We start from the raw sequence: 57,671 nt of genomic DNA, 5'->3' as shown, positions 1-57,671 counted from the left end.
TGGCGTTTTTTCCTTACTAGAAGATAAAATGAGTGAAGAGAACGGATTCACTCATTTATTTTTTTGAAAAATATTGAAATTTTTCTGAAAAGTAGTAGACTGTTACTAGAAAGTTTGGAGGTTTCTTGTGAAATTATACGTACAATTGATGATTATTTTTTCGATTTCTTTGATAGGAGAAGGGATTTCCTATCTTTTTCATTTGCCTATCCCAGGAAGCATTATTGGCCTCATTCTTCTTTTTTCGGCTTTGCAATTTAAAATTTTCAGATTGCGGCATGTGAGTATGGTGGGAAATTTTTTATTAGCCAATATGACGATTCTATTTTTGCCGCCAGCGGTCGGAATTATGGATAAATTTCATGTCATTGCGCCTTATCTGCTGCCGATTGTTTTGATTATTGTTGGAGCGATTGTGATCAATGTGGTTGTCATTGCCGTGGTTGTTCATTTTATCAAAAATCGCTTTGAAGGAGATTACGGAGAAGGAGAAACAAGAAATGTCTAATTTGTGGGGCAATCCTTTATTTGGTTTGGCTTTATCAATCTTTGCTTATCTGGTAGGAATGTTGATTTTTCGCAGATTTCCGCATCCTTTGACAACCCCTTTACTTCTAGCCACCATATTTGTCATTGTATTTTTAAAATTGACAGGAATTTCTTACAAGAATTACTACGTAGGCGGGGCGTATTTGAATAATCTCATTGTGCCGTCAACGGTTGCACTGGGAATTCCTTTGTATAAAACATTTCATCTCATGAAACACCATGCCAGAAGCATTTTGGTTGGTACTTTTATAGCGGTAGTAGTGAATACTAGTTTTACGGCCTTGGTCGCCAAGGCTTTTGGAATGGATTTTTTCTTAGCAATTTCACTCTTTCCCAAATCAGTAACAACAGCTATGGCGGTTGGAATTACAGATAAAATGCAAGGGCTGACGACAGTGACGTTGGTAGTTGTAGTTGCAACGGGAATCTTGACAAGTGTGATCGGTCCGACTGTTTTAAAAATCTTAAAAATCAAAGATCCTGTTGCAGTAGGCTTAGCTCTTGGAGGAACGGGACATGCTGTTGGGACAGGGACAGCCTTTAAATACGGACAAGTTGCAGGAGCTATGGCTGGTCTAGCTATTGGGGTGACAGGAATTATGTATGTGATTGTCAGTCCAATTGTTGCAAGTATTATTTTAAAATAGCAAAAGACGAGAATGACTGTGCTGTGACTATTTTTTGAAAGCAAGTATGTTTTCTGCCCCATTTCCTAAAAAACATGATATAATAGAGAGTAAAAACTTTTTGATAGAAAGACAGTTATGGATTTAAAAGATTATATTGCAACCATTGAAAATTACCCGCAAGAAGGGATTTTATTTCGTGACATTAGCCCATTAATGGCAGATGGGAATGCCTACAGCTATGCCATTCGTGAAATTGTCCAATATGCTACGGACAAGAAAATTGACATGATTGTCGGTCCAGAAGCGCGTGGATTTATTGTTGGATGTCCGGTAGCTTATGAGCTTGGAGTTGGTTTTGCTCCAGTACGTAAGCCTGGGAAATTGCCTCGTAAGGTTATCTCAGCTAGTTATGAAAAAGAGTATGGTGTAGATACCTTAACAATGCACGCAGACTCTATCAAGCCTGGACAACGCGTACTGATTGTTGATGACCTTCTTGCAACGGGAGGAACGGTTAAAGCAACAATTGAAATGGTTGAACGTTTAGGTGGTATCGTTGCAGGTTGCGCTTTCCTTATTGAATTGGATAAATTGAAGGGACGCGAAGCTATTGGTAACTACGATTACAAAGTTCTCATGCATTATTAAGGTATAAGTAAAAGCTATATCTTGTTGTAAAAAAGTATAATTGAAAACTATATCTCCTTTCAGTATAATAAAAGCAGAACGTAAAAGGAGATATTTTCATGCCTATTAAAATTGATAAGAAATTACCAGCTGTTGACATTTTAAGATCTGAGAATATCTTTGTCATGGATGATGAGCGTGCAGAACACCAAGATATTCGTCCTCTGAATATCTTGATTTTGAATTTAATGCCGCAAAAACCAGTAACAGAAACGCAGTTGTTGCGTCATTTAGCAAATATGCCATTGCAACTTCGGATTGAATTTCTTTATATGACTTCTCATACCTTCAAAACGACACATGCGGACTATATGGAGACGTTTTATAAGACTTTTGATGAGATCAAGGGTCGTTATTTTGACGGTTTGATTGTCACTGGAGCGCCAGTCGAGCATTTGCCTTTTGAAGCAGTAGATTATTGGGAAGAATTTCGACAAGTTATTGACTGGTCCAAATCGCATGTTTACTCAACGTTGCATATTTGTTGGGGAGCGCAAGCGGCTCTTTATGCTCGTTATGGCATTGCCAAACACCAGATGAAGCGCAAGTTGTCCGGTATTTATAGTCAATCCACACCAGAAAAACCAAATTTGCTGTTTCGTGGTTTTGATGATGAATACGCAGCTCCTCATTCGCAGTATACAGAAGTTCGCAAAGAGGATATTTTAAATAAGAGTAATTTGGAAATTTTAGCTTGTGGAGAAGAAGTCGATGCCTCCGTTGTGGCAAGTCGTGATCTTCGCGAAGTGTATAGCTTTGGTCATTTGGAATATGACCGCGAGACCTTGGCAAAAGAATATTTGCGTGATGTAGACGAAGGGCTGAATCCGCGTATTCCAGAAAATTATTTCAAAAATGATGACGTTACTTCAGTCCCCTGTTTACGATGGAATCTGGCTGCGGCGCTGTTTTTCAACAATTGGATTAATTATGCTGTTTATCAAGAAACACCATTTGACTGGGAAAATGCAGCAAATGACGCTTCCTTGTTTGCTTATTTATAAGAGGTGCTATGACTTATTTATCAGCGTATAAGACGGGCAATTTAGTATTGCCAACTGAGCTTCTTTTTCATTTTCATGAGATATTTGATAATAGTGATGACTTTTTGGTCTGGCAATTTTTCTATTTGCAAAATACAACGTCGCTAGAAGAGATTTCTCCTGTTCAGATTGCGGAAAGTATTGGGAAATCCGTTGCAGAGGTCAATCGCTCTATGTCAAATTTGACAGAAAAAGGATTGTTGCAATATAAAACAATTGCCCTCAATGGTGAAATTGAGGCAGTTTTTGATGCACTGCCAGCGCTTGAACGATTGGATGAAATTGTAGAGAATCACTCAAGCGTTGCGCAAGCTATTTCTCAGAATGTTTTAAAAGACTTGGTTGAGACTTTTCAGCAAGAATTAGGTCGTCTCTTGACACCGTTTGAAATCGAGGATTTAACAAAGACGATTCAAGATGACAAGACCAGTCCTGAACTTGTTACTGCTGCTCTTCGTGAAGCTGTTTTTAATGGAAAGGCAAACTGGAAATACATCCAAGCTATTTTACGGAATTGGCGCCGTGAAGGCATTACAACAGTAGCACAGGTAGAAGCGAAGCGAGAAGAGCGTGAGGCGACAAATCCACAAAATATCACTGTCTCGGATGATTTTTTGAAGGCTATGGATTTGTGGCGAGATTAAGAAATCGGAGTTTATTCTCTTGGAATAGACTCTTTTTTTAGTTCCTTAAAAATGATATACTAAGTGAAACGATTATTTTAGAAATGAGTTATCATGCAAGTAAAGAATATCTCAAAACGTTTGAGAAAAGTGGCTGGTTTTGTACCACAGGATGCCAAAATCTTGGATGTAGGAAGTGACCACGCTTATTTACCGATTTATCTAATTCAGCAGGGGAGACTTTCCTCAGCCATTGCTGGTGAAGTTGTTGAGGGACCTTATCAGTCTGCGGTGACGAATGTGGCCGATAACCACATGTCCGATAAAATTTCTGTCCGCTTGGCAAATGGTCTGGTAGCTTTTGATAAAAAAGATCAGATTGACGTTATTATCATTGCAGGGATGGGAGGACGATTGATAGCAGATATTTTAGACAATGGCAGTGCGAAATTGGCATCTGTTAAGCGTCTGATTCTTCAGCCTAACAATCGGGAAGATGAACTTCGCAGGTGGTTGTGTGGTCATGATTTTCAAATTACAGAAGAAGCTATTGTGGAAGAAAATGGGAAATTTTACGAGATAATGATAGCTGAACAGGGGCATCAAGTGTTGAATGCTGAACAAGAACGCTTCGGACCTTATCTAATGAGAGAGCAATCAGCTGTTTTTCTAGATAAATGGCAGCGAGAAGTAGACAAGCTGGAAAAAGCTTTGGCTAAAATCCCCGAGAAAAATCTAACGGAACGCTCTGCTATGTCCCAAAGAATCAAGCAAATCAAGGAGGTACTGCATGCTGGCAAGTGATGTTATTAACCGTTATGAAGCATACTGTCCTAAGGATCTGTCCATGACGGGAGATGTCTGTGGACTGCAAATTGGAACTATGAATAAGGAAGTTAAGCGAGTACTGGTAGCTTTGGATATCCGCGAGCAGACAGTTGCAGAGGCGATTGAAAAAGATGTAGATTTGATTTTGGTTAAGCACGCACCGATCTTTCGGCCTATTAAGGATTTAGTGGTAGACCGACCTCAGAATCAGATTTACATCGATCTGATTAAGCACGATATTGCAGTCTATGTCAGCCATACCAATATTGATATTGTGGATGACGGTCTCAATGACTGGTTCTGTGATCTACTAGAAATCACTGATACGGATTATCTTAGCGAAACGGTTCCTGAACACGGCATTGGTCGTATTGGCAAGATTGCACCTCAGACTTTTGGAGAATTTGCAGGCAAGGTTAAGGAAACTTTTGGTCTGGATAGTTTGCGTTTGGTGACTTATTCGGATGTGGATTTGGAGCAAATGATTGAGAAAGTGGCGATCTGTGGTGGCAGTGGTCAGTCCTTTTACAAGGAGGCTTTAGCACAGGGCGCTCAGCTTTATATTACAGGTGATATTTACTACCATACAGCACAGGATATGCTGAGCGAGGGGCTTCTAGCTTTGGATCCGGGTCACCATATAGAAGTGCTCTTTGTAGAAAAATTAGTTGAAAAATTTCAAGACTGGAAAGTAGAAGAGAGTTGGGAAGTTGAATTTTTAGCCAGTCAGGTTTCTACAAATCCGTTTAAACATATCTAAGTAGGAAATTGTATGAAAAAAGTAGCGATTATCGGAGCAGGGATTGTCGGATCGACTGCTGCTTATTATCTATCGAAAAATTCTATCTTTCAGGTGACCATTTTTGATCATGGAATAGGTCAGGCAACCAAGGCAGCAGCTGGTATTATCAGCCCATGGTTTTCCAAACGGCGTAATAAAGCGTGGTATCGTATGGCACGACTGGGAGCAGATTTTTATCTGGATTTGATAGCTGATTTACAGAAGGACGGTTTTGCAACGAAGTTTTATCAGCAAACTGGCGTCTTTTTATTGAAGAAAAAAGAGAAAAGTCTGGAGACGCTCTATGAGTTAGCAAACCAACGGCGGCATGAGTCGCAACTAATTGGTAACTTGCAGTTATTTTCACGAGCGGAAGCAATGGAGTACTTTCCGGGGCTTCAAGGTTTTGACCGGCTGCTCTATGCTTCTGGAGGAGCACGCGTGGACGGTTCTTTATTGACTCAGATTCTGCTTGCGGCTAGTGGTGCAAACCTAATCCAAAAGAAAGTAAATTTGGATATTCGAGATGATGCTTGCTGGATTAATCGTTCTTGTTTTGATCAAGTTATATTAGCAACAGGAGCGTGGTTGCCTGAGCTGTTGAAACCACTAGGTTATCAAGTGGATATTCGTCCACAAAAAGGTCAATTACGAGATTATCAGACTGGTCTGATGACAAATGATTATCCAGTGGTCATGCCAGAAGGAGAGCTAGATATTATTCCTTTTCAAAATGGCAAAATCAGTATGGGCGCTACTCACGAAAATGAAATGGGCTATGATTTAAGAGTGGATCAAGACTTGCTGGATAAAATGGAACAGGAAGCTTTTTACTATTTTCCTAGTTTGTCTCAAGCAAACAGAATGAGCGAACGGGTCGGAATTCGAGCCTATACCAGTGACTTTTCTCCCTTTTTTGGTCAGGTGCCAGATCTTTCGCAAGTATTTGCAGCCAGTGGTTTAGGCTCTTCTGGTTTGACGACAGGCCCTCTCATCGGTTATCATTTAGCTCAGATGGTTCAGGGAAAAAGCGGTAGCTTAAATCCAGCGGATTATCCCATTGAAAGATACATTAAGAAAGAGAAATAGATGACAGAAAAAATTTTAAATTGGGTTAATATTTGTGTGAAAAAAGGGGACAAAGTTCTTTTGCTTAACCGCCAGCATGATGATTTTAAAGGCTGGATTCAACCAGGTGGGAAAGTTGAGTTTCCAGAATCTTTTTTTGAAGCAGCTGTGCGAGAGTTGAAAGAGGAAACAGGATTGATAGCTTTGAATTTACAGCTTAAAGGCATTTCAGGTTTTACCAATCCGACAAAAGCAGAGCGTTATGTCTATTATGATTTTCTATGTGAGAATTTTGAAGGAGAACTACTAACAAAATCACGAGAAGGTCAGCCAAAATGGTGGTCAATTGATGAACTGGATTCAATATCTATGCAGGATGATATCAGGGATAGGCTTCCTTTATACTGGCGACAAGGCTCTTTTGAGCGTATTCACTATTGGGATGAAGAAAATCATTGTATCAAAGAAACCAAGACGATATTGTATGACTGAGTTAGCAATGATTTTAGGTTAAATGTAAATCCAAGAAACTCTTACAGGAGTGTGCTTTAAAATTTTAGTTTTTAAGTAAAAAGTGACATCCGCTTTCAAAAATGGTAAAATAAAGAGAATACATTAAGAGAGGAAACTCATTATGAAAGGTATTATTCTTGCAGGCGGCTCTGGTACGCGTTTATATCCTTTGACTAGAGCTGCATCTAAACAACTCATGCCGGTTTATGATAAACCCATGATTTATTATCCATTGTCAACCCTCATGCTAGCTGGTATCAAGGATATCTTGATTATCTCAACACCAACAGATCTTCCTCGCTTTGAGGATTTGTTGGGTGATGGCTCGGAGTTTGGCATCAAACTTTCTTATGCTGAGCAACCAAGTCCAGATGGTTTGGCTCAAGCCTTTATTATTGGTGCCGACTTTATCGGTGATGACCATGTGGCTTTGATTTTAGGTGATAATATTTATCATGGACCAGGCCTTAGCAAAATGCTTCAAAAGGCTGCTTCAAAGGAAAAAGGAGCGACTGTTTTTGGTTACCAAGTGAAAGATCCAGAACGTTTTGGTGTGGTTGAATTTGATGACAATATGAATGCAATCTCTATTGAAGAAAAACCAGAACAACCACGTTCTAACTATGCAGTTACAGGACTTTATTTCTATGACAATGACGTAGTAGAAATTGCTAAAAATATCAAGCCTAGTCCACGTGGAGAGCTGGAAATCACTGATGTCAATAAGGCTTACTTAGACCGCGACGATTTGTCTGTTGAGCTTATGGGACGTGGTTTTGCTTGGTTGGACACTGGTACACATGAGAGCTTGTTAGAAGCTGCTCAATACATTGAAACCGTTCAACGTATGCAAAATGTGCAAGTAGCAAACTTAGAAGAAATTGCCTACCGTATGGGTTATATTACCAAAGAACAAGTGCATGATTTGGCACAATCACTTAAAAAGAACGAATACGGTCATTACTTATTGCGCTTGATTGGAGAAGAATAAAACATGTCTGAACAATTTTTTGAAAAGAAATTAGTAGCCCGTAAGATTGAAGCCATTCCTGGCATGCTGGAATTTGATATTCCAGTACATGGAGACAATCGTGGCTGGTTCAAGGAAAACTTTCAAAAAGAAAAAATGGTGCCCCTTGGTTTTCCAGAAAGCTTTTTTGCAGAAGGTAAGCTTCAAAACAATGTCAGCTTTTCCCGCAAAAATGTGCTCCGTGGACTCCATGCAGAACCTTGGGACAAGTACATTTCTGTCGCAGATGGCGGAAAAGTTCTCGGTTCTTGGGTTGATTTGCGTGAAGGGGAAACATTCGGAAATACCTACCAAACGGTTATTGATGCCAGCAAAGGGATTTTCGTTCCTCGCGGTGTAGCAAATGGCTTTCAAGTGTTGTCAGATACGGTTTCTTATAGCTATTTGGTCAATGACTACTGGGCATTGGAATTAAAACCTAAGTATGCCTTTGTCAACTATGCTGACCCTGCTCTTGGGATTGAATGGGAAAGTCTTGATCAGGCAGAAGTTTCTGAAGCAGATAAGAATCATCCAATGCTTAAGGATGTTAAACCTTTGACCAAAGATATGTTATAATACCCTCAGAAAATAGGAGAAAATCTTTTCATGACTGAATATAAAAATATTGTAGTGACAGGTGGTGCTGGTTTTATCGGTTCTAACTTTGTTCACTATGTGTACAATAACTTTCCAGATGTGCATATCACAGTTCTGGATAAGCTAACTTATGCTGGTAATCGTGCCAACATTGAAGAAATTCTAGGCGACCGAGTGGAGTTAGTCGTTGGAGATATTGCAGATGCAGCAATTGTTGATCAAGTAGCTAAGAATGCGGATGCAATTGTTCACTATGCAGCCGAAAGTCATAATGACAATTCTCTCAAAGATCCATCCCCATTTATCTTCACCAACTTTGTAGGCACATACACACTCTTAGAAGCAGTTCGTAAATACGACATTCGTTTCCATCATGTGTCGACTGACGAAGTTTACGGAGACCTTCCTCTTCGTGAAGATCTTCCAGGTCACGGTGAAGGACTGGGTGAAAAATTCACACCAGAAACGAAGTACAATCCAAGTTCACCTTATTCTTCAACTAAGGCAGCTTCTGATTTGATTGTCAAGGCTTGGGTGCGCTCTTTCGGTGTTAAGGCCACCATCTCTAACTGTTCAAACAACTACGGACCATATCAACACATCGAAAAATTCATTCCGCGTCAGATTACCAATATCCTTTCAGGCATTCGTCCAAAACTTTATGGTGAAGGAAAGAATGTTCGTGACTGGATTCATACTAATGACCATTCATCAGGGGTTTGGACCATTCTCACAAAAGGGAAGATTGGTGAAACCTACCTAATTGGTGCAGACGGTGAGAAGAATAACAAAGAAGTGCTAGAGCTCATTCTTAAAGAAATGGGACAACCAGCTGACGCTTACGATAGTGTAACAGACCGTGCGGGTCACGACCTGCGCTATGCTATTGATGCTAGTAAGTTGCGTAATGAACTTGGCTGGAAACCTGAATTTACTCACTTTGAAGCTGGTTTGAAAGAAACTATAAAATGGTATACAGACCACCAAGATTGGTGGAAAGCTGAAAAAGAAGCTGTCGAAGCTAACTATGCTAAGACTCAAAAAGTGTTGAAATAAACTCTATTATTGAAGCATTGTCTTTAAAGGAGAATCATGAAACATAAAATTTTAGTAACAGGTGGAGCCGGATTTATCGGAACGCATACCGTTATTGAGTTAATCAATGCTGGACACGAAGTTGTTATTGTTGATAATTTAGTGAACAGCAGCAAAAAAAGTGTAGAAGTTGTAGAACAAATTGTTGGTCAAAAAATTCCATTTTATCAAGTGGACATTCGTGATAAGAAAGCCTTACTTGAAATCTTTAAAGCAGAACAACCAACAGGTGTGATTCATTTTGCAGCGTTGAAAGCAGTTGGTGAATCAACACAAATTCCATTGACTTATTACGAAAACAACATTACAGGAACATTGACATTGCTACGCGTCATGGAAGAAGTCAATTGCAAAAATATCATTTTCAGCTCTTCTGCAACTGTCTATGGAGATCCTCATACCGTTCCAATTTTAGAAGATTTTCCTCTGTCAGTCACCAATCCTTACGGACGTACAAAACTGATGATTGAAGAAATGCTGACGGATATTTACAAATCTGATGCAAACTGGAATGTTGTCTTGCTTCGGTATTTTAATCCAATTGGTGCTCATGAAAGTGGTGATTTGGGTGAAAATCCAAATGGCATTCCAAATAATCTCTTGCCATATGTGACGCAGGTTGCTGTTGGAAAATTAAAAGAAGTGCAAGTATTTGGCAATGACTATCCAACAGTTGACGGTACCGGCGTTCGTGACTATATTCACGTGGTGGATTTGGCAAAAGGACATGTGGCTGCTCTGCAAAAAATTGAAGGAACTGCTGGTCTAAATATCTATAACCTTGGTACCGGTAAAGGATACTCTGTTTTAGAAATTATCCAAAATATGGAAAAAGCAGTCGGCAAACCAATTCCTTACAAGATTGTTGACCGCCGCCCTGGTGACATTGCAACTTGCTATGCTGACTCTACCAAAGCAAAAGAAGAGCTTGGTTGGGAAGCACAATTTGATATTACGCGTATGTGTCAAGATGCTTGGCATTGGCAAAGCAAACACCCAAATGGATTTGATGACTAAATAAAAAATATGTCAAATAGTAGACGAGGCTGGGATAGTAGTTTCTCAGCCTCGCTTATTAAATAGAAATAAGCTTGATGCACAGTAGTTGATTGTTCAAAACATTGCGTTGAAGTTGCGAATAATGCTTGCGAGGTAAGGTTAATTTTGTTTCCTAGTCAAACTCGTAAGAAGTACCTAATCAGCCTTGTGGAAGTTGACCAGAATTCACTGTTCTGAGGTTTTTGCGTGATGACTTGAAAGTAAGCTTACTAAAAAAAGTAGAAAACCAGTTAAGTATTTTTTTTGAAGAATGATTTACTTTCTGTTAAACTAAAAATATGGAACATCATTTTAATCATAAGGCAGAATCATTCGATTCTCCCAAAAATATATTTATTGCTGATCTCATTCGCCAGGAAGTGGAAAAAAATAGTAGATTTTTCTGACAAGCGCATTTTGGATTTTGGCGGTGGTACAGGCTTGGTGACTCTGCCATTAGCGGCACAATCCAAGTCAGTCATGCTTGTTGATATTTCAGATAAAATGCTTGATCAAGCTCGCCTAAAAGTGGAAAAGCAAGCCATTGATAATGTTTATTTGTTACAGCAGGATTTGTTGACAAACCCATTAAATCAATTATTTGACATCATCGTGGTTAGTCGTGTTCTTCATCATATGCCAAATGTTGAGAAGACTCTAGCAATGTTTAGAAATCATCTTGTAGAGGACGGACAGCTTTTTATTGCAGATTTTGTTAAAACAGACGTAAATCATCATGGCTTTCATCTTGATGAATTGGAAGAAAACTTATCTCAGAATGGTTTTCTGCCTGTCAAATCTCAGATAATTTATAGTGCAGAGGAACTCTTTTTAGGAAATTATGCGGAGCTTTTCTTGACATTAGCACAAAATCACTCGTTTGTATGATGAGTGATTTTGGTTTGTCTTTATAGTAAATTTCTTGTTTCTTTTATGGAAATAGTAGAAAATGCCGTGTGGATATAGTATAATGGGGTTATATAATTTTTAAGGAGAATGAGATTAAGTGAAATCTTCGGATTTATTGATTATTATCCCTGCCTACAATGAAGAAGGCTCTATTGAAAATGTTGTAAATAATATTATTCAAAATTATTCACAATATGATTATGTGATTATCAATGACGGTTCAAAAGATAGAACATCAGCCATTTGCCATGCAAACAGTTATAATATTGTGGATTTTCCGGTCAATTTAGGATTGGCAGGCGCATTTCAAACAGGACTTAGATATGCTTATGAGCAAGGCTATAAAAAGGCAGTGCAGTTTGACGCAGATGGTCAACATTTGCCTGAGTATATCTCAGTTTTAGAAGCAAAAATGAACGAAGGCTATGAAATGGTTATCGGATCTCGTTTTGTGACGGAAAAGCGCGAAACGTCTTTGCGGATGATGGGGAATATTCTCATTAGCGCAGCCATTAAATTAACCACAGGAAAGACAATCAATGATCCAACTTCTGGTATGCGGATGTTTTCTGAAGGACTTATCAAAGAATTTGCTCTCAATATCAATTATGGACCTGAGCCAGATACCGTCTCATATCTAATTCGTCATGGTGTAAAAGTAGCAGAAGCCCAAGTGCGAATGGAAGAGAGACAAGCTGGTGAGAGTTATCTGACACTTTCTCGCTCTATTCAATATATGACGCATATGTTTGTATCTATCTTGATTATTCAAAATTTCAGAAAGAGAGGGTAGACATTAAATGACTATTTGGTTTCAAATTGTATTGATTTTTGTCTCTATTATGACTTGTGCCTTTATTTTACGTAGCATTCGAAAATCACAAGTTCAAATCAACGATGCTATATTTTGGGTGTTTTTCTCTTTAATTCTATTAGTATTTAGCATCTTCCCAAGTTTAGCGGAAGCAATTGCAAGTGCATTAGGAATTGTATCAGCAGTCAATTTTATCTTTTTATTTGTCATTTTCTTATTGCTCATCAATCAATTCCAACTTACTATTAAATTATCAAAATTAGATACGAAATTTAAAAATTTAGTTCAAACAATCGCACTGAGGGAGAAAGATGAAAATAAAAACTAATCCTTCTGCTAAAGAGATTTATTTTTGGAATTTATTGGGGAATTTAGCGGCTTCAGGAGTTTCTGTCCTTTATCTACTGATTGTAACAAGATTAACTTCTGCCAAAGTAGCAGACCAATTTAGCTTGGCGAATTCCATTGGGACTCTTTGGATTGTTATCGGACTTTTCCAAGTCAGAAATTATCAAGGAACGGATGTGAATCAAAAGCATTCTTTCATAGGATATTTTCAAACTAGGTTGATAACAATTTTAGCGATGTTGGTTACATTGTATCCCTATTTATATATTGTCGGAGAAGGCCGTTATTCTTTTGAAACGACTTTACTGACATTTTTAATGATTTTGTATCGTATGTGGGATGCGGTATCTGATTTATTTCAAGGCTTATTTCAACAAAGAGAACGTATGGATATAGCTGGGAAAACAATGTTTTACCGTTATTCCACTAGTGTAGTTGTCCTGTTTCTTAGTATTTTGCTTTCGAAGTCTGTGATTGTAGGTTTATTTTCTTTAGTCATTTGGAATGGCTTAGTTATCATTTTTTATGAAACCAGTTTTCTTAAGTATTTTGAAACGATTCAATGGAAAGAACTCTTCTCTAGCAATTACAAAAAAGATATAAAAGATATTTTTCTGGCTTGTTGGCCATTATTTGTGAATGGATTTATTTTATTATATATTTTAAACGAGCCTAAGATTATTATTGAAAAAGGCCTAAATCAAGGAGTTTTGCAGACTGGCATGCAACGTGATTTTAACATTCTTTTTATGCCTGTTTTTTTTATGAGTCTCATCATTTTAATGGTTAGACCTCTGATAACCCAAATGGCTATTTTGTGGAATCGAGAAAAGTATGCAGAATTTTCTCTAATTGTGAAAAAACTCTTGCTCTATTTATTTATAGGTGGGATAGCCGTTACGATAGTGGCTTACTTCATAGGCACCCCAATTCTTAGTTTAGTATTTGGAGTGGCATTATCACAGTACACTCTTCCTTTTGCAATTCTAATCTTTGCAGGAGTTTTATATGCCTTAGCCATTGTTTTTGAAAATATTCTAACTATTATTCGAAAACAGCACTTATTAGTAGGTTTATATATCGTTTTATTAGTTATCACTAAGTTGGTAACAGAACCATTTATTTATCATTATCATATGTTAGGTGCAGCACTCAGCTTTCTGATTGTTATGACCGCTTATTTAGTCGGTATTTTTGGTATTTATATGGTAGTTGGGAGAAAAAGGAAATAAGAATGAAATATGATTTAACTGTCATTATTCCTGTTTATAATACAGAAAAATATTTAAGAAGATGCTTAGATAGTATTGTTCATCAAGATAATTTAAAAGATTGCTCTTTACGCATTATTTGCGTCAATGACGGGAGTACTGATCGTTCGGAAGAAATTATTAAGGAGTATGCTGCAAAATATCCATTTATCGAATTGTTTTCAAAGGAAAATGGAGGAATTGCAGATGTTCGTAATTTTGGTCTTGCTCACATTGAAGATAGTTTGTATACTGTTTCACTCGATTCAGATGATTTTTGGGAAGAATCATTTATTACAGAATTTTTAAAGGTTAAAAAGCAAGGAGCAGATATAATATTTTTTGATATTAATTTAGTAGACTTTCAAGGAAAACTTATCAATGTCCTAAGAGTTCATCCTTACTCTGAGAAATATAGTCAAAAAGAAGATTATATGGTTATAAAGCATGCTGTTTGGTCTAAAATTTGTAAAACAAGCTTGTATAATGGGATACAGTTTCCAAAAGGAAAATTATATGAAGATTTGGCAGTAATGCCATACTTAACGTCAAAATCAACTGATATTGCATATATAAAAAAACCACTAATTAATTATGTCATTAATACTCCAGGTTCAATCATGAATTCAAGAAAGTCAAATATTTTTGATATCTATGATGCTTTAGAGTATCTGTTTGCTTTATTTGGTGATGATTTTGATAAATATAAAGAAGAATTACAATATTTGGCCTTGGAACATCTATGTGTTGGTCATACCTACAGATTATTGAAATATCCAGAAGTGAAGAAGCAAGATTTTAAAGATATTATCCTCTTTATGGAAAAGTATTTTGGAAAAAACTGGGAAAAGAATAAATATATCAGACAAGGTGTACAAAAAGTAAATATTCACTCTAAACTAGCTTATGTTGTACCATTGTTTTTAAAAGTATTGAAGAATGAATGGTTTGGGTTATTATTGTTGGCAAAAAAACGCTAATATTCTATTAAAAAAGATTGGAGAATGGGTAATTGTGATAAAGAAGTCTATTAATTGGTCGTTTATGTTCAATATAAAAGACTGGTTTTATTCTTTTGTATTGAATATAACAAAACGCTGGAAATATTTATTTGGATTATGGGGTCTGTTATTCCTTACTTATTTTTATTTAGGTGGTTCAACGGCTACCATTCCAAGGACTTTATTGTTTATAACAGGTTTGGTATTTAGCATAACTATTTGTTTACCTGGAAAATTGCATAATAAGGTATTTTGGAGTATTCTTTTTTCGGGGGGGCTTTTTGTTATTTTAACTCCTGTTTTAGATGTTCCTGATGAGACTGCTCATTATTCAAGAGCTTTGTACATATCAGAAGCGCACCTCTATCTTCCCAAAAAGTCTTCAGAGTTTAGAGTTTCTAAGGATGCTGTAGAAGCTGAAAAAGTATTTAAAAAACCGTTGATACATTCTGAGTTAGATAAAGTTAAGACCTCTTCACAAACTGCACGTTATCCTAAATTTTTAGCAACGAATGCTTCATCGTTTATTCCTTATTTACCCCAAGTATTTGGCTTAACAATCGCTAAGATTTTAGGATCAAGTGTTCTATCTTCAATCATTTTAGGGCGTTTATGTAATCTTTTGGCTTATGCGTTGTTAATTAGGTTAGCTATAAAAAAAGCTAAGGGGAAAGAATTATTGTTCGCAAGTCTAGGGATGCTACCAATGAGTGTATATTTAGCATCTTCTTTCAGTACAGACGGTATGGTGAACGGGTTTCTCTTTTTGATTATTGCTTTGTTTTGTGAGTATGTTCAAAAAGATAAGGTTTCTTTATTAGATATTCTATTATTTGCAACATTATGTTTAATAATGACTACCATGAAATTGCCATATGTATTATTGATAGGATTGTTATTATTTATACCAAAAAAGAAATTACCAGATCGGTATACTTATGTATTTATTATTGGGCTCATTTTGCTAGTAGGAATTTTAAGCTTCTTTTGGTTGCGTTTATCTAGTAATATTAATATGAATCAGGTAACTTCTGATGTAAACCCAGTTGAAAAGATTAAATACACAATAGGACATATGAATGAATTTTCAAGAATGATTGTGCAAGAGTGGGTGAATTTAATTCCAAATAAAATCCCTTCCCTGTTTACATTTGGCTGGTTAACCTATGGTTTAGGAAACTTACTATGGTTCTATTTAATATTTATCAGTTGTGTCATATTTATGATACCTCAATATAATCCTTTACCTAAAATTAGTAAATATGGAACTTTTTTAGTCGGTGTTGGAATTACGTTTGGCATTTTGATGACAGCCTATTTAATGTGGGGGAAAGTTAATGAAATTGCTATTCAAGGTGTTCAAGGTAGATATTTTACTGGGGTTATCTTACTTTTAGGTTTAACGTTTAATAGTATTAAGCTATTTGTGCCGATATACCCTACACTCTCTTCAGAAGAAGAGGAGAAAAGAGATACCTTTGTTTTATTTATTGCATTGGTCTTTATAATGATGTCTGTTGTGTTAACAGTACTTCAATATTATGGTCTTAAAATTTGATAGCTAAAGTTAGGAGTGATGTAAAATGAAAAAAGCACTAAGCGGTTTTGTTTTATTGATATTAATGATACTGTTAGGAGTTGAAAAGGCTAGCGCTGACAATTGAGGCTTAGAAATGTACCGTCTGTATAATCCAAATAGTGGCGAACATTTTTATACAGCTAATTGGAATGAAAAAGAAATGCTTTCAAGAGTTGGCTGGCGTTATGAGGGGAGTGGTTGGGTTGCTCCTTTGCAAGGACAAGATGTATATAGAATGTACAATCCTAATGCTGGCGATCATCATTATACTTTGAATGCTAATGAAAGAGATTTTCTGATTAAGTCAGGATGGAGATATGAAGGAGTGGCTTGGAAATCTTCTGGCCAGTATCCATTGTATAGACTTTATAATCCAAATGCTAGAGCAGGTAGTCATCATTACACATTATCTGAAGCAGAAAAAGTGCATTTAACTCACGTTGGTTGGCGTTATGAAGGTATTAGTTGGTATGCTATTGGGTTAGGAGCTCCAACCTCTCATCAATCGTCTTCTAATTCAGGAAATATAGCTAATCCAGAAATGTATCCAAATTGTGAAGCTGCTCGAAGAGCCGGTGTAACTCCTATTTATCGTGGACAGCCTGGTTATAGTAGTAAATTGGATAGAGATGGAGATGGGGTCGCTTGTGAATAGTTAGCAAATCATTTATTTTTAAATAGTCCTTTTAAAGTTAGGCTTTATTCCTAACTTTTTATTTTTATGTTAGAATATATTTAACAACATAAGGAGGCTAAAATGACAATTTCAATCATCGTTCCTTGTTTTAACGAGGAAGAGTCGCTTCCGTTGTTTTATGCGGAAATGGAAAAAAATAAATTTCAGCTAAATGATCATTTTGAATACATCTTTGTCAATGACGGCTCAAAAGATAGAACCTTAGCTATTTTACGAGAACTCAATCAGAAAAATAATAGTGTTCGTTATCTTTCTTTTTCGAGAAATTTTGGAAAAGAAGCGGCTCTGTATGCAGGTCTCAAACATGCAACTGGTGATTTAGTGACTGTCATGGATGCGGATTTGCAAGATCCTCCGGAACTTTTACTTACAATGAAATCTATGCTGGAGAAGAACCCAGATTTGGATTGTGTGGGCACGCGGCGGACAACGCGTGATGGGGAACCTCCGATTCGTAGCTTTTTTGCTAAGATGTTTTATAAATTAATCAATAGAATTAGTCAAGTTGAAATGGTGGACGGTGCGCGGGATTTTCGTCTCATGCGCCGACAAATGGTAGATGCCATTTTAGAAGTTTCTGAGTACAATCGTTTTTCCAAGGGAATATTTGCATGGGTTGGATTTAGAACGGAATATTTGGAATATAAGAATGTGGAACGAGTTGCAGGAAAAACCAGTTGGAGTTTCTGGCAATTATTGAATTATTCTTTAGAAGGGATTATCAACTTTTCAGATGCTCCTTTGACAATAGCTTTTTGGGGAGGTGCTGTTGCCTGTTTATTGGCATTCTTCCTTATCATGATTGTCATTGTTCGTACGTTGATTTTTGGCGATCCAACATCTGGCTGGCCTTCTATGGTGTCGATTATTCTTTTTCTAGGTGGTTTTCAGTTGTTGACAATTGGCATTATTGGTAAATACATTGGGAAAATTTTCATGGAAACCAAAAAAAGACCAATTTACGTGGTTAAAGAGAAGAGCGAGTAGAAAAAGCAGATTTTTTCTGCTTTTTTTGGTATAATTAAGTTCATTGAATGTTTATTGTTCAGAAAGGAATTTCAAATGATTTTAATTACAGGAGCTAATGGACAGCTTGGAACAGAACTTCGTTATCTTTTAGATGAACGCAATGAAGAGTATGTGGCAGTTGCCGTAGCAGAAATGGATATTACAAATGCCGAAATGGTAGAGAAGGTTTTTGCAGAAGTGAAGCCAAGTCTCGTCTATCACTGTGCTGCCTATACAGCTGTGGACGCAGCAGAAGATGAAGGAAAAGAGCTAGATTATGCAATCAATGTCACAGGAACTGAAAATGTTGCTAAAGCAGCAGAAAAGCATGGTGCAACACTTGTTTACATTTCTACAGACTATGTTTTTGCTGGAGATAAGCCAGTTGGGCAGGAATGGGAAGTAGATGATCAACCAGACCCTCAGACAGAATATGGTCGCACGAAGCGCATGGGAGAGGAATTGGTTGAGAAATATTCTAGCCGTTTTTACATTATCCGCACAGCTTGGGTCTTTGGAAATTATGGAAAGAACTTTGTTTTCACTATGCAGAATTTAGCGAAAACACATAAAACTCTGACTGTTGTCAATGACCAACACGGTCGTCCGACTTGGACGCGTACGTTGGCTGAATTTATGACGTACTTAGCAGAAAATCAAAAAGAATTTGGCTATTATCACTTGTCAAATGATGCCACAGAAGATACGACTTGGTTTGACTTTGCAGTAGAAATTTTAAAAGATACAGATGTCGAAGTTTTGCCAGTGGACTCTAGTAAGTTTCCAGCGAAAGCGAAGCGACCACTCAATTCTACCATGAGTCTAGCTAAAGCTAAGGCAACAGGCTTTGTCATCCCAACTTGGCAAGATGCCCTCAAGGAATTTTATAAACAAGGAAAGAAATAAGGTAGAAGCAGCCGAAAGGTTGCTTTTCTTTTCTATTTTATGTTACACAAACGATTTATAAAGTGATATAATAGATTAGATTGCAAAATCTTGAATTGAGGGAAATCATGAAACATGTATTCATCATCGGAAGTCGTGGGCTTCCTGCTAAATATGGTGGGTTTGAAACCTTTGTTGAGAAATTAGTGGAGAACCGTATATCTCCTCAAATCCAATACCATGTGGCTTGTTTATCAGATGATGAAGCTTATCATCATTTTGATTACAAAGGCGTAGATTGTTTTACGATTAAAGCACCAAAACTTGGTCCAGCTCGCGTTATTGCTTATGATATGATGGCAATTAACTATGCTTTGAAGTTAGTGAACAATCAAAAAATTGCTCAACCGATTTTCTATATTCTAGGAAATACAATCGGCGCTTTTATCGCACCTTTTGCTCGAAAAATTCACCATGCTGGTGGTATCTTTTATATCAATCCTGATGGACTTGAGTGGAAACGCGCTAAGTGGTCTAAGCCCGTTCAAAAGTACCTCAAATATTCTGAGAAAGTGATGACTAAACATGCCGATTTGGTGATTTCGGACAATCAAGGAATTGAAAGTTATATCCAGAAAGCTTATCCGTGGGCTAAAACCACCTTCATTGCCTATGGGACCGATTTGCGCTTGTCATCTTTAATTGCTCAGGATGAAAAAGTTCGACACTTTTTTGACACGTGGGCAAGTAAGGAAAAAGATTATTATTTGATTGTTGGGCGTTTTGTTCCAGAAAATAACTATGAAATCATCATTCACGAGTTTATGAAGTCACAGACGCAACGAGACTTGCTGATTGTCTGCAATCATCAAGGCAATGCTTATTTTGAAGAACTACAACAAAAAACAAATTTTGACCGAGATGAGCGGATTAAGTTTGTCGGTACTGTTTATGATCAAGATTTATTGAAGTATATTCGCAATCAAGCGTTTGCTTATATTCATGGTCATGAGGTCGGCGGCACCAATCCTGGTCTCTTAGAAGCCTTAGCTCAGACAGATTTGAATTTGGTCTTGGGTGTGGACTTTAACCGACAAGTGGCAAAAGAAACAGCTCTTTACTGGGATAAGAAAGAAAACAGCCTAGTTGATTGCATTCATCAGGTAGATAAACAGTCCGACTTTTCAGATCTAGGTCAAGCTGCGAAAGAAAACATGAAAGAACACTACACTTGGGAAAAAATTGTGGGTGAATACGAGGAATTATTTTTATCATGAAAGTGACCATTCTCATGTCCACCTACAATGGTGAACGGTTTTTAGCAGAACAGATTGAAAGTATTCGGCAGCAGACCTATACAGGCTGGCAACTGTTAATCCGAGATGATGGTTCTAAAGACAGGACGCGTGAGATTATTCAAGATTTTTGTCAAAAAGATAATCGCATTCAGTTTGTGAATCCTGATAGCGTCGAAAATCTTGGTGTTATCAAAAGTTTCTTTTATCTTTTGAAATATCAAACATCAGATGTTTACTTTTTTAGCGACCAGGATGATGTCTGGCTGCCTGAAAAAGTAGAAATGCAGCTAGAAGAAGCGATTAAACACGATACCAGTCAGCCTTTGCTGGTTTACACGGATTTAAAAGTTGTAGATCAAGAGTTAAATGTCGTACATGAAAGTATGATTCGTACACAGTCTGACCATGCAAACACGGAACTGCTCCAAGAATTAACAGAAAATACTGTTACAGGCGGCGTTTCGATGATTAACCAAGCTCTGGCTGACTTATGGGCAGGCCAAGAAGCTCATGATCTTCTCATGCATGACTGGTATTTGGCTTTGTTGGCAGCAGCTTTTGGTCATTTAGTCTATATAGACCAACCAAGTGAATTATATCGGCAACATTCCAATAATGTTTTAGGTGCAAGAACCCTCAGAAAAAGAATGCAGAATTGGATTCGCCCGCATATTCTCTTCGCAAAATATTGGAAATTGATTCAAGATAGCCAAGAACAAGCAAGGAATTTATTAGCTTTGCCTTTGGCTACTCAAAATAAAGAACTGATTGAAAATTTTGTGACAATCATGGAAGTCCCGTTTATGGAACGCTTACGTCGTCTTCAAAAATATGGTTATCGAAAGAATCGTGCCTTCCACACTTTTGTCTTTACAACACTCATTCTTACAAAATTTGCTTATAAGGAGTAATGATGGACTTATTTAGTCGAAAAAATATGATTCTCTTACGCGAGATGATTAAAACAGATTTTAAATTACGGTATCAAGGGAGCTTGATTGGGCATTTATGGTCCATTTTGAAGCCCTTGCTCTTATTTACGATTATGTATTTAGTTTTTGTGCGCTTCTTGAGATTTGATGATGGAACGCCACATTATGCTATCGGTCTTTTAATCGGTATGGTAACTTGGAATTTCTTCTCTGAAGCTACAAATATGGGGATGATGTCTATCGTTTCTCGTGGTGATTTGCTTCGGAAACTGAACTTTTCAAAAGAGATTATTGTTATTTCTTCAGTTGTTGGTGCAGCAATTAACTACTCTATTAATTTATTGGTCGTTTTCATCTTTGCTTTGGTTAATGGAGTAGCAGTATCCATTGGCTGGCTTACAGTTATTCCATTATTTGTTGAATTGATTTTATTTTCAACAGGAATCGCTTTTGTGTTGGCGACGTTATTTGTTAAATATAGAGATATTGGTCCGATTTGGGAAGTGGTGATGCAAGCAGGAATGTATGCGACACCTATTATCTACTCTCTTACCTTTATTTTGCAACGTGGTCAGGTAACAATTGCAAAACTCATGATGCTAAATCCTTTGGCACAGATTATTCAAGATTTGCGGCACTATATTGTTTTTTCAGGAAGCATGCGTGGCTGGGATTTAATTGGTCATAAAGGCGTTGCTATGGTACCCTATATTCTTCCTTTCTTTATCTTTGGAATTGGGTATTATATTTTCCACAAAAATGCTAAGAGATTCGCGGAGATTTTATAATGTCAGATAAAAAAATTGCAGTAAAAGTTGATCATGTCAGCAAGTATTTTAAACTTCCTACTGAAGCAACGCAAAGTTTACGTACCAATTTAGTCAATTATTTTAAGGGGATTAAAGGCTATACGGAACAACATGTTTTAAAAGATATTAACTTTGAGGTCGAAGAAGGTGATTTCTTTGGGATTGTTGGCCGTAATGGTTCAGGAAAGTCCACTCTTTTAAAAATCATTTCTCAAATTTATGTCCCTGAGAAAGGAAAAGTCACTGTTAATGGGAAAATGGTTTCTTTTATTGAACTTGGTGTCGGCTTTAACCCAGAATTAACTGGACGTGAAAATGTCTATATGAACGGTGCCATGCTTGGTTTTACAACAGAAGAAATTGATGCTATGTACGATGATATCGTTGATTTTGCTGAGTTACATGAATTTATGAATCAAAAACTGAAGAATTATTCAAGCGGAATGCAAGTTCGTTTGGCGTTTTCGGTCGCGATTAAAGCACAAGGTGATGTTCTCATTCTTGATGAAGTTCTTGCAGTCGGTGATGAAGCTTTCCAGAGAAAATGTAACGATTATTTCTTAGAACGAAAAAAATCTGGGAAAACAACCATTCTTGTTACGCACGACATGGGCGCTGTTAAGAAATATTGCAATAAAGCTGTTTTGATTGAGGACGGATTGATTAAGGCGATTGGAAATCCGGATGATGTTGCGAATCAATATAGCTTTGATAATGCGATTCAACCAACACAAGAAAAAGCTGCTGCTTCAGAGAATAAAACGAAACAAGTTGCATTGGTTGAAAATTTTGAAGTAAAATTGTTATCTCCAAATCAAGTAACACCAGACGATGAATTGAAGTTTGAATTTACTTTTACACAGCTTCAAGATATTGAGACTCATATTGCTATGTCGTTCGTTGATATAAACACTAATTATGGCTATTACAATGATAATTCTATGGATTTAAAAATTAGTGGAACAGGAGAAAAGAAAGTCATCTATACATGCAAACTTCCTTATTTAAATCATGCTCGTTTAAGATTGGAAGCAACCATTCGTGATTCTGACAAACGTGTTTTAGCCTTTGCCGTATCTTCAAAAGCTCCAATCGTCTTTATTGAACGGAATGATATTCCAGAGGATGACGAATCAGCACTAGATTCGGCAACAGGTTTACTTGTTAGAAATGGAAGTTGGCAAGAATCGCACACATAAAACTTTACAAAGCGAGGGCTTAATATGGTAAAGCGTATTTTATTTATCTCTCCAACTGGAACTTTAGATAATGGAGCCGAGAAATCAATAACGAATTTAATGGTTTATTTATCTGAAATAGGCTATGACATTTACAACGTCTATCCTGAAAACGGGCACCCAACTCATGCAAGTTATGAAAGCAAGCTGTCGAATGCCAATGTTCATTTATTTCCACTATCTACGATAAAATGGTGGTGGGAAGAAGCACCAGGCGATCGTCTCTTTTCTAAGGAAGAAAGGGTAATATATTATCAAAAGAATATTAAAGAAATACGAGATATTATTGTTGAGCAAGATATTGATTTAGTTATTTCTAATACAGCAAATGTTTTTCAAGGAGCTGTAGCAGCGGCCTGTGAGGATATCCCACATTTTTGGCTTATCCATGAATTTCCAGAGAGAGAATTTCAATATTATGCAAAAAAAATGAAGTTTATTTTTGAGAATTCGGATAAAGTTTTTTCTGTACGGGGAAATCTAGCCCAAAAATTAGCTGAGTTAAATAACAATCCTGCTAATTTAGAAACATTTATTCCTTATACACAATTTACAACTGAAGCTTTGGCAGAGTCCAATCAAAGAAGAATCATTTCAATTGGTGTAATAAATGAAAATAAAAATCAAATTGAGCTTCTTAAAGCATATAAAAAACTTAGGCGCAATGATATTCCCCTAATTTTTATTGGTGATTGGCAAAAAGAGACAAAAGAAGAGTGTGATGCTTATATTGAAAAATATGAATTAACTAATGTCCAATTTTGGGGTTATAATGATCAACCATGGAAAAAAGTGACAAACTCAGATATTTGTGTATGCACCTCGAAATCTGAATCCTTTTCTCTTGTTTTTGTTGAATCTATTTTAAGAGGAGTTCCTACAATAGTTTCAAATAATGATGGCTATAAATCAGCTAAAGAATATTTTCATAGCGGTACGACATATCAGTTGGGAAATATCGACTCATTGGCTGATAAGATGGCAGACTTTCTTGAAAATTTCGATATAAATAAGAATAATGCAGTTCTTGCAAGCGAGAGAGCTAAACAGCTTTACACGCTTGATAAGTGTTATGATAATTTACTTGCACATCTAGCATCTCTTTCAACAAGAACAGAGAAATCACTACAAGCTATTAGCTCCTTGCTAGGAGAAACGTTGCCAAATCATTCCATATTGAATATAAAGAAGCAGCGTATTACGATTTTTTATGCACGGGCAGATGAAGAATTTTCGGAAACAAATAGTCTGAAATTCCCATTACAGTATGCAGATGAGCTTTATTTTCAGATTCCACATGAAGCAGCTAGATTGAGAATTGATTTATCTGAGATTCCCAATTATTATAAAAACGTTAGTCTAAAAACTTATCATAAACAAACAGAGTTGAAAGTTGCCTTTACAAACGGACTCTTGCTTTCTAATGAATTGCTTTTCGGGAAAAATGATCCTCAACTTCATTATCAGATTGATGATGTTGAGGATTCAGAATTTCTTTTTTCGTATGAAATGAAAGATATTTCTGATCCTATGAAAGAAGGTTCAGTTTTGACTGAACTTTCAGAGGCGAATGAAGTTAACCAGAAATTGCTGGAGAACATTACGGATTTGGAAGAGCGTATTCACCAGTTAGAATGTAATTATCAAGAATTAGTTCATGAACACAATGCGGTTATAGGGAGCCGACGCTGGATAATTCCGACTAAAATTATTAACTTCTTTAGGAGAAGACAATGAAACGATTATTAATTTATGTTCATTTTAACAAATACGACCATATCAGTCGACATGTATTTTACCAAATTGAACATATGCGACCTTTATTTGAAAAACTTATTTTTATTTCAAATAGTCAGTTAAGCCTATCTGAAGTGGAAAAACTTCGTGACAAAAAGCTGATTGATGAATTTATTCAACGTGAAAATACTGGCTATGATTTTGGAGCTTGGCATGATGGCATGGCTTTAGTCGGTTTTGATAAGTTGAAAGAATATGATTCAATTACCGTAATGAACGATACCTGTTTTGGTCCACTTTGGGATATGGAACCTATTTATCAAAGATATGAGTCTGATCCAGAAGTAGATTTTTGGGGAATGACAAATCATCAAGAAGTAAAACAAAGAAATCTGTTCATTAATGAGCATCTTCAATCTTATTTTATTTCTTTTAAAAAGAGACTCGTTCAGTCAACTGTATTTCAAAACTTCTGGCAATCAATTGAAAATTATATAGATGTACAAAAGGTTATTGATAATTATGAGACCCAGTACACTAAGAAATTTGTAGATGCAGGTTTTAAATACCAGACAATTTTGGATACAGTGCCTTTAAAGGATGACTTCTTCCATAGTAACTTCACAATTCATTATCCGCATGTTTTGTTGGAAAATCACGTTCCTTTTATTAAGATAAAAACGTTTGATTTAACTCAACATTTAGCCCCTTACTTACTGCAAGAGATTGAAAAGGTATCAGATTATCCGACAGAATTTATTTTATCTCACATGTCTGATATGAGTTTACCAACGCCTCCATATTTGCTTGATAGAAAAGTATTAAAAGATAATCAACTTCAGTATTCAAATCAAAAGAAAGTTGCGGTGCATCTCCATACTTATTATGTAGATCTTTTGGAAGTGTTTTTAACGGCTTTTGAAAATTTTCATTTTGATTATGATTTGTTTTTGACAACAGATTCTGAGAAAAAGAAAGCAGAAATTGAGAAGATTCTAACAGAACGTGGTAAGGTAGGCAAAGTTTATATTACTGGAAATCTCGGTCGTGATGTTATTCCGATGTTAAAACTCAAAAATGAACTATCAAAATATGATTATATTGGTCATTTTCATACGAAAAAATCTCCAGAATATCCGCATTGGGTAGGAGATTCATGGAGAAATGAACTTTTTGATATGTTAATCAAACCGGCGGATAAAATTATGGCTAGTTTGGAAAGTGATGAACGGTTAGGTTTAGTTATTGCTGATATTCCAACTTTTTTCCGTTATACAAAGATTGTTGATCCGTGGAATGAGAATAAATTTGCAGATGATATGAATTTACTTTGGGAACGAATGAATATTAAACGGTCTATAGATTTCAATCAATTAAATACATTTATCATGAGTTATGGAACCTTTATTTGGTTCAAATATGATGCTCTAAAGCCTTTATTTGATTTGAATTTGCAAGATGCTGATATTCCAGCAGAACCATTGCCTCAACATACCATTCTACATTCCATTGAGCGAATTTTAGTTTATTTAGCTTGGTCTCAACGTTATGACTATGCAATCTCTAAAAATGAGATTTATATCACTCCTTTTGTGGATAATATCGTTTTAAATATCCGTCCAGATACCCTGCCAAATACATATATAAACTTTGACAATATTGGCGGCATTAAAGGTGCTCTGAAATATATCTATCGTGGACCAGGGAGTGCTGTTAAATATTTGCTGAGAAGATTAAAAAGAAGAATTATTTCTTGAAGCTTTTCAAGTTGATCTTATCTTATAACAAACATTGAGGAAATTTCTTTATTAAAGACTACTTAGATTTGTCTTTTAGTAATTAAGATAAATCAATTTTATTGGGCAATCATTATGAAATTTTTAATTAAATATTATAGACAATTTAGTATATTGTTAATCAGCTTCTTATTTTTTAATGTAATAGGGGCTTGTTTAAATTTTATATTAGAAGAAAGTAAAAATATAACAATCAATTCATATCTAACGCTAGGCTTGTTATGTGTACTAGCAGTAGAAATATTTTTAGGATATGTTATATCAAAATTTGTAAATAAAAAATTATATGCTTTTATATTATTTATTTATATTGGCTATTTAATTTTTTCTTACTTGCTAGAAATGTCTATGCATTTGACGGTATCTTCTTATAATCTATGGGATTTTAAAGCTAATCACTTTTTACAATATAATTCGCTAGTTTTTATTATTCCTACATTGTTGATAGCAATTATTTTTAAATATATTCCTAAATTAAATAATATAAAATTCAATAGTTTGAGAATTGATAATGAAAATCATGATATTTTAGAAACATTCTTTTTATCACAGATATTATTGAATTTCGTATTATTAGATAGTAAAACATTAAACTTTCTTAAGCAGACTAGTTTTTTAAAGAACTTTATTGTTAATAATAAATTTCAAATAACCGATTACTTCGCTTTCTCTTTAATAGGATTACTGGTTTATTTAACGATTCTACTTATCATTCCTAGTTTTTTCTCAGTAAAAGCAATAAAGGATATTTGTAAAAATAAAGCTAGTTTTTCAGTTGCGAGCTTATTAAGTCTATTATTTGCGATTGTTTTTAATTTTACAATACAAAATAGTATAAGAGGGGATGCAGAATTTCGCCTTTCAACAGGAGCAACTCCATTTCAAATTATTATTTTCTTTGTTATTTTTTTGATTATCTATCTAATATTTAATCGTTTTTTAATTTCTACAATATTTATCTTATTAGTCATTAGTGGGGTGACAGTAGCAAGTAGCCTTAAATTCCAATTTCGTCAAGAACCGATATTACCTAGTGATATAGTTTGGTTAAAGGAGCCTAAACTACTATTAGAATTCATTAACGGATTTTCGTATATAGTATATCTTTTACTAGGACTTCTTGTAATAGTAAGTTTGTATTATTTTTTCAGAAACAAAATATTAGCAAGTAAGATCATACAAAATTACAAATATCGTTTCTCTATTTTGATGTTAACTGTAATATTTCTAACCTCAATTGTAGGGATATTTGCAAATAGAAAAGACGGTAAAATTCAAGAGAACATACCTATAATTTCTGTTCTTAATAATTATGAAGATTTGAATTGGTATGGAAACACGATAAATGCTCGCTCTCGTTCACTTGCATTTGTTTGGTTATCGCAACTGTCAGACAGCACCATGTATAAACCTCAGGGTTATAGTGCCGAAAAAATTAAAGCAATTGAGCAAAAATATCAAAAAGCTTCTCAAATTTTAAATACAGAACGAACAAATAAGATAGAAGAACAAACGGTTGTTTACATATTGAGTGAAAGTTTTTCTGATCCTGCTCGTGTTGAAGGGGTTAAGCTTTCTCAAAATCCTATTTCAAATATTCAAGACATTAAGAACCAAACTACGAGTGGTTTAATGAAATCAGATGGCTATGGTGGTGGAACAGCAAATATGGAGTTTCAATCGCTAACTGGTCTACCATTCTATAATTTGTCACCTAGTATTTCTGTTGCTTATACAGAAGTTGTTCCTAAAATGAACAAATTTCCTGTTATTAGCGACCAATTTGAAGCTAAGAATCGTATCGCTATTCACTTGGCTGCCCCAACAAATTATTCTAGAAATGTTATTTATAAATCTCTAGGGTATTCTAAGTTTGTTAGTTTAATAACAAAAGGACTAGATGTTCATTATCAAGGAGTAAATTATAGTGATAGTTCCTCTTATCAATTAATTCTTGATAATATGAAAGATAGCCAAAATCAATTTTTCTCTGTTATGACGATGCAAAATCATTCTCCTTGGAAAGAAGAAGAACCAAATAATATTGAAGCTTCTAATTCAAATTTTTCTAGTGATGAAAATGACCAATTAACTAACTATACTCGTTTATTATACCACACAGACGTGGCCACAAAGGATTTTCTTAATCAACTTTCAAAAATAAATAAAAAAATTACAGTTGTTTTTTATGGAGATCATTTACCAGGGCTTTATCCACAGTCAGCTTTCAAAAATAATCCAGATAGCCAATATTTGACCGACTATTTTGTGTGGAGTAATTATGAGACGCCTAAATTGGACTATCCGATTGTAAATTCAAGTGACTTCACAGCTCTATTATTAGAACAAACCAATTCAAAAGTGTCACCTTATTATGCTTTATTAACAGAAGTTTTACACAAAGCAAGTGTTGATAAAAAAGATTTGGATGAGGAGGGGCGGCAAATTGCAGAAGACCTGAAACTTGTTCAATATGATATGGTGGCGGGTAAGGGCTATTTGTCAAAAGATTTTTTTAAAGTACATAGTGAGTAAAAAGCTATAATAAGTAGCTCTACAAATCTCTATAGTTGGCTAAAAATTCAACTATGGAGTTTTTTCTTATGAAATGAGTTATGGATAGAATATAACAATATGTAAAATTGATTTTGTCATTATTTTTTGTCGAAAAGAATTCTTCATCTTTTTATGACATGAAAAGAAATTGGCATCAAGAACAATAAAATTTTCTTTGGTATGTTAAAAGTTAAGATGCTTTATAGATTTGAAAACAGATTTAATTACTAAACGAGTTAATTAGTTAATTCGATGATTACAACAAAGTTAGAGTTCAAAATAAAAAGAACCAAAACCAATACAGGCTTCAGTCCTTAAATCAACTATTTTAGCATCTTTTTCAGTATTTTAATCAAAATAGAGTAAATCTTTGCTTGTACTTGTAAAGACTTCAAAGCCATTTTTTGTGACATGACCGCAGTCTTCGATACGAACACCAACTTTTCCTGGAATATAAATTCCAGGCTCAACAGAGAAGCACATACCTTCTTCGATAACCATATCGTTTCCTTCCATGATAGATGGAAATTCATGTACGCTCATACCGATACCATGTCCCAGACGATGATTGAAATATTCACCATAACCGGATTTTTCGATGACTTCGCGTGCTGTGCGGTCTACTTCATGAGCTGTTACTCCGGGTTTGATGAAGTCAAGAGCTGCCCGTTGAGCTTCAAGCGTTAGATCGTAAATGTCTTTTTTAAACTGATCTGGTTTTCCAACAGCAACTGTCCGTGTCATATCGCTGGCATAACCATTGACCATACAGCCAAGGTCAAATAGAAGCAGGGCATTGTTTTCGACTTTGTTTGCACCCGGAATGCCGTGCGGATTAGCAGCATTATCACCTGTCAAAACCATAGTCTCAAAGCTCATCTCATAGCCGAGTTGTTTGATACCAAAGTCAATTTGAGCAATAATATCTGTTTCTGTTTTATCGAGAGAAATAGTCTCAAAACCAATCTTAACAGCCTTATCTGCATATTCTCCAGCAACAAACATTTTCTTAATTTCATCGGATGATTTGATGAGACGCATACGATTGATACAAGGTGTTAAGTTTGTAAATTCAGCTTGTTCAAAAACAGTACGCAGTCCATTGTATTTGGTCAAAATCAAGTTATCAAACTCAACAGCAACTTTGTGGGCACTGTCCGCTGGCAAGGCTGCTTTGATTTTTTTCCATGGATTTTCAGAATCAACATAACCCACAACCTTGAAATCAACAATCGCACTAGCGCGATCTACTTCAAGAGCTGGGACAAAGAGCAGTGGTTCATGATTTGTGAAAATAAAAAGAAACATCTGGCGTTCATGAGGGTCGCTATAAAATCCTGTTAAATAATTAATCGTTACAGGATCAGAAACCACGGCGACATATGTTTTCTCTGTTTCTAGATAAGAAATAATTTGATTTATTTTGGTCATTCTGTTACCTTCTTTCTACTCCTCTATTTTTGCAAAAAAACAAGTAAAAATCAAGAGGACAGTAAGAACTTTTTTGTCGCTTCAAAAATTTCACAGATTGGGTAGATTTTTCTTGTAAAATCATTGATAAAATTGCTAGAAATTTGCCTAAAGAACAAGATTTTTCAAAAAGTTATCAAAATGCTTGAAAGTGTTTCCAATAAGTGATAAAATGATTTTGGTAGGAATGTGAAAACGATATTTTCAATAATAGAAAGGATAATTTATGAACACAGATGATACTGTAACGATTTATGATGTCGCCCGTGAAGCGGGAGTTTCAATGGCAACCGTTAGCCGTGTGGTAAATGGAAATAAAAATGTAAAGGAAAATACAAGAAAAAAAGTTTTGGAAGTGATTGACCGCCTTGATTATCGTCCAAATGCAGTTGCTCGTGGACTTGCCAGTAAGAAAACGACAACAGTAGGAGTTGTCATTCCAAACATTACAAGCAGTTATTTTGCAACGCTTGCAAAAGGAATTGATGATATCGCAGAGATGTACAAATATAATATTGTCTTAGCCAATAGTGATGAAGATGATGACAAAGAAGTTTCTGTTGTCAATACGCTGTTCTCAAAACAAGTAGATGGTATCATTTTTATGGGCTATCATTTAACAGAAAAGCTTCGCTCCGAGTTTTCTCGTTCGCGGACGCCAGTTGTGCTTGCAGGCACAGTTGATGTGGAGCATCAATTACCAAGTGTGAATATTGACAATAAGCAAGCAACCATGGATGTAGTTGAACGTCTTACGAAAAATAATCAAAAAATTGCTTTTGTAAGCGGACCTTTGGTGGATGATATCAATGGTAAGATTCGTTTAGCTGGTTACAAAGAAGCTTTGAAGAAAGCTAAACTTACTTATAGTGAAGGATTGGTTTTTGAGTCAAAATACAGCTATGATGATGGTTATCAATTAGCAGAACGGATCATTGCTTCTAAAGCTACAGCAGCTTTTGTGACTGGTGATGAGCTGGCGGCTGGGCTGTTAAATAGTTTATCAGACAAGGGTGTAAATGTACCAGAAGACTTTGAAATCATCACTAGCGATGATTCACAAGTAGCACGCTTTACTCGTCCAAATTTGACAACTATTGGTCAGCCTTTGTATGACCTTGGTGCGATTAGTATGCGCATGCTGACTAAGATTATGCACAAGGAAGAGCTAGAAGAACGCGAAGTGGTATTAGCTCATGGCCTTATTGAGCGCCGTTCAACAAGGAAGTAGGGAAGAGACCGTAAGGTCTTTTTCTTTTGCTTTTATAATGCGATGTCCCTTCTTGGTTTTATTTTTTCTATCTTTTGGGTATAATAGAAGACATGAAAGTATTACTGTATTTAGAAGGTAAAGCGGTTTTAGAAAAATCAGGCATTGGACGAGCTTTGCAACATCAGATGAAAGCCCTAGATTTGGCTGGAATTCCCTACACGACAGATCCTTCAGGAGATTATGATGTGGTTCATATCAATACCTATGGACCTAGAAGTTTGCGACTTTTGCACAAAGCAAAAAAGCAAGGAAAAAAAGTGATTATGCATGGGCATTCGACTAAAGAAGATTTTCGAAATTCTTTTATCGGGTCAAACTTTTTTGCGGAAGCCTTTGGAAAATATCTGGCTCACATGTACCAAATGGCGGATTTTATCATTACACCGTCTGAGTATTCCAAAAAGTTGATTCAGGGCTATGGCGTTACAACACCAATTGTGGCGGTTTCTAATGGGATTGACCTTCATAAATATCAAAAAGATCCACATAAAGAAGAAGTGTTTAGAAAACATTTTCATACCCAAGAAGGAGATAAGGTGGTTGTCTGTGCGGGACTTTATTTCAGACGCAAGGGAATAGAAGACTTTGTAGAGGTAGCACGCAGAATGCCAGATGTTCGCTTTATTTGGCTGGGTAGTATTAACAAGTGGATCATTCCTCGGAAAATCAGAAATCTTGTACTTTTTAATCATCCTAAAAATGTTGAATTCCCGGGTTATTTTAAAGGTGCCGTTTTTGAGGGAGCTATGAGTGGTAGCAGTCTTTTCTTTTTCCCAAGTTATGAGGAGACAGAAGGGATTGTAGTGCTAGAGGCGTTGGCTAGTCATCAACATGTCGTTTTACGGGATATTCCTGTATATGAGGGCTGGATTGATGAGCAATCAGCTGAATTGGGGCATAATGTAGATGAATTTGTAGATTCTATCCAAAAGATTTTGGATGGTAAAGTAGATAAGCGAGAAGCTGGCTATAAGGTGGCGCAGAGTCGTTCAATTGATGATGTGGCTTATAAACTTGTGGATGCTTATCAAGAAGTATTGGAGATGTAGCATGCGAATTGGTCTTTTTACGGATACGTATTTCCCTCAGGTTTCAGGGGTGGCAACTAGTATTCGCACTTTAAAAACAGAATTAGAAAAGCTTGGACATACTGTTTTTATTTTTACAACGACAGATAAGGATGTCAATCGTTATGAGGATTGGCAGATTATTCGAATTCCCAGCGTGCCGTTTTTTGCCTTTAAAGATCGGCGAATTGCTTATCGCGGTTTTTCAACGGCTTTAGAGATTGCTCGCCAATATCAATTGGATATTATTCATACCCAGACTGAATTTTCTTTGGGTTTATTAGGTGTTTGGATTGCAAAGGAGCTGCGAATTCCAGTTGTTCATACTTATCATACACAGTATGAGGATTATGTACGTTATATTGCTAAAGGCATGGTCATTCGTCCTAGCATGGTCAAATACATTGTTCGCGGTTTTATGAGTGATTTAGACGGTGTGATTTGTCCGAGCGAGATTGTTTATGACTTGCTCATGAAATACAAAGTAAAAGTAGAAAAACGTGTTATTCCTACTGGAATTGAATTGGCTAAATTTGAACGTCCAGAAATTACTAGTGAGAACATTGCTGATTTACGGGGAAAATTAGGAATTTCAAATCAAGAAACCATGTTGCTTAGCCTATCACGTGTTTCGTATGAAAAAAATATTCAGGCAGTTTTAGCTGCTCTACCGGCTGTTTTAGAAGAAAATCCAGATGTGAAATTGGTAGTGGCAGGAGATGGACCTTATTTGTCTGACTTAAAAGCGCAAGCCAAACGGTTGAATATTACGGATGCAGTGATTTTCACAGGAATGATTGCACCCAGTGAGACAGCCTTGTATTATAAAGCAGCGGATTTCTTTATTTCCGCTTCAACGAGTGAGACGCAGGGCTTGACGTATTTAGAAAGTCTAGCGAGTGGCACTCCGATTATTGCGCATGGAAATCCTTATCTAGACAATGTTATCAATGATAAAATGTTTGGAACGCTTTATTATGAAGAACGTGATTTGGCAGGAGCGATTTTGGAAGCTGTTATTGCAACACCGGATTTGGATGAGAAAAGTCTCGCTGCAAAATTATACGAAATCTCTGCTGAAAACTTTGGACGTCGTGTCTATGAATTTTATTTGGATTTAACCATTTCAAAAGATTTCAACAATGATTTATATCCGGAGGAGTCTGTTAGTAAGCGATTAGCGAAATCTGTCATTTATCTTCCCAAAAAAGCGATAGCCCTTCCTGTAAATGGATCAGCGCGAATGTTTAAAGCATCTAAACGACAAATCAAAAATATACAGAAATACCTGAAATAAAATTCCAAAACTAGCGAGGTGGGAAAATGAAACGCGATATTCCTTTTTTAGCCGTACTACTCTTTTTCTATTTGTTATTTTATGGAATTGTTTACGTGATACCGATGGACGAATTGTTACGAAAGGGGTTGGTGGTGAATAATGTTTTGATATATTCACCGCTGGCAACATTCCTTGTGGGAGCTGTCTATGCTGGACTATATGGTTTTTCTTGCCGTTTTTTGCTTTTAGCAACGCTTATGTTCTTTGTGACGATTATGATCTTTGGTGAATGGATTTTACTGTATCATGTGGCCTATTTTATCTGTTTATTGTTGGGGACGCTGTTAGGTTATAGCGTATTTCGCTGGAGAAAGACAAGTAAATGAACATCAAGCAGCTCGAACATTTGCTTCTTTAGGAAATTACTACAGTAGCAGTGAAAAGTTAAGACAGGTGTATTGCGTTTCATAGTTTTTCCTAAGAATTCAATGAATGGTCTAAGGCTTTTGTCTGGACTATTTTTTGATATAAAAGACTGTCTTTGCTGTCATATTTTTAACATATTTGTTTTAAATTTGTAAAGTAAAGAAATGATGTGTTATGAGTTGAATTGGTAAATTTTAAGAAAAATTTGGTATAATAAAAAGATAGAAAAAGGTAAATAAAATGAAAAAAATATTAGTTGTAGATGATGAGAAGCCAATCTCAGATATTATAAAGTTTAACATGGTAAAAGAAGGTTATGAAGTAGTGACAGCCTTTGACGGTCGCGAAGCGTTAGAGATGTTTGAAGCAGAACGTCCAGATATTTTGATTTTGGACTTGATGTTGCCTGAAATGGACGGCTTAGAGGTGGCGCGAACGATTCGGAAAACGAGTAATGTGCCAATCATCGTTCTTTCTGCCAAAGACAGCGAATTTGACAAAGTTATTGGTCTTGAAATCGGTGCGGATGACTATATGACAAAGCCTTTCTCTAATCGTGAGTTGCAGGCGCGTGTCAAAGCCATTTTGCGGCGCACAGATTTGACAATTGAAAATCAAGAAGCAGAAGCTGCTCCGACAGAAATTGTGATTGGAGATTTGCAGATTTTGACCGATGCTTTTGTCGTGAAAAAGCATGACGAAGAATTGGATTTAACACACCGTGAGTTTGAATTGCTCCACCATTTGGCAACGCATATCGGACAAGTGATGACGCGTGAACATCTGCTAGAAACGGTGTGGGGTTATGATTATTTTGGAGATGTGCGGACTGTTGATGTGACAATTCGTCGTTTGAGAGAAAAGATAGAGGATATTCCTAGCCGACCAGAGTACATTTTAACGCGGCGCGGCGTTGGATATTACATGAGAAACAATGATTGATAATATTAGACAATTTATTGTATCAAAAGACTTTGTATTTGTTTTACTTATTTTAGGGTTCATCTTGGTGGTTACCTTGCTTTCCTTGGAAAATAGGCGAGACAATATTCGTATTCGCCAATTGAATCAAAAAGTAAAAGATTTAATTGCAGGCAATTACTCAGAAATTTTAGATGTACAAGGTGGTCCAGAAATTACGGATATTACCAATAGTATCAATGATTTATCTGAGGTAATCCGTCTAACGCATGAAAATTTAGAGCAAGAAACTAAGCGCCTGTCGAGTATTTTATCCTATATGACGGACGGTGTTCTTGCGACCAATCGTCGTGGGCAGATTATCATGATCAATGATATGGCGACCAAGCAGTTGGGGGTCAAAGAGTCTGAAGCACGAAAGATGAATATCTTAAAACTGTTGGATATCGAAGACGAATATGACTTACGAGACTTGATTACGAAAGTTCCAGAGTTGACCATTGATTCGCAGGATGAAAATGGAGAGTTTTTAAGTTTACGTGTCCGATTTGCCTTGATTCGGCGAGAATCAGGCTTTATTTCAGGGCTGGTTGCAGTGCTACACGATACAACGGAGCAGGAAAAAGAAGAGCGTGAGCGGAGACTGTTTGTTTCGAATGTCAGTCACGAATTACGTACTCCCTTGACCAGTGTCAAGTCTTATCTGGAAGCACTAGATGAAGGTGCCTTATCAGAACCAGTCGCACCGGATTTCATCAAGGTTTCATTAGACGAGACCAATCGGATGATGCGCATGGTTTCGGACTTGCTGAGTTTGTCACGTATTGACAATGCAACCAGTCATTTGGATATTGAATTGACGAATTTTACAGCTTTTATCACCTTTATTTTGAACCGTTTTGATAAAATCAGAAGCCAGAATGATGATAAAAAGTATGAAATTATACGAGATTATCCGATTAACTCTATTTGGGTCGAAATTGATACAGATAAGATGACACAGGTGATTGATAATATTATCAACAATGCCATTAAATATTCTCCTGACGGTGGCAAGATTACGGTCAGTATGAAAACGACGGATACCCAAATGATTTTGTCGATTTCAGATGAAGGCTTAGGAATTCCTAAAAAAGATTTACCGAAAATTTTTGATAGATTTTATCGTGTAGATAAAGCGAGAAGTCGTGCACAAGGTGGGTCCGGACTGGGCTTAGCCATTGCCAAAGAGATTATCAAGCAGCATAACGGCTTTATCTGGGCAAAGAGCGAGTACGGCAAAGGTTCAACCTTTACTATTGTCCTGCCTTATGATAAGGAAGCTGTCAAAGATGATGATTGGGAAGAAGATGAATTAGAAGGGTAGCATGAACGAGAAGGGATTTAAGTACAGTATTTTAGCGTCAGGTTCTACCGGTAACTGTTTTTATTTAGAAACTCCAAAGAAGAAGTTGTTGATTGATGCGGGCTTATCTGGGAAGAAAATTACCAGCTTATTGAGTGAAATTGACCGTAAACCAGAGGAGTTGGATGCCATTTTGGTAACGCATGAGCATAAGGATCATATCCATGGTGTGGGCATTTTGGCACGGAAATATCATTTAGATATTTATGCCAATCAAGCAACATGGAATGCGATGGAAGTAGCGCTTGGGAAGATTGATGTCAGTCAGAAGCACATTTTTGAAATGGGAAAAACCAAGACATTTGGCGATATTGACATTGAAAGTTTTGGTGTTAGTCATGATGCGGTTGCACCGCAATTTTACCGACTGATGAAAGACGATAAAAGTTTTGTTCTACTGACGGATACTGGCTATGTTAGCGATCGTATGGCAGGGATTATTGAAAATGCGGACGGGTATTTGATTGAGTCCAACCATGATATTGAAATCCTTCGTAGTGGAGCTTATCCTTGGAGCCTGAAGCAGCGGATTTTATCTGACCAAGGACATTTGTCGAATGATGACGGGGCAGAAACCATGATTCGTACGTTGGGTTATCGCACTAAGAAAATCTATCTAGGGCATCTTAGCAAAGAAAATAATACCAAAGAATTAGCTCATATCACAATGGTTAATCAATTGGAACAGACTGATTTGGCGGTTGAGCATGATTTTCATATTTGTGATACATCTCCAGATACGGCAACTCCATTGACTGATATTTAGGAGAGTCAATGTGAATTTTTATTTAATCATTTCATTGCTTTCACTGCTTTGGGGGCTGCTCTTGTTGAAGCTTTCCTTTTACTGCTGTCTGTTACTTGTTTTTTACGCAGTTCTAAGCGGTTTGAATAATGGTTGTACCACACTAAGTTGTATCAAATCTATGTGGCGGACTTTCACGAAACAGGTGCCATTGCTCGGGAGCGTAAGAGAAAAATTCTTATTTCCATTTATATTCTAATGGGAATTTCTATCTTCTTTGCACCTCTTATCTGGGTGAAGTTTGCTTTAGCTACCTTAACCCTTTTTATGACGTATTATTTATTCAAAGTCATTCTAGATAAAGAATGAAAATTCATTTCATCTCTGGTGAACTTTTCCTATCAAATTCTTGGTATCGTTGGAGTATCAAGTATTTTTTGATATAATAATAGAGAATTTGTTTTCATTTTATACTCTGTGAAGATCTCTTCAAACTTCGTCGGATTTCACAGTTCGGGTGACTGTGAGAGGTGGCAAAGAAGGAAAGCGAAACTTTTGCCAACCTTGCTGTACTCTTTGTTGCTGACTTCGTTGATTACACCTGCAACTTCAAAAGCTCTACTTGAACTTTTGCTCCCCCGCAGCTTGCTTTCTAGTTCCAATTGTCTGGGAGACAGCTGGAGGTGATTGTCAAATTTTTGATGTTCATTAAGTATTAAAAGAAAAAGTTCTTCTTGAAAGGAGAAAAAATGAGAGATTTACATAAAGTTTTGAGTCAGCAATTTGGAATTGTCTTCCAAGATGAAAAGTTGCTGGAGACAGCTTTTACACACACTAGCTATGCCAATGAGCACCGCCTCTTAAACATTTCACACAATGAGCGCTTGGAATTTTTAGGAGACGCTGTTCTGCAATTATTGATTTCAGAATATCTGTATAAAAAATATCCGAAAAAACCAGAAGGGGACTTGTCAAAACTTCGCTCAACCATTGTACGTGAAGAGAGTTTGGCTGGTTTTAGTCGAGATTGCCAGTTTGATCAATTTATCAAATTAGGTCGTGGCGAAGAAAAGTCAGGTGGGCGTAATCGGGATACCATTCTTGGGGATTTATTTGAAGCCTTTTTAGGAGCTTTGTTGCTAGATAAGGGAGTGGAAGCGGTCAAAAACTTCCTGTATCAAGTCATGATTCCAAAGGTAGAAGTTGGAGACTTTGAGCAGGTGGTTGATTACAAGACCAAGCTACAAGAACTGCTCCAAGTCAATGGTGATGTCGAGATTGTCTATCAAGTCATCTCTGAGTCCGGTCCAGCTCATGCTAAAGAATTTGCTGTAGCGGTATCTGTTGATGGCAGAACGGTTGGACAAGGTCAAGGACGCTCGAAAAAATTAGCAGAGCAGGAAGCTGCTAAAAATGCATTTGAAAAGGAAAGTCATTCATGTATTTAAAAGAAATTGAAATTCAAGGTTTCAAATCTTTTGCAGATAAGACCAAGGTAATATTTGATCAGGGAGTGACAGCAGTCGTTGGACCAAATGGCTCAGGAAAGAGTAACATTACTGAAAGCCTGCGTTGGGCACTGGGAGAGTCCAGTGTTAAAAGTCTTCGTGGCGGGAAAATGCCAGATGTTATTTTTGCGGGGACTGAAACTCGCAAACCACTGAATTATGCTTCTGTTGTTGTCGTTTTGGACAATAAAGACCGTTTTATCCAGCAAGCTGCAGATGAGATTCGTGTGGAGCGTCATATTTATCGCAGTGGGGATAGCGAGTATAAAATAGACGGCAAGAAGGTACGTTTACGAGATATTCATGATTTGTTTATGGATACAGGGCTTGGGCGAGATAGTTTTTCCATTATTTCTCAAGGAAAGGTGGAAGAAATTTTCAATAGCAAGCCAGAGGAGCGCCGTGCCATTTTTGAAGAAGCGGCTGGCGTACTGAAATACAAGACGCGGCGCAAGGAGACTGAAAGTAAGCTCAGCCAAACACAAGATAATCTAGATCGGCTGGAAGACATTATTTATGAGCTCGATAGTCAAGTGAAGCCTCTTGAAAAGCAAGCTACGACAGCTAAGCAGTTTTTGAAATTGGATGAGGAACGCCGTGCTCTTTATTTGGGTGTATTGATTGCTCAAATAAAGGGAAATAAAACACAGCTGAATGATACTGAAGAACGGCTTGTGGGGATTCAGCAATCTTTGTCTGCTTATTACAGCAAACGTGACCAGCTAGAGCAAGAAAATGCTCTTCTGAAAGAAAAACGCCATGATTTGCAAAAACAAATGGCAGATGACCAAGTGAGTTTGCTTGAACTAACCCGCCTCATCAGTGACTTAGAACGCCAAATCGAAGTTTCCAAATTAGAATCTAGTCAAGCTGCCAACAGTCGGAAGGAAAATGAGGAACGCCTGAAAGGATTGACAGAAAAATTAGAGGCGGTTCAAACAGAATGGCAGGGAAAAGACGAGCAGTTGATTGATTTTGATGTAAAATTGGAACGAAATCAACAAGCGATTCATAAATTAGAAGCTGAAATTGAGGCATTTTCGGATGATCCTGACCAGATGATTGAAAAATTACGTGCTGAATTTGTCCAATTGATGCAGGAAGAAGCGGACTTATCCAATGACTTAACTGCTTTAGAAAGTCGCTTAGCCAACGAATTACAATTATCTGAAAGCAAACAAGTAGAATTTGCTAAGTTAAAAGAAAATTTAAAGAATCTTCAAATCAACGAGCAAAGTCAACTGGAAGATTTAGCAACAGCTCGGCAGTCGGTTCAGCAGTTACTGACAGATTATCAGGCACAGCTAAAGCAAGTGCAAACTGTAAAAACGAATTATCAGCAAAACCAAACGGCAATGTTTGATTTAATGGATGATGTAAAAAATAAAAAGGCGCGTGTTGGTAGTTTAGAAGCTATTCTGAAAAATCACAGTCATTTCTATGCTGGGGTGAAAAGCGTTCTTCAAGAAGCAGAGTGTCTGGGCGGTATTATCGGTGCTGTTAGTGAAAAATTGAGCTTTGATTCGCATTACCAGACAGCACTTGAAATTGCACTTGGAGCAAGTAGCCAGCATATTATCGTAGAGGACGAACAAGCTGCGACACGAGCAATTGAATTTCTGAAACGCAATCGAACAGGACGGGCAACTTTTCTGCCACTGACAACGATTAAAGCGCGGCATTTACCAGATCATCATCAAGGAAGCATTGAAAAAAGCACTGGTTTTCTTGGTTTGGCTTCGTCTTTGGTGCGCTATGATAAGAGTTTGGAGCATATTTTCCAAAATTTGCTAGGTACAACAGCCATTTTTGATACGGTAGAAAATGCGCGAGCAGCCGCTCGCAAAGTTCGGTATCAAGTACGAATTGTCACGCTGGATGGAACAGAATTGCGGACAGGCGGTTCTTATGCAGGTGGCGCTAATCGAAATAACAATACGATTTTCATCAAGCCGGAGCTAGACGCTTTACAAATGGAACTTTCTGAGAAGAATGCGACTTTAGCAGAGCAAGAAAAACAAGTGGAAGATTTGCACACGCAGCTAAGCCAAGCCAACAGTCTGTTAGAAGAAATAAAAGTAAGTGGTGAGGAAGCACGATTAGCAGAGCAAAAGGCTCAAATGGCTTATGAGCAAACGCACAAACAGGTTGAAGACTTATCTGAGCTCTTAGTGCTGCAAGAAAGAGAGTTATCTCGTGAAGTTCTTCCTGATATGGCGGAGCAAAAAGAAAAGTTAGTCAATCGCCTTGCAGAAATTGAGCAAGATAAATCCGAAACAGAAGCCGAGATTGAGCAGATTAAGTCGGATAAAGATGCTGTTCAAGCACGTTTAGACAAGCTAACAGCCCGCTTATCTGAGCTTCGTTTGGCTCGTACCGAGCTGACGGGGCATCAGCGTTACGTTCAGACGGATCTCACGCGTTTGTCCAATGAAAAATCTGAATTGGACAAAGGGATTTCAACTTTACAATTTCTAATGGAGCAAAAGGAAGAAAACGCTTCAAAAGTGGATATTGCTGTTTTAGAAGAGCAATTAACACAGGCTATACAGGAAAAGACAACTTTGAACCAAGCTACCATTCGTCGTCAGTTTGAACTGGACGATTTGGAAGGGCAAGCAGAGGATCTTACTAGTCATCTGGAACAAGCCCGCCAGCAAAATGAGGATCTGATTCGCAAACAGGCAAAAGCAGAAGCTGAAAAAGATAAGATTGCAGATGTCTTGCGTCGCCTTTTGACGAATTTGACAGATGACTATCAAATATCTTTTGATGAAGCTAGTAAACAGGCTCGTCCACTAGAAAATCTTACGGTTTCTGAAACTAAGGTTAAGGACTTAGAAAAGGTTATTCGGGCTTTAGGACCAGTCAATCTTGATGCGGTAGAGCAATTTGAAGAAGTCAGTCAACGACTGCATTTCCTCAATACTCAAAGAGATGACGTACTCTCTGCGAAAAATTTGCTTTTGGAAACCATTGAAGAAATGAATGACGAAGTAAAAGAACGCTTCAAATCAACCTTTGAAGCGATTCGTGAGAGCTTCAAAGTGACTTTCAGACAGATGTTTGGTGGCGGTTCAGCGGACTTGATTTTGACCGAAGGCGACCTGTTGACTGCGGGGGTAGAAATTTCGGTTCAACCGCCCGGCAAAAAAATCCAATCACTCAATCTGATGAGCGGAGGAGAAAAGGCGCTATCAGCCTTAGCATTACTCTTCTCCATTATTCGTGTCAAGACGATACCATTTGTCATTTTGGACGAGGTGGAAGCTGCACTTGACGAAGCTAATGTCAAACGTTTTGGCGACTATCTTAATCGCTTTGACAAGGACAGCCAGTTTATTGTGGTAACACACCGTAAAGGAACGATGTCCGCAGCAGACTCTATCTATGGGGTAACCATGCAAGAGTCCGGTGTATCAAAGATTGTCTCCGTAAAATTAAAAGATTTAGAAAGTATGTAAAATGAATATAAAATTAGTTGCAACAGATATGGACGGCACCTTTTTAGATGACAAAGGGCAGTTTGATATGGTTCGACTGAAGCAGTTGTTGCTCCGTTTTAAAGAAAAGGGCATCTATTTTGCAGTAGCCAGTGGACGCAGTTTGCTGTCATTAGAAAAGCTATTTGAGGATGTGCGAGATGAGATAATTTTTATTGCTGAAAATGGCAGTCTGGTAAAATTTCACGGAGAAGATCTCTATGAAGCAACCATGTCCAAAGATTTTTATCTGTCAGCTTTTGAGAAATTGAAGACATCTCCTTTCATCAATACCAGTGAATTGCTTCTAACAGGTAAAAAGGGCTGCTATGTTTTAGAAACGGTTGATCCAGCTTATTTAGCTTTTAGTACGCATTATAATGAAAATATCCAAAAAGTAGCTCGCTTGGAGGATATTACAGATGAAATTTTCAAATTTACAACCAATTTTTCTGAAGAAACAGTAGCTGTTGGTGAGGCCTGGGTCAATGAACACGTTCCCGGTGTCAAAGCTATGACGACAGGTTATAAGTCAATTGATATTGTCCTAGACTATGTAGACAAGGGCGTTGCCATTGTCGAATTGGCGAAGAAATTAAATCTTGAAATGGATCAGGTCATGACATTTGGTGACAATTTGAATGATCTACACATGATGCAAGTAGCAGGTTATCCCATTGCCCCTGAAAATGCTCGTCCAGAGATTTTGGAAGTAGCCAAAGAGGTCATTGGGCATCATGCGGCGCATTCAGTTATGACGTATATGGAGGGCTTATAATGGCAGAGATAAAATTGATTGCCCTAGATTTAGATGGGACTTTACTGACTTCTGAGAAAAAAATTTCTGCTCGAAATTTAGCGGCGCTTAAAGCCGCTCAAGAGCAGGGAATTAAGATTGTTTTGACGACCGGTCGCCCTCTAAAAGCAATGGAGCTTTTCTTAAACGAACTGGGCGTAGCCAATCAAGAGGACGAATACACCGTTACTTTTAATGGTGGTTTGGTGCAACGCAATACAGGTGAAATTCTTGATAAAACAGTTTTTGCCTATGACGATGTGGCTCGCATTTTTGAGGAAACAGAAAAGTTAGGCTTGCCACTAGATGCGATTTGCGAAGGAACTGTCTACCAAATCCAGTCAGACCATGAATCGCTTTACCAAACTTGCAATCCTGCTTTAACATTTGAGTCGGTTTCATTTGCAGACTTATCTAGCCAACAGACTTATAATAAATGTGTAACAGCTTATGCACCAGATCCGCTTGATCGTGGCATCGCTCAACTTTCGTCCGATTTATTTGACAAATATGAAATTTTTAAGTCGCGCGATATGCTGTTAGAATGGTCTCCGAAGAATGTCCATAAAGCAAATGGCTTAGAAAAATTGATTGCTCATTTAGGAATTGAACAAAGTCAAGTCATGACTTGCGGAGATGAAGCAAATGACCTGTCTATGATAAAATGGGCAGGGATTGGTGTAGCTATGCAAAATGCAGTAGCAGCAGTCAAAGAAGTCGCCAATGTAGTGACGCCGATGACGAATGACGAAGATGCTGTTGCTTGGGCTATAGAAAAATATGCACTGAAATAAAGGAGGGATTTAATGGGTTTATTTGATCGCCTTTTTGGTCGCCAAAAAGAAGAAAAACCAGTTGAAAATATTCCTGAAGAAGCTGTAGAAATAGTATCAGAGGATGATCAAGGCAAGAATCTAGAAAAAGTAGAAACAGCTCCTGTAGAGAATACGCAATCTGAGAATCTAGATGAACAAACATTCCAAACAGAATTGAAAGAACGTTTTGCTGAGGATGAGGCACGTCTTGAAACCATTCAAGAAAAAGTAGAAGAAATGGAGCCAAGGTTGGCTGATATAGTGGCAGATGCAGAGTCAGCTGAAAATGATTCGCAAGCTCCAGAAAATCATACATTGCAGAATGAAATGGGAACTCCACAACCTGACGAGACAGCAGCTTTTTCGCAATATACGACTCATCCAGCTGCCACAGATTTACAGTCACGTTTAGCAGAAGCTAGAAGACAGCAGGCAGAACAAGAAAATATGAGGCAGCTGAACGAAGCGAACGCATGGTCAAGCTCAGCAGAGTCAACTACGGTAGAGAAGACTATTAGCGAACCAATTGAAGCAAGTTCATTTATTCAAGAAGAAACGGTTCAGGAAAAGTATGACCGCAGTCTCAAGAAGACACGGACAGGTTTTGGAGCGCGGCTTAATGCTTTCTTTGCTAATTTTCGCTCGGTAGATGAGGAGTTTTTTGAAGAGTTAGAAGAACTCTTGATTACGAGTGACGTGGGAGTGCAAGTCGCTTCTAATCTGACAGAAGCCTTACGCCAAGAAGCTCGCCTTGAAAATGCCAAAAAGCCAGATGTCCTTCGTCGGGTCATCATTGAAAAGTTAGTAGACATCTATGAGAAAGATGGTCAATTTAACGAAAAAATCAATTTACAAGACGGTTTGACAGTCATGCTTTTTGTGGGTGTAAACGGAGTTGGGAAAACCACTTCGATTGGGAAATTGGCTTATAAATATAAGCAGGCTGGCAAGAAAGTCATGTTAGTTGCAGCAGATACTTTCCGTGCAGGAGCTGTTGCTCAGTTGGTGGAATGGGGACGTCGAGTAGATGTTCCGGTTGTGACAGGTCCAGAAAAGAGTGATCCAGCTAGCGTTGTTTATGACGGTATGGAGCGTGCAAAGGCTGAAAATGTGGATATTCTAATGATTGATACGGCCGGACGCTTGCAAAACAAAGATAACCTAATGGCAGAGTTGGAAAAAATTGGACGGATTATCAAACGGGTAGATCCAGCTTCGCCACATGAAACGTTCTTGGCACTGGATGCATCAACTGGTCAAAACGCCCTTGTTCAAGCTAAGGAATTTTCAAAAATTACGCCAGTAACAGGAATTGTCTTGACGAAAATTGATGGAACAGCGCGTGGTGGTGTTGTTCTTGCAATCCGTCAAGAGCTGGATATTCCAGTTAAACTGATTGGATTCGGAGAAAAAATTGACGATATTGGAGTATTTAACTCTGAAAACTTTATGAAAGGGCTCTTAGAGGGCTTGGTATAAGAAAAAAGACTTGCAAATGAATTGCAAGTCTTTTGTATATATTTACTTTACCCCAATCGTCCTTCTTTGCGATAGGCTTCATCTGGACGCCAGTTCCAATCAGCTTCAAATTGGTTAAGGAGTTCAAAGCTGGCTTCGGGTCCCATAGTACCTGATTTGTAATGATGAAGGGGAACTTCGTTATTTGCCCACAAGGCTTCAATACGGTCAATCAATTCCCAACTAGAGCGAACTTCGTCCCAGTGGCTAAAATTGGTTGAGTCATTGTTTAGTACATCGTAGATGAGCTTCTCATAAGGTTCTGGTGACGCACCAGAAGCTGTTGCATCTGTACGATAATCAAGTGTCAATGGAGCTAAGTTAAATTGCTCGCCCAGTTCTTTGCCATTCATACTAAGAGAAAATCCTTCAGTTGGTTGAATGTAAATCGTCAGCACATTTGGTTGAAGCGAGGAGCCGAAAATGGATTCCATTTGCTTGAAGACAATGTTGACATGGGTTCCTTTGGCAGTGAGACGTTTTCCAGTACGGAAGAAAAATGGCACCCCGCGAAATCGGTCACTATCTACAAAGAATGCACCAGAAGCAAAGGTTTCTGTGGTAGATTCTGGGGCAACATTTGGTTCACTACGATAGGAAATGTACTTTTTCCCGTCCACTTTGCCAGAAGTGTATTGACCACGAATGAAGAGCTTTTTCAAATCATTATCGGACGGCTTGTGTAAGTGCTTGAAAGCCTTAATTTTTTCAGCACGAATATCATCTTTGGTAAAAGTTTTGGGTTTGTCCATAGCAAGCAAAGACAGGAGTTGAAGTGTGTGATTTTGCACCATATCGCGCAGTGCACCTGAATGGTCGTAATAACCACCACGTTCTTCCACACCTAACTTTTCAGCAAAGGTAATCTGTACATTGTCAATATAATCACGATTCCAGACATTTTCAAAAAGAAGATTGGCAAAGCGAATGGCAAAAATACTTTGAATCATTTCTTTGCCGAGATAATGGTCAATCCGGAAAATCTGCTCTTCGTCAAATGTTGCCAACAAATCGTTGTTCAGTTTGCTAGCAGAAGCTAGGTCTGTGCCAAAAGGTTTTTCTACAATTAAGCGTTCAAATCCCTTCCCGTCCACAATTTGTTCTGATTTGAGATGTTTGGCAATCGTACCAAAAAACTGAGGAGCCATAGATAGGAAGAAAAGTTTATTGTGTTCTGCTTGATAGTGCTCATTGAGATGATTTTGTAGTTTTCTCAATTCAATATAATGCTCGGTATCTTGGACATCGTGACTTTGATAATAGAAATGGCTAGCAAATTCTTGCGCTTGTTCAGGGCTGTCTGCAAGTTCTGTGATAGACTCGACCACGACAGATTCAAAATATTCCTTGCTCCAAGGTCTGCGAGCTGTACCGATAACGGCAAAATGCTTAGACAGATTGCCAGATTTATACAATCTAAAAAGAGAAGGATAGAGTTTTCTTTTTGCCAAATCTCCACTGGCACCAAAAATTGTAATAATCACTTTTGAAGACATTTTGAACACCCATTTTCTAATATTTTATTTATTTTACCATAAATTGATTAAAATTTCTGATTTTTGATAGCTCGAAATAAAGAGTAAAAGAGATAAAAAATAAGGATAACGAGGAAGAAAAGGAGTAGAAAGACAAGATGCACACCTGTCGTAGTATCAGGAGCTTGATTGACCATGATAGCAGCAATCGCCGTTCCTAAAGCTCCAGCAAATGTTTGAGCCATTTGAAAAAGTGCTGTGGCATCTGGCGACTTCTCACGACTAATTTGTGAAACAGATAAGGCCATCGTGTTGTTGAAAGCCAGATTGCGCCCAATCGTAAAGAAAATATAAAAAAGGATGATGAGCGGTAATGTTAAGGCTTTTGTAAAGAATGCAAAAACGAAAACGGCTAAGAAAAAGAGGAGATTCCCACCATATAGAGAAAGTTTGGGTCCCTTGGTGTCATATAATTTTCCAAAGAAAGGTGCCGAAAAAGCTCCTAACATTGTTCCAGGAAGCAATGCAAAGCCAGCGGCAGAAGTAGCCTCGTGTTTTACTAAAACTAAGAAATTAGGAATCAGAAAATTGGCTGATAAATTTGAAAATTGGTAGAGAAAGAAAGGAATAATTCCTAGTAAAATAACTGGATTTTTCAAAATACGAATATCTAAAAAAGGATGCACTACCGTTAAACTTCGCCAAACGAAAAGGACAAGTGATAATAAAAAGATGATGACAAAAGTCCAATTAAAGCTACCTTCTTCTAAGCTAGAAATCATCATGATAGAAAAAGTCAGTGAAAGTGTAAGAAGCAAGAAAGAAATCCACTCAAAAGGACGTTTTTGTTTATTGGGGGTATTTTCTAAAAATAAAAATCCTAATATGAAGGAGATAATCGGAACGGGCATGATGAGTGTGTAAATCATGTGCCAGTCAAACAAGCCAATCATAAAGCCGCCATAAGTGGGACCAATCGCAGGAGCTAGGCTTATAACGAGTCCAGACAGTCCCATGTAAAATCCGATTTGGCTGCGTGGGATTCGTTCCACGATAAGGTTAAACATGAGAGGGGTAGCAATTCCTGTGGATGCTCCTTGCAGAATGCGTCCTAACATAAGTAGGGCAAAATTAGGGGCAATCATCGCAACGCCATTACCCAGCGTAAACATAGCTAGACTGGTGAATAGAATTTTACGCTCAGACCAATTGTGTGCTAGAGTGGCTCCAAGTGTAATCGTGATAGCGACAACTAGCAGATAACCTGTTGTAATCCATTGCAATGTGCCAAGGTCTGTATGAAAAACTTTCATAAGGTGCGGAAAGGTGACATTCATACTGGTTTCAGATAGAATTCCAGCAAAAGCAATGAGTGCTGTAGCGAGAATAGAGAGCAAGGTTTTCCTTGAAACGGGTTGGTTTGGATGTGACATAATACCTCCTAAAAATATAAATTTCTCTTATTTTATCATAATTACTTATAAAAGAGCATAATAGGAGACCTAGAGAAATACTTATCAGGTCTTCTTTTGCTTATTTAATGTGGTTTAAAATACGCGGTAAACATAAGGATTGCTGGGTTTTTCAACTTTCTTGAAACTATCCACTTCAAGCGTTGGCAAGCTTTGTCCTAGTTGCTTATGGTAGCGAATAGTGATTTTTCCACTCGCTCTTATCCAAGTATTATTTTCAAAATGCTCTGTATTACCAGTTGTCAGAAGTCCATAAACCCCTGAATCTGCGATACAGTGGATAATACCGAAACGGAAAAGAAACTGGCTGTTTTTATCACTTGGGTCGTTGTAGACAAAGCCAGTAAATTCTAACCGTTTCCCTGCAAATTCATCTGGATAATCATAGAGGACTTCCATGACTTCCATATAATTTTCCGTCGTAACGGAGATGACATCTTTTTTCAGATATTTTTTTGCAGCTGCCCGCATTTCCTTCTCGTAAGCACTTTTAGTAAAATAGGTACTGGTATCAGGCTTCAGGTATTGATTGGTAGTACCTTCATCAGCCTGAATGCTCTTTGAACTACCATCAGCTAGAGGAAAATGGTAGCCCTTAGCAGAAACGGTTGTAGAGTCCAAATTGACCGTTGGAAAGAAGAGAGCAACGATAAGTGGTACAACAAGAAAAGCAATGCTAGCAAATTTTGCTGAGTGGCTCGTCAAATGGCTGTGTACTTTCATTTTTTTCATCCAGACGATGAGCTGCACAATAGCTAGCACAAAAGAAAGTATCATGGAAATATATGCCAAATAAGAAAAATGCATATTGATGTATTGATTGAGCTTGCCAGAAAGTTGCAAATACATGGTGGTTTCAAAGTAACCAGCTAAAATTAGAAAACGAATCATAGCACCACCCCCACAAGCCAAGAGTAAATGACAACAACTAAACTAACAATTCCAATGAATTGCCAGATGAATCGTCCTTTGAGGTAATTTTTCATCATGAGGATATTTTTCACATCTAGCATTGGTCCAATGACGAGAAAAGCCAGAACTGGCGCTAAACCAAAGCTAGAAATGAGCGAACTGCCGATAAAGGCATCTGCTTCACTGCAAAGTGAGAGAAGAAATGCAAGCAGCATCAATAGCAAAATAGCCATAAGCGGTGTTGCACTAATGGAAGTCAGGATGCGTGTAGGCACGTAGACTTGCACTAGACTGGCAAAGAGACAACCAAAGACTAAGTAACGACCTGTATCAAAAAATTCGTCAATAGACTGCACAAACACTTGAAATACTTTCTTTGGCTGACTTAAATGGGAGAAGTCGTGTTCATGCTGAATGACTCGATTCTCTTTTTGAATAGTTGCTGTGTTGAGAAAGCCAAAGAAAATTCCTAGAATAATTGCTACAACAATAGAGCCAAGAGCTCTGAGCAAAGCCATTTTAAAGGAATTCCCGAAAGCAGAGTAAGTCGCAAAAAGAACAATGGGATTGATAACCGGCGCTGTCACCATAAAAGGTACAGCTGTGTAACTCGGTACTTTCTTTTCCAAAAAGCGATTGATAATAGGGACAATTCCACATTCGCAAGAAGGGAAAATGAAGCCAATAAAAGTACCAAAGAAAATTCGACACCATTTATTTTTAGGCAGATAGCGATAAACTTTGTCTGGTGTGATATAAACCTCTATAAAACCTGAAATAATACTCCCAATCAGCACAAAAGGTAGTGCTTCAATAATAATGGAGAGGAAAATCGCACCAGCTTGCAAAACGCTAGGTGGTAGTTGATTAAAAAAACTCATAACTTTTTAGCCTTTTGTTCTTTTTTAATCTTTTTTTCTTTTTCATCAGGAAATTCTATTTTTTCGATTTTAGGTAACGTTGCAAATTCTTCAAACATTTTATCTAAATCATCTGAACGCGTAAATTTAATAGCCATAACAGCCTCCTTTTCCTTTTTAACTATTATACTATCATTTTGAAAATTCTGGTGAAATAAAGTCAGCAGAATAAAGATTAGCTTGTGAAAGAAGGAGAGGAATGTGGTATAATGAAGAAACTATGTGTATAAGGAAAAAAAATTTTTGATAAAGTAAAATAGCCATAAACCAAGAATGAAGTAGTAATTGGATTTGGACGACTGGAAAAGGTATGATATAATATTTTTTATGGAAACAAATATTATCGAACTATCGCAAAGTTTAAAGATTAGTCAGAAGCAAATTGAAAAAGTATTGGAACTGACAGCAGAGGGCAACACGATTCCGTTTATCGCTCGTTATCGGAAAGAAATGACAGGTAATTTGGATGAGGTAGAGATTAAGGCTATTCTTGATTTGGATAAAAGTCTGACGAACCTCAGAGAGCGTAAGGCAACGGTGCTGGCAAAGATTGAAGAACAAGGAAAGCTGACGGACAAATTGCGTGCGGCCATTGAAGCAGCTGAAAAGTTGGCTGATGTGGAAGAACTTTATCTTCCTTACAAAGAAAAACGTCGGACAAAAGCTACGATTGCACGTGAAGCAGGACTTTTTCCTTTGGCACGACTCATATTACAAAATGCTGCCACTCTTCAAGAGGAAGCAACTGCCTTAACTAACGAAACATTTCCGACGGCAGAAGCAGCTCTAGCTGGAGCTGTAGATATTTTAGTGGAAGCCATTTCAGAAGATGTACAACTGCGTGCTTGGACTTATCATGAAATGCTGACAAATTCAAGCATTGTTTCAACTTTAAAAGATCAAGATTTGGACGAAAAGCAAGTGTTTCAAATCTATTATGACTTTTCCGAAAAAATCGCGGATATGCAGGGGTATCGCACCTTAGCACTGAATCGTGGTGAAAAGCTAGGTGTTCTCAAAGTTAGTTTTGAGAATAATGTAGATAAGATTATCCGCTTCTTTGAAGTGCGCTTTAAGGTCAAAAATGACTACATTCATGAAGCAATCCAGCAAGCTGTGAAAAAGAAAATCATTCCAGCTATGGAACGTCGGATTAGGGCAGAATTGACCGAGACTGCAGAAGACGGAGCCATTCAGCTCTTTTCAGATAATCTGCGAAATCTGCTCTTGATTGCGCCACTCAAAGGACGCGTGGTACTAGGATTTGACCCAGCTTTTCGGACAGGAGCAAAATTAGCAGTCGTAGATGCAACTGGAAAAATGCTGACAACTCAGGTTATCTATCCTGTTCCACCGGCAAAAGCAGCGCAAATTGAAGCTTCTAAGCAAGATTTGTCAGACTTGATTGACCAATTTGGTGTTGAAATCATTGCTATTGGGAATGGAACAGCTAGTCGTGAAAGTGAAGCATTTGTCGCTGAAGTATTGAAAACTCATCCAAACGTCAGCTATGTTATTGTCAATGAAAGCGGTGCGTCTGTTTATTCTGCTAGCGAATTGGCACGGCATGAGTTCCCTGATTTGACCGTTGAGAAACGTTCGGCTATCTCTATCGCACGTCGACTGCAAGACCCTCTTGCAGAGCTAGTTAAAATTGACCCAAAATCAATCGGTGTCGGTCAATACCAACATGATGTGAGCCAGAAGAAATTATCTGAAAGCTTGGATTTTGTCGTAGATACCGTTGTTAACCAAGTCGGCGTTAATATCAATACCGCAAGCCCATCTCTTCTATCGCATGTGGCAGGGTTAAACAAAACGATTTCTGAAAATATTGTCAAATATCGTGAAGAAGAAGGCATGATTCGCTCGCGCGATGCCATCAAAAAAGTTCCTCGTCTGGGTGCTAAAGCATTTGAACAGGCGGCAGGGTTCTTACGAATTCCCGAAAGTGATAATGTTTTGGATAATACAGGTGTTCACCCAGAGAGTTATCCAGCTGTTGAGAAATTGTTCCAAACGCTTGCAATTACGGACTTAGATCAAGCCGCTCAAGAAAAATTGCAGTCTTTAGATGTCAAAAAAGTTGCTGTAGATTTGAACTTGGGAGAAGCTACCCTCAAGGATATCATTGCAGACTTGCTCAAGCCAGGTCGTGATATGCGTGATTCATTTGATGCACCGGTTCTGCGTCAAGATGTCCTTGATATGAAGGATTTACAAATTGGGCAAAAGTTAGAAGGCGTTGTCCGCAATGTTGTTGACTTTGGTGCTTTTGTCGATATTGGCATTCACGAAGACGGCTTGATTCACATTTCTAAGCTCAGCAACAGCTATGTCAAACATCCAAGCCAAGTAGTTTCTGTTGGTGATTTGGTAACCGTGTGGGTGGATAAGCTGGATATAGAAAGAGAAAAGGTCAATCTTTCCTTGGTGGCACCGCGTGAATCTAACTAACTATGTCAGACAAGTCTCTTTGGAAGATTTTGGCAAAGAATTTCGACATATGGCTTCTTGGAATAAGCGTCTTCGCTCAACAGGTGGACGCTTTTTTCCAAAGGATGGTCATCTTGATTTTAATCCTAGAATCTATGAACAGTTTGGTTTAGAAACCTTCCGAAAAATTGTGCGGCATGAGTTGTGCCATTATCATCTTTACTTTGAAAAGAAAGGTTATCGACATAAGGATCGAGATTTCAAGCAATTATTGAAAGCCGTGGACGGTTTGCGCTATGCCCCTACTTTATCAAGCCAATCAACTTCAAAAACGCTTGTTTATCAATGCTTGCATTGTCGTGCACAATATCATAGAAAAAGACGAATCAATACTGAGCGGTATTGCTGCGGACGTTGCCAAGGGAAGCTCATTTTTGTCAGACAATTGCAGTCTTAATGATTATTTTGACGAAACAATCAGAAATCCGCCTAAGGACGGATGGCATGATGACTGAAATGTGTTACACTAGATTCAGTATCAATGAAAGAGGCTAAATGATGATGAAAACAACATTTTATAAATTACGTCGAAATAGAGCTGTATCGGGAGTGTTAGCAGGTTTATCTGATAAATTTGGTCTAGATGTAGGGCTTGTTCGCTTTCTATTCGTTTTATTTACTGTCTCTAATTTCGGATTAGGTATTATCATTTACATCATCTTATCATCTGTAATGCCTTACAAGGAAGATGTAGAAGAAGAAATGTATGGAACAGGACCTCGTAAGCGCAAAGAAGCAGAAGCTATCAAAGAAGAAGATGGTTGGTTTTGGTGAGTGTGATGGAGCAAGCGTTTGGTTAAATATGCTAGAAAGGAGTTCGGACAATGAACTCCTTTATTTTAGGAGGAGAAGAAATGGAATATTGGGATGCATATGATGAGCAAAGAGAGCGACAAGGAGATTTTCTAAAGAGAGGTCAACCAATTGCGGAAGGGCAGTATCACCTTTGTGTCAATGTCTTCGTTCGCCATCTAGATGGGGAATTTCTCCTGATGCACCGCAGTCCAGAAAAAGAAATTCATCCTAATTATTATGAGTTTGGTGCAGGAGGAAGTGTGTTGGCTGGTGAAGATAGCATGACCGCAGCCTATCGTGAATTGCGGGAAGAAACTGGGCTAATTCCTAGAGAAATACAACTGATTGAGCAGACGACTTCACCTAAAGATCACTGTCATTTTGATTTTTATGAGGCAACCGTTACAGAAAAAGATGTGAAATATCAAGAGGGTGAAACGGATGGTCACATCTGGCTGAAACCTAGTGAACTCCGATATTTTATGAATCGTTATCCTTTATTTCAAAATCAAAAACAAATTGTAGAAAAAATGCTCCAGTCAGAGAAGTAGTAAATGCTATATATTATATATGGTTGCATCCATTTTCTTTGCAAAATCAAGGATGAAACTCTCCTTTAATCTCAAAATTTGCTATAATAGAAAAAGAAACTATCAAAGGGGAAGAATATGACTGTAAAGATCAAAGATCTATTAAAAAAAGTCAGGTTAAATGTGGTTTATGGCGATGAGAAAATGTTGGAAAGAGAAATTACGACCTCTGATATTTCCCGCCCAGGACTTGAAATGACAGGTTATTTTGACTATTACACCCCAGAGCGTATCCAGCTAATGGGCATGAAAGAATGGTCTTACTTGATGAAGATGACGTCACATAATCGCTATCAGGTTTTACGGAAAATGTTTGAACACGATACAGTTATGATTGTGGCGCGTGATTTGAAAATTCCTGATGAGATGTTAAAGGCTGCAAAGGAAAATGAAATTGTTGTTCTCAGCAGTCACACCCCAACGAGTCGTTTATCCGGTGAGATTTCAAGTTATTTGGATTCGCGTTTGGCTGAGCGAACCAGTATTCATGGGGTTTTAATGGATATTTACGGAATGGGTGTCTTGATTCAAGGAGATAGTGGAATCGGAAAAAGCGAAACTGGTTTAGAACTGGTGAAACGGGGACATCGTTTAGTTGCGGATGACCGCGTAGATATCTACGCAAAAGATGAAATGACTCTCTGGGGCGAGCCAGCGGAAATTTTGCGCCATTTACTTGAAATACGCGGTGTTGGGATTATTGATGTCATGAGCCTTTATGGAGCTAGTGCTGTCAAGGATTCATCACAGGTTCAATTGGCTGTTTATCTGGAAAATTATGATGTCAATAAAACATTTGACCGTTTGGGAAATAATGGTGAAGAGTTTGAAGTATCAGGTGTGTCCATTCCAAGGATTCGTATTCCTGTGAAAACGGGTCGCAACATTTCGGTGGTGATTGAAGCAGCAGCGATGAATTACCGTGCTAAAGAGATGGGCTTTGATGCCACGAAGACTTTTGAGGAACGCTTGACCAATCTCATTAGTGAGAATGAGGTGTCTCATGATTAATCCAATTGCATTTAAAATAGGACCTCTAAGTATTCGCTGGTATGCGATTTGTATTGTAACAGGTTTAGTTTTAGCTGTTTATCTGGCTATGCGTGAAGCGCCGCGAAAGAAAATCATTCCAGATGACATTCTTGATTTTATCCTCATTGCGTTTCCCTTAGCAATCGTTGGAGCTCGCATTTATTATGTCATTTTTGATTGGGGCTATTATGCTAAAAATTCTGCTGAGATTTTTGCCATTTGGCACGGAGGAATTGCTATCTATGGCGGTTTAATCACCGGAGCGATTGTCTTTTATTTTTTCTCACAAAGAAAGCTTATCAATACGCTAGACTTTTTAGATATTGCGGTTCCAGGAGTGATGATTGCCCAAAGTATTGGACGCTGGGGAAATTTCTTCAATCAAGAGGCTTACGGAGCGGTTGTTAAAAGTCTAAATTACTTACCAAGTTTTATGCGCAACCAAATGTACATTGATGGTCATTACCGACAACCAACTTTTCTTTATGAGTCGGTTTGGAATTTGTTAGGATTTGCTTTAGTGATGGTTGCGAGAAGAAAGAAAAATTTCCTCAAACGTGGGGAAATGACTGGATTTTATCTTATTTGGTATGGAATAGGTCGCATGGTGATTGAAGGTATGCGAACAGATAGTCTCATGTTTGCGGGCTTGCGTGTGTCGCAATGGTTGTCTGCTGTTCTAGTGGTTGCAGGAATCATTCTCGTCATTTACCAACGCAGAAAAAAAGATACCCCTTATTATTAAAAAGTTAGGAGAAGAAAAATGCTTGAAATTGCTTATAGTCTAGTTGCCCTCGCTTTGATTGCTTTGATTGTTTATACGATTTTTTTGGTTAGGAAAATCTCAAATGTCGTTGACGAAACAGAAAAAACAATTCAGGTGTTGACGACAGATGTCAATGTGACACTCTATCAAACCAATGAATTGTTAACGAAAGTGAATGTTTTAGCAGATGATATTAACGGGAAAATGACAACAATTGATCCACTTTTCACTGCAGTTGCAGATTTGTCAGAGTCAGTTTCAGATTTAAATGATTCTGCTCGTCATTTGAGTAAAAAAGCTGCTACAGCAGGTAAAAATGGAGTGAAAGCTGGTGCAACTTTATCGGCCTTACGGATGATTACAAAACTATTTAAAAAATAAGAAAGAAGGTTTATTATGGGTAAATTTTCATCTATCCTTTTAGGAACAATCTCTGGTGCGGCTGCAGCGGTATTTCTCACAAGTAAAAAAGGAAAAGAAGTGACAGCTAAGGTTTCTGATTTTATGAATGACGTCAAAGAAAATCCAGATGATTTTAAAGATCAAGTAGTACAAAAAGCCAATCATTTCTCTAATCAAGCTGCAGAAGCAGTCAACCAAGCCAAAGAAAAGGTTGAGAGCGGAGAAATTATAGGTGAAACAATTCTTGACTCTGTGAAAGAAGCAACGAAACAAGTAGTTGACTTCTCACAAGAGAAATTTCAAGAATGGAAAGAAAAAATGGAGTCAGAAGGGATTTCACCAGAAGAATTTAAAAAATCTGCTCCTGAATCATCAGAAAATGAGCCTACTTCCGAGGATATTGTCATTGATTTGACAGAAGAAAACCAAGAATCGGAAAATGAAGACAAAAAAATTGAGGACTAGCACCTCAATTTTTTTAACTTTTTAACATCGATTTTACATCACAACGAATCACAACAATTCACGACAAAAATAGTGCCTGTTTGCAAGGCGCTTTAATTTCAAAACTATTTATTTCTTTTCTGACGAATAAATGCTTGCTGCATTTTAATGCAAACTAAACTAACACCAATTGCTAAAGCAAAAGCTAAGAAAGTGTTTATTTTAATAGACAAGAATAAAAAGCTAAACAAAGCTGTCAAGATACAAAATGTAGCAATATTCACGAAAAATAGTAATTCTTTCAGATTTGGATTCGTTTTTGCTTCAGGAATGTAATCTTGA

The 57,671-nt window shown here is 37.4% G+C and carries 55 protein-coding genes and 2 pseudogenes (1 of these 57 only partly in view); 50 read left to right on the top strand and 7 right to left on the bottom strand.

Annotated elements, in window-relative coordinates:
• The first annotated feature begins 127 nt into the window (after positions 1-127).
• The 29 genes and pseudogenes from HMPREF2876_RS03420 to HMPREF2876_RS03280 all read left to right on the top strand — a co-directional run bounded on the left by HMPREF2876_RS03420 (position 128) and on the right by HMPREF2876_RS03280 (position 29,299).
• Positions 128-508 (top strand): CidA/LrgA family protein, encoded by a 381-nt coding sequence (locus tag HMPREF2876_RS03420; RefSeq protein WP_024051884.1) that lies wholly within the window; start codon positions 128-130, stop codon positions 506-508.
• Positions 501-1,196: an LrgB family protein gene (locus HMPREF2876_RS03415; protein ID WP_070241615.1), complete on the top strand. Its 696-nt coding sequence runs from the start codon at positions 501-503 to the stop codon at positions 1,194-1,196. The genes HMPREF2876_RS03420 and HMPREF2876_RS03415 overlap by 8 nt, the downstream gene beginning before the upstream one ends.
• A 117-nt stretch (positions 1,197-1,313) precedes the next feature.
• A complete protein-coding gene (locus tag HMPREF2876_RS03410; protein WP_070241616.1) occupies positions 1,314-1,826 on the top strand; it encodes an adenine phosphoribosyltransferase in 513 nt (170 codons plus the stop codon).
• Positions 1,827-1,924: 98 nt separating this feature from the next.
• Complete coding sequence (gene metA / locus HMPREF2876_RS03405; protein WP_070584200.1) at positions 1,925-2,869, top strand: homoserine O-acetyltransferase MetA; 945 nt, start codon at positions 1,925-1,927, stop codon at positions 2,867-2,869.
• 8 nt (positions 2,870-2,877) lie between these two features.
• The gene (locus HMPREF2876_RS03400; RefSeq protein ID WP_003025231.1) at positions 2,878-3,552 is read left to right on the top strand and encodes a DnaD domain-containing protein; all 675 of its coding nucleotides are present in this window, start codon (positions 2,878-2,880) and stop codon (positions 3,550-3,552) included.
• Between the two features lie 93 nt (positions 3,553-3,645).
• Complete coding sequence (locus HMPREF2876_RS03395) at positions 3,646-4,335, top strand: tRNA (adenine(22)-N(1))-methyltransferase (protein WP_024051880.1); 690 nt, start codon at positions 3,646-3,648, stop codon at positions 4,333-4,335.
• Positions 4,322-5,119 (top strand): Nif3-like dinuclear metal center hexameric protein, encoded by a 798-nt coding sequence (locus HMPREF2876_RS03390; RefSeq protein WP_024051879.1) that lies wholly within the window; start codon positions 4,322-4,324, stop codon positions 5,117-5,119. The genes HMPREF2876_RS03395 and HMPREF2876_RS03390 overlap by 14 nt, the downstream gene beginning before the upstream one ends.
• A gap of 12 nt (positions 5,120-5,131) precedes the next feature.
• Positions 5,132-6,229 (top strand): NAD(P)/FAD-dependent oxidoreductase, encoded by a 1,098-nt coding sequence (locus HMPREF2876_RS03385; RefSeq protein WP_024051878.1) that lies wholly within the window; start codon positions 5,132-5,134, stop codon positions 6,227-6,229.
• Complete coding sequence (locus HMPREF2876_RS03380; protein WP_003068671.1) at positions 6,230-6,700, top strand: 8-oxo-dGTP diphosphatase; 471 nt, start codon at positions 6,230-6,232, stop codon at positions 6,698-6,700.
• A gap of 142 nt (positions 6,701-6,842) precedes the next feature.
• A complete protein-coding gene (gene rfbA / locus HMPREF2876_RS03375; protein ID WP_070584198.1) occupies positions 6,843-7,712 on the top strand; it encodes a glucose-1-phosphate thymidylyltransferase RfbA in 870 nt (289 codons plus the stop codon).
• A 3-nt stretch (positions 7,713-7,715) separates the two neighbouring features.
• On the top strand, positions 7,716-8,309 hold the full coding sequence (locus HMPREF2876_RS03370; RefSeq protein WP_024051876.1) for a dTDP-4-dehydrorhamnose 3,5-epimerase family protein: 594 nt from the start codon (positions 7,716-7,718) through the stop codon (positions 8,307-8,309).
• 30 nt (positions 8,310-8,339) lie between these two features.
• Entirely contained in the window at positions 8,340-9,386 is a 1,047-nt protein-coding gene (gene rfbB, locus HMPREF2876_RS03365) for a dTDP-glucose 4,6-dehydratase (RefSeq protein WP_070584195.1), read from the top strand.
• Between the two features lie 36 nt (positions 9,387-9,422).
• Entirely contained in the window at positions 9,423-10,442 is a 1,020-nt protein-coding gene (gene galE / locus HMPREF2876_RS03360) for a UDP-glucose 4-epimerase GalE (protein WP_024051874.1), read from the top strand.
• Between the two features lie 320 nt (positions 10,443-10,762).
• Positions 10,763-11,351 (top strand): annotated as a pseudogene (locus HMPREF2876_RS03355) (class I SAM-dependent DNA methyltransferase).
• A 118-nt stretch (positions 11,352-11,469) separates the two neighbouring features.
• Positions 11,470-12,165, top strand: coding sequence for a glycosyltransferase family 2 protein (locus HMPREF2876_RS03350; protein ID WP_070584193.1), 696 nt, complete (start codon positions 11,470-11,472; stop codon positions 12,163-12,165).
• Positions 12,166-12,172: 7 nt separating this feature from the next.
• The gene (locus HMPREF2876_RS03345) at positions 12,173-12,514 is read left to right on the top strand and encodes a DUF2304 domain-containing protein (protein ID WP_003025200.1); all 342 of its coding nucleotides are present in this window, start codon (positions 12,173-12,175) and stop codon (positions 12,512-12,514) included.
• Positions 12,498-13,766, top strand: a complete 1,269-nt coding sequence (locus tag HMPREF2876_RS03340) for a lipopolysaccharide biosynthesis protein (RefSeq protein WP_024051872.1) — start codon at positions 12,498-12,500, stop codon at positions 13,764-13,766. Before HMPREF2876_RS03345 ends, HMPREF2876_RS03340 begins: the two co-directional genes overlap by 17 nt.
• Positions 13,767-13,768: 2 nt before the next feature.
• Positions 13,769-14,764: a glycosyltransferase family 2 protein gene (locus HMPREF2876_RS03335; protein ID WP_070584191.1), complete on the top strand. Its 996-nt coding sequence runs from the start codon at positions 13,769-13,771 to the stop codon at positions 14,762-14,764.
• A 64-nt stretch (positions 14,765-14,828) separates the two neighbouring features.
• Positions 14,829-16,343, top strand: a complete 1,515-nt coding sequence (locus HMPREF2876_RS03330; RefSeq protein WP_209279189.1) for a DUF2142 domain-containing protein — start codon at positions 14,829-14,831, stop codon at positions 16,341-16,343.
• A gap of 115 nt (positions 16,344-16,458) precedes the next feature.
• Positions 16,459-17,019 (top strand): excalibur calcium-binding domain-containing protein, encoded by a 561-nt coding sequence (locus HMPREF2876_RS03325; protein WP_070584189.1) that lies wholly within the window; start codon positions 16,459-16,461, stop codon positions 17,017-17,019.
• A gap of 102 nt (positions 17,020-17,121) precedes the next feature.
• Complete coding sequence (locus tag HMPREF2876_RS03320; protein ID WP_070584187.1) at positions 17,122-18,048, top strand: glycosyltransferase family 2 protein; 927 nt, start codon at positions 17,122-17,124, stop codon at positions 18,046-18,048.
• Positions 18,049-18,123: 75 nt separating this feature from the next.
• Positions 18,124-18,975: a dTDP-4-dehydrorhamnose reductase gene (gene rfbD, locus HMPREF2876_RS03315; protein ID WP_024051868.1), complete on the top strand. Its 852-nt coding sequence runs from the start codon at positions 18,124-18,126 to the stop codon at positions 18,973-18,975.
• A 107-nt stretch (positions 18,976-19,082) separates the two neighbouring features.
• Positions 19,083-20,231, top strand: a complete 1,149-nt coding sequence (gene cps2T, locus HMPREF2876_RS03310; RefSeq protein WP_070584184.1) for a beta 1-4 rhamnosyltransferase Cps2T — start codon at positions 19,083-19,085, stop codon at positions 20,229-20,231.
• Complete coding sequence (locus HMPREF2876_RS03305; RefSeq protein WP_070584181.1) at positions 20,228-21,163, top strand: glycosyltransferase family 2 protein; 936 nt, start codon at positions 20,228-20,230, stop codon at positions 21,161-21,163. Before cps2T ends, HMPREF2876_RS03305 begins: the two co-directional genes overlap by 4 nt.
• A 2-nt stretch (positions 21,164-21,165) precedes the next feature.
• Positions 21,166-21,972: an ABC transporter permease gene (locus HMPREF2876_RS03300; RefSeq protein ID WP_003040405.1), complete on the top strand. Its 807-nt coding sequence runs from the start codon at positions 21,166-21,168 to the stop codon at positions 21,970-21,972.
• Complete coding sequence (locus HMPREF2876_RS03295) at positions 21,972-23,192, top strand: ABC transporter ATP-binding protein (RefSeq protein WP_003040182.1); 1,221 nt, start codon at positions 21,972-21,974, stop codon at positions 23,190-23,192. Before HMPREF2876_RS03300 ends, HMPREF2876_RS03295 begins: the two co-directional genes overlap by 1 nt.
• A gap of 24 nt (positions 23,193-23,216) precedes the next feature.
• Positions 23,217-24,968: a glycosyltransferase family 4 protein gene (locus HMPREF2876_RS03290; protein WP_070584179.1), complete on the top strand. Its 1,752-nt coding sequence runs from the start codon at positions 23,217-23,219 to the stop codon at positions 24,966-24,968.
• Positions 24,965-26,725: a rhamnan synthesis F family protein gene (locus HMPREF2876_RS03285; RefSeq protein WP_070584178.1), complete on the top strand. Its 1,761-nt coding sequence runs from the start codon at positions 24,965-24,967 to the stop codon at positions 26,723-26,725. Before HMPREF2876_RS03290 ends, HMPREF2876_RS03285 begins: the two co-directional genes overlap by 4 nt.
• 114 nt (positions 26,726-26,839) lie before the next feature.
• Complete coding sequence (locus HMPREF2876_RS03280; protein WP_070584176.1) at positions 26,840-29,299, top strand: LTA synthase family protein; 2,460 nt, start codon at positions 26,840-26,842, stop codon at positions 29,297-29,299.
• 369 nt (positions 29,300-29,668) lie between these two features.
• On the opposite strand, the gene HMPREF2876_RS03275 is transcribed toward HMPREF2876_RS03280, so the two are convergent.
• The gene (locus HMPREF2876_RS03275) at positions 29,669-30,751 is read right to left on the bottom strand and encodes a M24 family metallopeptidase (protein WP_070584174.1); all 1,083 of its coding nucleotides are present in this window, start codon (positions 30,749-30,751) and stop codon (positions 29,669-29,671) included.
• A 265-nt stretch (positions 30,752-31,016) separates the two neighbouring features.
• Here HMPREF2876_RS03275 and ccpA point away from each other — a divergent pair, with 265 nt between their 5' ends.
• The 13 genes and pseudogenes from ccpA to ftsY all read left to right on the top strand — a co-directional run bounded on the left by ccpA (position 31,017) and on the right by ftsY (position 45,986).
• Positions 31,017-32,021: a catabolite control protein A gene (ccpA, locus tag HMPREF2876_RS03270; protein WP_070584170.1), complete on the top strand. Its 1,005-nt coding sequence runs from the start codon at positions 31,017-31,019 to the stop codon at positions 32,019-32,021.
• Between the two features lie 92 nt (positions 32,022-32,113).
• Positions 32,114-33,112, top strand: a complete 999-nt coding sequence (locus HMPREF2876_RS03265; protein ID WP_024051860.1) for an LTA glycolipid anchor biosynthesis glycosyltransferase, IagA/BgsA family — start codon at positions 32,114-32,116, stop codon at positions 33,110-33,112.
• A 1-nt stretch (position 33,113) separates the two neighbouring features.
• Entirely contained in the window at positions 33,114-34,427 is a 1,314-nt protein-coding gene (locus tag HMPREF2876_RS03260; protein ID WP_024051859.1) for a glycosyltransferase family 4 protein, read from the top strand.
• A 26-nt stretch (positions 34,428-34,453) separates the two neighbouring features.
• The gene (locus HMPREF2876_RS03255) at positions 34,454-34,795 is read left to right on the top strand and encodes a hypothetical protein (RefSeq protein ID WP_070584168.1); all 342 of its coding nucleotides are present in this window, start codon (positions 34,454-34,456) and stop codon (positions 34,793-34,795) included.
• A 280-nt stretch (positions 34,796-35,075) separates the two neighbouring features.
• Positions 35,076-35,777, top strand: coding sequence for a response regulator YycF (gene yycF, locus HMPREF2876_RS03250; RefSeq protein WP_022526268.1), 702 nt, complete (start codon positions 35,076-35,078; stop codon positions 35,775-35,777).
• Complete coding sequence (vicK, locus tag HMPREF2876_RS03245) at positions 35,770-37,122, top strand: cell wall metabolism sensor histidine kinase VicK (RefSeq protein WP_070584165.1); 1,353 nt, start codon at positions 35,770-35,772, stop codon at positions 37,120-37,122. Before yycF ends, vicK begins: the two co-directional genes overlap by 8 nt.
• A 1-nt stretch (position 37,123) precedes the next feature.
• Positions 37,124-37,927 carry an MBL fold metallo-hydrolase gene (locus HMPREF2876_RS03240; protein WP_024051857.1) on the top strand — a complete coding sequence of 268 codons (804 nt, stop codon included), beginning with the start codon at positions 37,124-37,126 and terminating at the stop codon, positions 37,925-37,927.
• A gap of 33 nt (positions 37,928-37,960) precedes the next feature.
• Positions 37,961-38,275: pseudogene (locus HMPREF2876_RS03235) on the top strand (YbaN family protein).
• A 380-nt stretch (positions 38,276-38,655) separates the two neighbouring features.
• Positions 38,656-39,354 (top strand): ribonuclease III, encoded by a 699-nt coding sequence (gene rnc, locus HMPREF2876_RS03230; RefSeq protein WP_003025140.1) that lies wholly within the window; start codon positions 38,656-38,658, stop codon positions 39,352-39,354.
• Positions 39,345-42,878 carry a chromosome segregation protein SMC gene (gene smc, locus HMPREF2876_RS03225; RefSeq protein WP_024051856.1) on the top strand — a complete coding sequence of 1,178 codons (3,534 nt, stop codon included), beginning with the start codon at positions 39,345-39,347 and terminating at the stop codon, positions 42,876-42,878. Before rnc ends, smc begins: the two co-directional genes overlap by 10 nt.
• Position 42,879: 1 nt before the next feature.
• The gene (locus HMPREF2876_RS03220) at positions 42,880-43,674 is read left to right on the top strand and encodes a Cof-type HAD-IIB family hydrolase (RefSeq protein WP_070584162.1); all 795 of its coding nucleotides are present in this window, start codon (positions 42,880-42,882) and stop codon (positions 43,672-43,674) included.
• Positions 43,674-44,486, top strand: a complete 813-nt coding sequence (locus HMPREF2876_RS03215) for a Cof-type HAD-IIB family hydrolase (RefSeq protein ID WP_070584160.1) — start codon at positions 43,674-43,676, stop codon at positions 44,484-44,486. Before HMPREF2876_RS03220 ends, HMPREF2876_RS03215 begins: the two co-directional genes overlap by 1 nt.
• A 12-nt stretch (positions 44,487-44,498) precedes the next feature.
• A complete protein-coding gene (gene ftsY, locus HMPREF2876_RS03210; protein ID WP_024051844.1) occupies positions 44,499-45,986 on the top strand; it encodes a signal recognition particle-docking protein FtsY in 1,488 nt (495 codons plus the stop codon).
• A 47-nt stretch (positions 45,987-46,033) separates the two neighbouring features.
• Here the strand turns inward: ftsY and zwf are convergent, their stop codons facing one another.
• The 5 genes from zwf to HMPREF2876_RS10600 form a co-directional block, all read right to left on the bottom strand.
• Positions 46,034-47,521 carry a glucose-6-phosphate dehydrogenase gene (gene zwf, locus HMPREF2876_RS03205; protein ID WP_024051843.1) on the bottom strand — a complete coding sequence of 496 codons (1,488 nt, stop codon included), beginning with the start codon at positions 47,519-47,521 and terminating at the stop codon, positions 46,034-46,036.
• A gap of 47 nt (positions 47,522-47,568) precedes the next feature.
• Complete coding sequence (locus HMPREF2876_RS03200) at positions 47,569-48,933, bottom strand: MFS transporter (RefSeq protein WP_024051842.1); 1,365 nt, start codon at positions 48,931-48,933, stop codon at positions 47,569-47,571.
• Positions 48,934-49,047: 114 nt separating this feature from the next.
• Positions 49,048-49,863, bottom strand: a complete 816-nt coding sequence (locus tag HMPREF2876_RS03195) for a TIGR03943 family putative permease subunit (RefSeq protein ID WP_024051841.1) — start codon at positions 49,861-49,863, stop codon at positions 49,048-49,050.
• Positions 49,860-50,765, bottom strand: coding sequence for a permease (locus HMPREF2876_RS03190; RefSeq protein ID WP_070584158.1), 906 nt, complete (start codon positions 50,763-50,765; stop codon positions 49,860-49,862). Before HMPREF2876_RS03190 ends, HMPREF2876_RS03195 begins: the two co-directional genes overlap by 4 nt.
• Positions 50,762-50,902 (bottom strand): SPJ_0845 family protein, encoded by a 141-nt coding sequence (locus tag HMPREF2876_RS10600; protein WP_006270662.1) that lies wholly within the window; start codon positions 50,900-50,902, stop codon positions 50,762-50,764. The genes HMPREF2876_RS03190 and HMPREF2876_RS10600 overlap by 4 nt, the downstream gene beginning before the upstream one ends.
• A gap of 229 nt (positions 50,903-51,131) precedes the next feature.
• Here HMPREF2876_RS10600 and HMPREF2876_RS03185 point away from each other — a divergent pair, with 229 nt between their 5' ends.
• The 8 genes from HMPREF2876_RS03185 to HMPREF2876_RS03150 all read left to right on the top strand — a co-directional run bounded on the left by HMPREF2876_RS03185 (position 51,132) and on the right by HMPREF2876_RS03150 (position 57,350).
• Positions 51,132-53,261, top strand: a complete 2,130-nt coding sequence (locus HMPREF2876_RS03185; RefSeq protein ID WP_070584154.1) for a Tex family protein — start codon at positions 51,132-51,134, stop codon at positions 53,259-53,261.
• Positions 53,248-53,697 carry a SprT family protein gene (locus HMPREF2876_RS03180; protein ID WP_024051838.1) on the top strand — a complete coding sequence of 150 codons (450 nt, stop codon included), beginning with the start codon at positions 53,248-53,250 and terminating at the stop codon, positions 53,695-53,697. The genes HMPREF2876_RS03185 and HMPREF2876_RS03180 overlap by 14 nt, the downstream gene beginning before the upstream one ends.
• 104 nt (positions 53,698-53,801) lie before the next feature.
• Positions 53,802-54,074 carry a PspC domain-containing protein gene (locus HMPREF2876_RS03175; RefSeq protein ID WP_042754025.1) on the top strand — a complete coding sequence of 91 codons (273 nt, stop codon included), beginning with the start codon at positions 53,802-53,804 and terminating at the stop codon, positions 54,072-54,074.
• Between the two features lie 50 nt (positions 54,075-54,124).
• On the top strand, positions 54,125-54,646 hold the full coding sequence (locus HMPREF2876_RS03170; protein ID WP_070241633.1) for an NUDIX hydrolase: 522 nt from the start codon (positions 54,125-54,127) through the stop codon (positions 54,644-54,646).
• Positions 54,647-54,763: 117 nt separating this feature from the next.
• Positions 54,764-55,696: an HPr(Ser) kinase/phosphatase gene (gene hprK, locus HMPREF2876_RS03165; protein WP_024051835.1), complete on the top strand. Its 933-nt coding sequence runs from the start codon at positions 54,764-54,766 to the stop codon at positions 55,694-55,696.
• Positions 55,689-56,462, top strand: coding sequence for a prolipoprotein diacylglyceryl transferase (gene lgt / locus HMPREF2876_RS03160; protein WP_024051834.1), 774 nt, complete (start codon positions 55,689-55,691; stop codon positions 56,460-56,462). The genes hprK and lgt overlap by 8 nt, the downstream gene beginning before the upstream one ends.
• Positions 56,463-56,480: 18 nt before the next feature.
• Positions 56,481-56,864, top strand: a complete 384-nt coding sequence (locus tag HMPREF2876_RS03155; RefSeq protein ID WP_024051833.1) for a DUF948 domain-containing protein — start codon at positions 56,481-56,483, stop codon at positions 56,862-56,864.
• A gap of 15 nt (positions 56,865-56,879) precedes the next feature.
• Positions 56,880-57,350, top strand: a complete 471-nt coding sequence (locus HMPREF2876_RS03150) for a YtxH domain-containing protein (protein WP_024051832.1) — start codon at positions 56,880-56,882, stop codon at positions 57,348-57,350.
• Between the two features lie 104 nt (positions 57,351-57,454).
• Here HMPREF2876_RS03150 and HMPREF2876_RS03145 read toward each other — a convergent pair whose 3' ends face one another.
• On the bottom strand, positions 57,455-57,671 hold the 3' portion of the coding sequence (locus HMPREF2876_RS03145; protein WP_003032701.1) for a DUF3270 domain-containing protein. Its footprint extends 77 nt past the window's final position; only the last 217 of its 294 coding nucleotides appear in the window; its start codon lies beyond the right edge, outside the window — the gene reads right to left on this strand; it ends in the stop codon at positions 57,455-57,457.

Source organism: Streptococcus sp. HMSC073A12 (genome assembly GCF_001812815.1).
In the GTDB taxonomy this organism is placed as follows: Bacteria; Bacillota; Bacilli; order Lactobacillales; family Streptococcaceae; genus Streptococcus; species Streptococcus vaginalis.
This window is presented reverse-complemented; position numbering and strand designations above follow the sequence as displayed.

What these genes read in the sequence shown, in the direction of transcription:
- HMPREF2876_RS03415 (WP_070241615.1), top strand. Translation starts at nt 501, where the DNA reads ATGTCTAATTTGTGGGGCAATCCTTTATTTGGTTTGGCTTTATCAATC.
- HMPREF2876_RS03410 (WP_070241616.1), top strand. Translation starts at nt 1,314, where the DNA reads ATGGATTTAAAAGATTATATTGCAACCATTGAAAATTACCCGCAAGAA.
- metA (WP_070584200.1), top strand. Translation starts at nt 1,925, where the DNA reads ATGCCTATTAAAATTGATAAGAAATTACCAGCTGTTGACATTTTAAGA.
- HMPREF2876_RS03400 (WP_003025231.1), top strand. Translation starts at nt 2,878, where the DNA reads ATGACTTATTTATCAGCGTATAAGACGGGCAATTTAGTATTGCCAACT.
- HMPREF2876_RS03395 (WP_024051880.1), top strand. Translation starts at nt 3,646, where the DNA reads ATGCAAGTAAAGAATATCTCAAAACGTTTGAGAAAAGTGGCTGGTTTT.
- HMPREF2876_RS03390 (WP_024051879.1), top strand. Translation starts at nt 4,322, where the DNA reads ATGCTGGCAAGTGATGTTATTAACCGTTATGAAGCATACTGTCCTAAG.
- HMPREF2876_RS03385 (WP_024051878.1), top strand. Translation starts at nt 5,132, where the DNA reads ATGAAAAAAGTAGCGATTATCGGAGCAGGGATTGTCGGATCGACTGCT.
- HMPREF2876_RS03380 (WP_003068671.1), top strand. Translation starts at nt 6,230, where the DNA reads ATGACAGAAAAAATTTTAAATTGGGTTAATATTTGTGTGAAAAAAGGG.
- rfbA (WP_070584198.1), top strand. Translation starts at nt 6,843, where the DNA reads ATGAAAGGTATTATTCTTGCAGGCGGCTCTGGTACGCGTTTATATCCT.
- HMPREF2876_RS03370 (WP_024051876.1), top strand. Translation starts at nt 7,716, where the DNA reads ATGTCTGAACAATTTTTTGAAAAGAAATTAGTAGCCCGTAAGATTGAA.
- rfbB (WP_070584195.1), top strand. Translation starts at nt 8,340, where the DNA reads ATGACTGAATATAAAAATATTGTAGTGACAGGTGGTGCTGGTTTTATC.
- galE (WP_024051874.1), top strand. Translation starts at nt 9,423, where the DNA reads ATGAAACATAAAATTTTAGTAACAGGTGGAGCCGGATTTATCGGAACG.
- HMPREF2876_RS03345 (WP_003025200.1), top strand. Translation starts at nt 12,173, where the DNA reads ATGACTATTTGGTTTCAAATTGTATTGATTTTTGTCTCTATTATGACT.
- HMPREF2876_RS03340 (WP_024051872.1), top strand. Translation starts at nt 12,498, where the DNA reads ATGAAAATAAAAACTAATCCTTCTGCTAAAGAGATTTATTTTTGGAAT.
- HMPREF2876_RS03335 (WP_070584191.1), top strand. Translation starts at nt 13,769, where the DNA reads ATGAAATATGATTTAACTGTCATTATTCCTGTTTATAATACAGAAAAA.
- HMPREF2876_RS03330 (WP_209279189.1), top strand. Translation starts at nt 14,829, where the DNA reads ATGTTCAATATAAAAGACTGGTTTTATTCTTTTGTATTGAATATAACA.
- HMPREF2876_RS03325 (WP_070584189.1), top strand. Translation starts at nt 16,459, where the DNA reads ATGTACCGTCTGTATAATCCAAATAGTGGCGAACATTTTTATACAGCT.
- HMPREF2876_RS03320 (WP_070584187.1), top strand. Translation starts at nt 17,122, where the DNA reads ATGACAATTTCAATCATCGTTCCTTGTTTTAACGAGGAAGAGTCGCTT.
- rfbD (WP_024051868.1), top strand. Translation starts at nt 18,124, where the DNA reads ATGATTTTAATTACAGGAGCTAATGGACAGCTTGGAACAGAACTTCGT.
- cps2T (WP_070584184.1), top strand. Translation starts at nt 19,083, where the DNA reads ATGAAACATGTATTCATCATCGGAAGTCGTGGGCTTCCTGCTAAATAT.
- HMPREF2876_RS03305 (WP_070584181.1), top strand. Translation starts at nt 20,228, where the DNA reads ATGAAAGTGACCATTCTCATGTCCACCTACAATGGTGAACGGTTTTTA.
- HMPREF2876_RS03300 (WP_003040405.1), top strand. Translation starts at nt 21,166, where the DNA reads ATGGACTTATTTAGTCGAAAAAATATGATTCTCTTACGCGAGATGATT.
- HMPREF2876_RS03295 (WP_003040182.1), top strand. Translation starts at nt 21,972, where the DNA reads ATGTCAGATAAAAAAATTGCAGTAAAAGTTGATCATGTCAGCAAGTAT.
- HMPREF2876_RS03290 (WP_070584179.1), top strand. Translation starts at nt 23,217, where the DNA reads ATGGTAAAGCGTATTTTATTTATCTCTCCAACTGGAACTTTAGATAAT.
- HMPREF2876_RS03285 (WP_070584178.1), top strand. Translation starts at nt 24,965, where the DNA reads ATGAAACGATTATTAATTTATGTTCATTTTAACAAATACGACCATATC.
- HMPREF2876_RS03280 (WP_070584176.1), top strand. Translation starts at nt 26,840, where the DNA reads ATGAAATTTTTAATTAAATATTATAGACAATTTAGTATATTGTTAATC.
- HMPREF2876_RS03275 (WP_070584174.1), bottom strand. Translation starts at nt 30,751, where the DNA reads ATGACCAAAATAAATCAAATTATTTCTTATCTAGAAACAGAGAAAACA.
- ccpA (WP_070584170.1), top strand. Translation starts at nt 31,017, where the DNA reads ATGAACACAGATGATACTGTAACGATTTATGATGTCGCCCGTGAAGCG.
- HMPREF2876_RS03265 (WP_024051860.1), top strand. Translation starts at nt 32,114, where the DNA reads ATGAAAGTATTACTGTATTTAGAAGGTAAAGCGGTTTTAGAAAAATCA.
- HMPREF2876_RS03260 (WP_024051859.1), top strand. Translation starts at nt 33,114, where the DNA reads ATGCGAATTGGTCTTTTTACGGATACGTATTTCCCTCAGGTTTCAGGG.
- HMPREF2876_RS03255 (WP_070584168.1), top strand. Translation starts at nt 34,454, where the DNA reads ATGAAACGCGATATTCCTTTTTTAGCCGTACTACTCTTTTTCTATTTG.
- yycF (WP_022526268.1), top strand. Translation starts at nt 35,076, where the DNA reads ATGAAAAAAATATTAGTTGTAGATGATGAGAAGCCAATCTCAGATATT.
- vicK (WP_070584165.1), top strand. Translation starts at nt 35,770, where the DNA reads ATGATTGATAATATTAGACAATTTATTGTATCAAAAGACTTTGTATTT.
- HMPREF2876_RS03240 (WP_024051857.1), top strand. Translation starts at nt 37,124, where the DNA reads ATGAACGAGAAGGGATTTAAGTACAGTATTTTAGCGTCAGGTTCTACC.
- rnc (WP_003025140.1), top strand. Translation starts at nt 38,656, where the DNA reads ATGAGAGATTTACATAAAGTTTTGAGTCAGCAATTTGGAATTGTCTTC.
- smc (WP_024051856.1), top strand. Translation starts at nt 39,345, where the DNA reads ATGTATTTAAAAGAAATTGAAATTCAAGGTTTCAAATCTTTTGCAGAT.
- HMPREF2876_RS03220 (WP_070584162.1), top strand. Translation starts at nt 42,880, where the DNA reads ATGAATATAAAATTAGTTGCAACAGATATGGACGGCACCTTTTTAGAT.
- HMPREF2876_RS03215 (WP_070584160.1), top strand. Translation starts at nt 43,674, where the DNA reads ATGGCAGAGATAAAATTGATTGCCCTAGATTTAGATGGGACTTTACTG.
- ftsY (WP_024051844.1), top strand. Translation starts at nt 44,499, where the DNA reads ATGGGTTTATTTGATCGCCTTTTTGGTCGCCAAAAAGAAGAAAAACCA.
- zwf (WP_024051843.1), bottom strand. Translation starts at nt 47,521, where the DNA reads ATGTCTTCAAAAGTGATTATTACAATTTTTGGTGCCAGTGGAGATTTG.
- HMPREF2876_RS03200 (WP_024051842.1), bottom strand. Translation starts at nt 48,933, where the DNA reads ATGTCACATCCAAACCAACCCGTTTCAAGGAAAACCTTGCTCTCTATT.
- HMPREF2876_RS03195 (WP_024051841.1), bottom strand. Translation starts at nt 49,863, where the DNA reads ATGATTCGTTTTCTAATTTTAGCTGGTTACTTTGAAACCACCATGTAT.
- HMPREF2876_RS03190 (WP_070584158.1), bottom strand. Translation starts at nt 50,765, where the DNA reads ATGAGTTTTTTTAATCAACTACCACCTAGCGTTTTGCAAGCTGGTGCG.
- HMPREF2876_RS10600 (WP_006270662.1), bottom strand. Translation starts at nt 50,902, where the DNA reads ATGGCTATTAAATTTACGCGTTCAGATGATTTAGATAAAATGTTTGAA.
- HMPREF2876_RS03185 (WP_070584154.1), top strand. Translation starts at nt 51,132, where the DNA reads ATGGAAACAAATATTATCGAACTATCGCAAAGTTTAAAGATTAGTCAG.
- HMPREF2876_RS03175 (WP_042754025.1), top strand. Translation starts at nt 53,802, where the DNA reads ATGAAAACAACATTTTATAAATTACGTCGAAATAGAGCTGTATCGGGA.
- HMPREF2876_RS03170 (WP_070241633.1), top strand. Translation starts at nt 54,125, where the DNA reads ATGAACTCCTTTATTTTAGGAGGAGAAGAAATGGAATATTGGGATGCA.
- hprK (WP_024051835.1), top strand. Translation starts at nt 54,764, where the DNA reads ATGACTGTAAAGATCAAAGATCTATTAAAAAAAGTCAGGTTAAATGTG.
- lgt (WP_024051834.1), top strand. Translation starts at nt 55,689, where the DNA reads ATGATTAATCCAATTGCATTTAAAATAGGACCTCTAAGTATTCGCTGG.
- HMPREF2876_RS03155 (WP_024051833.1), top strand. Translation starts at nt 56,481, where the DNA reads ATGCTTGAAATTGCTTATAGTCTAGTTGCCCTCGCTTTGATTGCTTTG.
- HMPREF2876_RS03150 (WP_024051832.1), top strand. Translation starts at nt 56,880, where the DNA reads ATGGGTAAATTTTCATCTATCCTTTTAGGAACAATCTCTGGTGCGGCT.